Here is a 54532-nt window from a genome sequence, read left to right as displayed (position 1 = left end):
GATGGCCGTTGGTCACCGGATCGAAGGAGCCGGCATAGAGCGCGGTGCGGTTCATCGTGGTCCCCCGTAGAGCATTTTTGGGATCAACGGAACCGTCCGTCCCGTCATCGGCGTCACTCGGCCGGTCTCACTCGGCCGGCCTCACGTGGCCCGCCTCACTTGGCCCGCCTCACTTGGTCACGGCGCCGACGAGCGGCCCGAGCGGCCGGCTCAGATCCTGCCGGCCGAGCGAGGGGGCGTAGAGGCTCGACACGCTGCCGTCGAGGAAGAGCGCGTTGGGGCAGCCGAGCGCGTCGCGGAACAGCCGCGCGAAGGCCCCGAAGCTCACCGGCGCCTCCGAGATCGCGAACACCGCACTGTGCCCGTCCGGCCGCACGCCGACGCCGTTGCGGATCTTCTGCGAGGGCCCGTCCTCGGAGATCTTGGGATGGATGCGGTTGTTGATCACCAGCATCGGGCCGGACTGGGTCGCGAACTCGGCCCGGGGATGGGCCTTGAGGTAGCGGCCGGTCTCGAGCACGCCGGCCCGGTCGCCGGCGACGTAGAACACGCCGTTCGGCTTCAGGTGAAAGTTGCCCGGGCCGTTGGCGGTGTTGGCCGATTTCAGCTCGCGCCCGTCCTCGACGTAGAGGCCCACGGGAGCGAGGCCGGTATCGTACATGCCGGCATTCATCGCGAAGGCGAGGTTCGCGCCCTGCTGCCCGGCGAGCCGCGAAAGCGAGCCGTAGGGCAGGCCGTCGGGCCCGCGCCAGAAAAGCTTCACCCGGGCGCGCCGCAGGTCGACGGTGCAGACGGCATAGGCCTGGCCCTCGTGGCTCTGCGACCGGCAGGACACGCCGGAGGAGGCGACGTTCGGAGCGGACGCGGTCGCCAGGGCGGGCGCGGCCGGTGCCGCCGGCGCAGGTCCGGCGCCGAGGCATGTTGCGCCAAACCACGACGCGCCGAGCAGCCATGCCCCGATCCGTCCCGCTCTTCCCACCATGGACCTCTCCGCATACCGGCTCCCGCGACCGGCCTTTCGGGGTACCGGTATAGGGCGATCGTGACGTTTTGCAGCATGAACCGAACCAGAGCGTCGGCGTTTCGAAAACACGGGGGTTCGCGATATCTCGTGCTCAGGGAGATCGGGTCATGAAGGGCATGTTGGCGGCGTCTGTGGCCCTCGCGGGCGCCCTGCTGGTGGTGCCGGCCACGGCCGAGGCGCGCGGCTTCGGCGGCGGCGGGTTCCATGGCGGCGGCTTCCATGGTGGAGGTTTTCGGGGCGGCGGGTTCGGCGGCGGCGGGTTCCGCGGCGGCTTCGGCGGCGGCGGGTTCCGCGGCGGGTTCGCAGGCGGCGGGTTCCGCGGCGGCTTCGGCGGCTACCGCGGCGGCTTCGGCGGCTACCGGGGCGGCTTCGGCGGCTATCGGACCGCGGGCTTCGGCGGATGGCGCGGCGGCTATGGCGGCTGGCGCGGCGGTTACGGCGGATGGCGCGGCGGTTACGGCTACCGCCGCGGCTTCGGCTGGGGGGCGGCGGGCCTCGGGCTCGGCGTCGGCCTCGGCCTCGCGGCGGCCACGGCCTACCCGTACTACGGCGGCTACGGCTACGGCTACGCCCCGGTCGGCTATTACGGCGGCTACGATTACGGCTATGGCGGCGGCTGCTACGAGGTGCCCCGCGTGCGCTGGACGCCGTGGGGCTACCGCCGCGTCCTCGTGACCCGCTGCTACTGACGGGGACCGCACGGACAGGACGGGGCCGCCCGCGCCAGGGCGGCCCTTTTTCGTGACGGCAGAGCCTATCAGTTCCGGCGCCCTGCCGCCTCCTCGCGCCGCATCGGCATGGCGTCGATGGTGGCGAAGAGCCGCTCGGCCGGGATCGGCTCCTCGGCGACGAGCTTCGCCCCGCCGTCCTTGCCGACCAGCACCGCCCGGAAACCCGTCGCCGGCAGGCCGAGGCGGCGGCGCAACGCAGCGGCCTCCCTCCCCTCGCCGATCGCCCGCACCACCACGAGGTCGCGCTCGCGCATCCCCGCCCCGGCCGCCTCGGCGATGCGCGCTTGCGCGCTTGCACGGGGATCGTCGGCGGCGGCCGCGATCACCAGCACCCGGGACGTCCAGCGGTAGCGGTCGAGGTCGGACCCGGCGGAGGCGGCCGGCAGGGACGCCGCGAGCAGGAGCGTGCCGGCGAGGAGCGTGGCAAGGAACGAAGACGGGGGCATGCCGAACCCTTTCGCGGTGACGCCGGACGGGCCGGCGCAGCTCTTGGCAGGTAAGGCTCCGACAAACTCCGGCCAGCGCGGCGTTGACGCGCGGGGCCCTCCTTCCCAAGTGCGACGGAACCGAGCGTGGCCGAGAGGCCCCCGGCCCGAAAGCCCCGAGGACAACCTCAAGGGAGGTCCCGCATGTCCGACGTGAACCGCCGCATCGTCCTGGCGTCCCGGCCCCACGGCGAGCCGAATCCGGCCCATTTCCGCGTCGAGCGCGGGACGGTGCCGGTCGCGCATGACGGCGAAGTGCTGCTGCGCAACCGCTATCTCTCCCTCGATCCCTACATGCGCGGCCGGATGAGCGCGGCGAAATCCTACGCCAAGCCGGTCGAGATCAACGACGTCATGGTCGGCGCCACGGTGGCGGAGGTGGTGGCCTCGCACCATCCGGGCTTCTCGGTCGGCGACACGGTCCTGGCCTATGGCGGCTGGCAGGACTTCTCGGTGTCCAACGGCCAGGGCCTGCGCAAGCTCGACCCCGCCTCGGCCCCCGTCACCACGGCGCTCGGGGTGCTGGGCATGCCCGGCATGACCGCCTATACGGGCCTCCTCACCATCGGGGCGCCCAAAGCCGGCGAGACCGTGGTGGTGGCCGCCGCCACCGGCCCGGTCGGCTCGCTCGTCGGCCAGATCGCCAAGCTCAAAGGCGCCCGGGCGGTCGGCATCGCCGGCGGGGCCGACAAGTGCCGATACCTCACGGAGGAGCTCGGCTTCGACGCGGCGGTGGACCACCGCTCCGGCGACCTGCCCGGCGCGCTGGCGGCGGCCTGCCCGGGCGGCATCGACGTCTATTTCGAGAATGTCGGCGGCCCGGTGTTCGACGCGGTGCTGCCGCTCCTCAACGACTTCGCCCGCATCCCGGTCTGCGGCCTCGTCGCCAACTACAACATGACCGAGCTGCCCCCCGGACCCGACCGGGTGCCGGCGGTGATGCGCGCGGTGCTGAGCAAGCGCCTGACCTTCCGCGGCTTCATCGTCTGGGACTTCGCCGACCAGGAGCAGGCCTTCCTCTCCGATGTCGGCCAGTGGCTGCGCGAGGGCCGCGTGCGGTACCGCGAGGACGTCGTCGACGGGCTGGAGAGCGCACCGGAGGCGTTCATCGGCCTGCTCAAGGGCCGCAACTTCGGCAAGCTGGTGGTGAAGCTTTAGGTTCACACGAAGCCGGAGGCTTCACGCGACGCTTCAGGCATCACTCGTCCGGGGGGCGCCGCGCCAGCGCCCGCAGCGCCCCCCGGAAGCTGCGCACGTCCTGCTCGGTCATCGCCATGCGGTGGAACATGTCGCGCATGTTGCGGATCATCCCGTCGCGCTTGGCCGGCGGGTAGTAGCCGGCGGCGTCCAGCTCGGCCTCCAGGCTCTCGAACAGCGCGATCACGGCCTCCCGCGGCGCCGGACCCGAGCGCATGCTCCCTGAGAAGGGCAGCACCGCCTGCCCGGCCGCCCGGCGCCACTCATAGGCGACGAGGAGCACGCTCTGGGCGAGGTTGAGCGAGGAATGCTCCGGATCGACCGGGAAGGTGACGATGGCATCGGCCAGCGACACCTCGTCGTTCGACAGCCCGACCCGCTCGCGTCCGAACAGGATGCCGACCCGCTCACCAGCGGACAGCCGTCCGGCCGCCTCCGCCAGCCCCTCGTCGGGCCCGAAGACCCGCTTCATCTGCCCGCGCTCCCGCGCCGTGGTGGCGAGGACGTATTGAAGGTCGCCCAGAGCCTCGGCGACGGTGGCGAAGATCTTCGCTCCGTCGAGGACGTGGGTGGCGCTCGACGCCGTCTCGCGCACGCCCTTCATCGGCCAGCCACCCTTGGGATTGACGATCCGCAGCGCGTCGAGCCCGAAATTTCCCATCGCGCGGGCGGTCATGCCGATATTCTCGGCGAGCTGGGGCTCGACCAGGATGATGACGGGGCGGTTCGGCGAAGGATCGGTCATAGGGCAGTATCGAGGGGCGGTGTCGAGTGGGACGGATCGCCGGCACATAGGGCCTCTTGCTCGGATCGCGAAGGGGCCTCGCGCCGGCCGGGGAACCCACCGGCCCCGTCCGGCGTTCTCGACACGGACCTCCTTGCAGCCCCGGTGCCCCCGCGCCGGGGCTTTTTTCGTGACAACCGGCGAAAGCCATTCGGCCCCGGCGCTTCCCCCTGTTTGTGCAGCGCGCTATGACCGCGCCACGGCCGGCCGCGTCGCTTCAAGCGGGCGTGCGGGCGGCCCCCGGATCACGGAAGGCTGGATCAGACATGGCGAAGATCAAGGTGGCGAACCCCGTCGTCGAGCTCGACGGCGACGAGATGACCCGGATCATCTGGCAGTCCATCAAGGACAAGCTGATCCATCCCTATCTCGACATCCCGCTCGATTATTACGACCTCGGAGTCGAGCATCGCGACGCCACCAACGACAAGGTGACGATCGAGGCCGCCGAGGCGATCAAGAAGCACGGCGTCGGCGTGAAGTGCGCCACCATCACCCCGGACGAGGCTCGGGTGAAGGAGTTCAACCTCAAGGAGATGTGGAAGTCGCCGAACGGCACGATCCGCAACATCCTCGGCGGCGTGATCTTCCGCGAGCCGATCATCTGCCGCAACGTGCCGCGCCTGGTGCCGGGCTGGACCCAGCCGATCGTCGTCGGCCGCCACGCCTATGGCGACCAGTACCGCGCCACCGACTTCAAGGTGCCGGGCAAGGGCCGCCTCACCGTCAAGTTCGAGGGCGAGGACGGTACCGTCATCGAGCGCGAGGTGTTCAAGTTCCCGGGCGCCGGCGTCGCCCTGTCGATGTACAACCTCGACGAGTCGATCCGCGATTTCGCCCGCGCGTCGATGAATTACGGCCTGGCCCGCAAGTTCCCGGTCTACCTCTCGACCAAGAACACCATCCTCAAGGCCTATGACGGCCGGTTCAAGGACATCTTCGAGGAGGTGTACGAGGCCGAGTTCAAGTCGCGGTTCCAGTCGGCCGGCATCACCTACGAGCACCGCCTGATCGACGACATGGTCGCCTCGGCCCTGAAGTGGTCCGGCGGCTACGTCTGGGCGTGCAAGAACTACGACGGCGACGTGCAGTCGGACACCGTGGCGCAGGGCTTCGGCTCGCTCGGCCTGATGACCTCGGTGCTGCTCACCCCCGACGGCCAGACCGTCGAGGCCGAGGCCGCGCACGGCACGGTGACCCGCCACTACCGCGAGCACCAGAAGGGCAAGGAGACCTCGACCAACTCGATCGCGTCGATCTTCGCCTGGACCCGCGGCCTGTCGCACCGCGCCAAGCTCGATTCCAACGCCGATCTCGCCAAGTTCGCCGAGACCCTGGAGAAGGTCTGCGTCGACACCGTCGAGGCCGGCTTCATGACCAAGGATCTCGCCCTGCTGGTCGGCCCCGACCAGAAGTGGCTCTCGACCACCGGCTTCCTCGACAAGATCGACGAGAACCTGAAGGCCGCGATGGCGGTCTGAGGCGAAGGGGCGGCCGGGCATCCGGCCGGCCTGCCGACCCTGAAACATCGTTCCCCGCGGCCGCGGCGCCGCGGGGAGCCCGTCACGCGCCTTTGACCACCAGCGTCAGCGCCGCCGCGTAGCCCCCGCCCTCCGGGTGGATCTCCGCGATGCCGCGCCCCTCGGGGTCGTCCTGGCGCAGGAGGACGTCCCGGCCATTGCCGATCCGGCCGCGCCGGGCGCGGCCCGCATAGGCGGGTCCCGCATACACCGCCTCGCTCACCGCGTCCGGGAAGTAGATCTGGCCCGTCAGCGCCGTCCGCCCGGCGAGAATCACCTTCACGTGCAGGTGGGGCGTGCGGCCCGGATACCAGCCCGGATAGATCGTCCGGAACGCCACCCGGCCGGCCGCGTCGGCGACCTGCGTGCCGCGCAGGAAGGTCCGGCCGACGGTCGACGCGCCCCGGTCGCCCTGATCGCGATAGCCCGAATAGCGTCCTTGCGCGTCCGCGTGCCAGAGATCGATGCGGGCCGCCGGCAGGGCGACGCAGTCCCGCAACGTCACGACCTGCAGGCTCACCCGAAGGGGCGTGCCGTCCCGGTCCTCCCGGATGTCCGACCGCAGCAGGCGCGGATCGAGGTAGAACGGCCCTTCCACCGCCTGCGGGGTCAGGAGGCAGGTTGCCCGCGCCGGCTGGGGCGCCAGGAGGCCGGCCGCGAGGGTGCCGATCATCACGCGGCGCGTCGGGCGATGCGGCATCGGCTCCTCCCATTGTCCCGCCGGCGCGGCGGCGGCGCGCCTCAGCTCACCCCGGTCGGCCCGTCGAGCACCGCCCGCACCCGGCGCGCCAGCTCCATCCGCCGATAGGGCTTGTTGATGAGCTCGAACTCGCTGCCGCCGGCATCGGTGCGTTCCAGCGAGGCCTCGGCGTAGCCGGTGGTGAGCAGCACCTTGAGGCGCGGCTGGCGGCGGCGCGCCTCGCGCGCCAGCATCACGCCGTTCATGCCGCCGGGCATGATCAGGTCGGAGAACAAGAGGTCGACCTTGTCGCCGCCGTCGAGGAGCTCGAGGGCCTGGCGGCCGTCGGTGGCGAGCAGGGTGCTGTAGCCGAAATCGCGCAGGATCGCCCGGGCGAGCTCGGCGACGTCGCGGCGGTCGTCGACGATCAGGATCGTCTCGGTGCCGGCGCGCTGCAGCCCGCGGGTGCCGGGGCCGGGGGCCGGCCGCTCCTCGCTGTCGGCCATCGGGAAGTAGAGCCGGACGGTGGTGCCGTGGCCGGCCCGCGATTCGATCACCACGGTGCCGCCGGACTGCTTGGCGAAGCCGTACACCATGGCGAGGCCGAGACCCGTGCCGCGGCCCTCCTCCTTGGTGGTGAAGAACGGCTCCATCACCCGCGCCAGGATCTCCGGCGGCATGCCGAGGCCGGTATCGGTCACCGACACCGACACGTAGCGGCCGACCTGCGGCAGGCCCGAAGGCAGCTCGTCGGCGGTGAAGACGTGGTTCTCGGTCCGGATCGTCACGGTGCCGCCGCCCGGCATCGCGTCGCGGGCATTGATCAGGATGTTGAGCAACGCGACCTCGGTCTGGGTCGGGTCGAGGCGGGCGTTCCACAATCCTTCCGCGAGCTCGGCCTCGACGGCGATCCCCTCGCCGAGGGTGCGGCCGGCGAGGTCGCGCATCCCCTCGACCAGGTTGTTGAGGTTCACCGCCCGTCCGTCGAGGCGCTGCTTGCGGGCGAAGGCGAGCAGCTGCTGGGTCAGGGTGGTGGCGCGCTCGGCGGCGTTGCGGATGTTGTCGACCGCCCGGGTCATCCGGCGCGGATCGGCGGTCGGATCCTCGAGGCCCGATTGCAGGATGTCGACGTAGCCGACCACCACCTGCAGCAGGTTGTTGAAGTCGTGCGCGATGCCGCCGGTGAGCTGGCCCAGGGCCTCCATCTTCTGCGACTGGCGCAGGGCCTCCTCGGCGTCGCGCCGGCGCGACACGTCGAGCTGCGAGCCGAAGAAATAGACCAGCTCGCCGGTCGAATCGTAGACCGGCGAGATGAACAGCGCGTTCCAGAAGGTCGAGCCGTTCTTGCGGTAGTTCAGGATCTCGGTGGCGATCTCCTTCCGCTCCGCGATGGCGCGGCGCACCTCCGAGACCGTCTCGCGGTCGGTCTCGGGCCCTTGCAGGAAGCGGCAATTGCGGCCGACCAGTTCCTCGGGCGCGTAGCCGGTCATCGCCCGGAAGGCCTGGTTGGCGAAGATGATCGGGTTGTCCGGCAGGCGCGGATCGGTGACGATCATCGGCATCCGCGTCATCTCGACGGCGGCAAAGAAGATGTCGCTGTGGTGGTTCGAGACGTCGGTGGGCACGTCCGCCACGGTCGGCCGGGTTCCGAGTTCGGTCGGCGTTCGCTTCACACTCATCGTCGCTCCGGTGGCCCGCTGACCGAATCCCGTATCCGCATGGGATCCTACACCCAGCGCCCCTGCACAACGGTCAAAGCGGCAACCGCGACCGGGCGTCGCTCCGGGACTGGGATAGGACAGGCGACGCAAGGTTGCAATCGCCCCCGCGGCGGCGAACGGGCGAGCAGGCGGCGGCTCAGATCCGGGGAACGACCGTCGCGACTGAAATCCCCCACCATACCGCAGCGCGTGGACTTGATCCCGGACGCCGCAACACCATCAGGGAAGGATGTTGCGGATGGACTATGCTCTTACAAAGGGGATGGCGCCGGGTCTCTGCTTCCTCTCATGGGAGACCGCGATCGGGTCCGGCCTCCCGGCGGCGCTACCGGATCGGCCTGCCCTTGCGGCGAGCTGCCCGCACCGTCCCGCTCAGGCCGCCTCGCGCCGCGTCTCGCGGGCCTCCTGGGCGCCCGAGAGCGTCAGGGCGGCGTCGAGGGCGTCGCTGATCGTGGTGACCAGGATGTCGGCGGAGGTCGCCCGGCGCAGGCGGTCGCGGCCGGCCGGGTCGCGCTCGCGCCAGACCGCCACCATCACCCGCACGCCCGGGATCGCCCGCCGGGCGAGGCGGGCGGCGAGCCGGATGTGGGAGGTGCTGATCGGCTCGATATAGGAGAGGCAGACCAGGGCGATGCCGGCGGTGTCCGGCCGCTCGCCCCGGGCGAGCGCCTCCTGGCTGGTGAGGCGGGCGTTGAGGCCGTGACGCCCAAGCACCTGGGCCAGCATGCCGGCGGCAGCGGCATCGAACGGTCCGCGGCTCGCCACCACCAGCACCGGGGTGGGCCCGCGCCAGGCCGGCGCCAGATCCTCCGGCCGGCGCACGATGGCGGTGGCGGCCCGGTCCGGCCCGACCGCCGCCACGGTCGCCTCGACCTCGGCGCTGCGGACCGCCGACGCTCCCTTGCGCACCGGCAGCGTGCCCAGCGTCGTCACCACGGTCTCGATCGCCTGGCCGACCGCCTGCTGGCGGTCGGCGGCCAGAGCCCCGCTCGCCCGGTCGTTCTGGGCGAGCCGCAGGCCGCCGAGCGCGATCTCGTCGTAATAGGTGGCCAGCGCCCGCTCCTTCAGCACCTGGCGCGCCTTGTCGATCGCCTCGAGGGGGTCGCCCGCCAGCATCCGCTGGTAGAAGATCTCGGAGGGGGCGAGCGCCGGCCGGTCGCCCAGCATCACGTCGAGGAAGGCCAGGCGCTCGACGTGGCGGCCGAGCACCACCAGGCAGACGGTGATCGGGGTGGCGAGCACCAGCCCGACCGGCCCCCACAGGAAGGTCCACAGGGTCGCGGCCAGGATCACCGCCACCGGCGACAGGCCGGTCGAGTGGCCGTAGAGCAGCGGCTCGACGACGTGGCCGGCAATCGGCTCGACGACCGCGAACAGCACCACCGTCGCGATCAGCATCGACCAGCCCGGATCGACCGCCGCGGCGAGGAGCAGCGGGAAGGCCATGCCGATCACCGCGCCGATATAGGGCACGAAGCGCAGGATCGCCGCGAGCACGCCCCAGAGGATCGGGCTCGGCACGCCGATCAGCCACAAGCCGACTGCGATCACCACCCCGAAGGCGAGGTTGAGCCCGGCCTGGGCGAGGAAGAAGCGCGACAGCCGCGCCACCGCATCGTCCATCGCCGCCGTGGTGGCGCGCAGGTCGCCGGAGCCGGCGAGCCGGATCGCGCGGTTGCGCAGGTCCTCGCGCTGAGCGAGGAAGAACAGGGTGAAGAGCAGGATCAGCCCGATCGTGGCGAGCGGGTGCAGAACCGGCGCCACGACGCTGCCGAGGGTGGCGAGCAGACCCGCCTTCGGCTCGCGCACCTCGACCAGCATCGGCTTCTCGGCATCCCCAGGGCCGCGCGGCTTGGCGGGCTCCGGCGGCTGCAGGTCCTGGCTCAGGTCCTGCACCGCCTGAAACAGCCGCTCCAGGGTGGCGCCGCCGCCGGCCTGGGACCGCAGGGCCCCGATCTTCTCGCGCATCGTGACGGTGTAGCGCGGCAGGTCGGCGGCGAGCTGCGACGCCTCGTTGGCGATCAGGAGGCCGAGGCCCCCGATCCCCCCGAAGGTCGCCAGAACGACGACCAGCACGGCGAGCGAGCGCGGCAGGCGCCGGCGCTGCAATCCCCGCACCGCCGGGGCGAGCACGAAGCTCAGCAGCACCGCCAGGGTGATCGGCATCAAGACGTCGCGTCCGAGCGACAGGATGGCGCCGATCGCCAGCACCAGCAGGCAGGTCGCCAGCGCCGTGAAGACAGGCATCGCGTCGCGCAGGCGGCGCGCCGTCACGGGATCGTCGATCATCGGCCTCGCACCCGCCGCTTCTGTCGTTTCTAGGGAGTGGGCGGCGTGCCGAGGGCGGCGCCGATCTGGGTCAGGAGCTTCGAGAAGTCGACGGGCTTCGGGTGGTAGTCGTCGCAGCCGGCCTGGATCACCTTCTCGCGGTCGCCCGACATGGCGTGGGCGGTGAGCGCGATGATCGGGATCCGGGCGGTCTCGGCGTCGGACTTGAGCGCGCGGGCCGCCGACCAACCGTCGAGCACCGGCAGGTTCATGTCGAGCAGGATGATGTCGGGCCGGCTGGTGCGGGCCTTCATCACCCCCTCCTCGCCGTCATGGGCGAGCACCACCTCGTAGCCCCGCCGCTTGAGCCGCCGGGAGAGGAAATCCCAGATCTCCTCATGGTCCTCGACGAGAAGGATTTTCGCCACCGCCCCCACTCCACGCTCGCACGAGCCCGAAGGGCGGCCGGATCGGCCGCCCCTGGCATCGCGCCTGTTCGACAGGCCCTCACACACGCCCGCCCGCCGCCGACGCAGTGGACGGGCGGAGCATTGCAGGCCCACTAAGGTGGGCAGGCCCGCCCGGATGTCACCCCTCCGGCGACAACCCAAACGCCACGCATTCGGATTCCGCCCGCTCGAAGGCCTGGATCACGTGCTGGTAGGAGCGCCAGGTCTCGCTCGCATGGTCCACGTCGGTGGGGCGCAGCACGAACATCAGCATCGAGCGGCCGGTAACCGCGTAGGTGTCGCCCACGGGGAACCGGGCGAGGTCCTGGGTGTCGGGCAGGTTGGTGTCGAGCACCCGCATCCAGGCATCGCCCCCCACCACCTCCGGCAGGGTGAACTCGACCACGTCGTGATAGGCGTTGAACAGCAGCATCAGGGTCGCCTCGCCCCCGCGCCGGTGGATGCCGCTCGATTGCGCCCGGCCGTCGAGGACGACGGCGAGGGAGCGGGCGCCGCCGTCGTTCCAGTTCTCCGGGGTCATCTCGGTCCCGGCGGGGGTGAGCCAGCTCACGTCCTTGACGCCGAGCTCGGCGTCGAAGGCGCCGGTGAGGAAGCGCCCCCGGCTCAGCATCGGCAGGGACTTGCGCAGGATCAGCAGGCGCTGGGTGAACTCGGCGAGGTCCCGCTCGTCCTCGCCGATCGCCTCCCAGTCGATCCAGGAGATCTCGTTGTCCTGGCAATAGGCGTTGTTGTTGCCCTTCTGGGTGCGGGCGAACTCGTCGCCGGCGAGCAGCATCGGGGTGCCGCGCGACAGGAGCAGTGTCGCCAGCAGGTTGCGCATCTGGCGCAGGCGCACGGCGCGGATCTCGGGATCGTCGGTCGGTCCCTCGGCGCCGTAATTGTAGGACAGGTTGTGGGAGTGGCCGTCCCGGTTGTCCTCACCGTTCGCGGAATTATGCTTCTCGTTGTACGAGACCGTATCGGCGAGAGTGAAGCCGTCATGGGCGGTGATGAAGTTCACCGAGGCCCAGGGGCGCCGGCCGCGCTTGTTGAACTTGTCGGCCGAGCCGGTGAGGCGCGAGGCGAGCGCCGGGAGCAGGCCCTCGTCGCCCTTCCAGTAGCCCCGCACCTCATCGCGAAAACGGTCGTTCCACTCGGCCCAGCCGGGCGGGAAGCCGCCGACCTGATAGCCGCCCGGGCCGCAATCCCACGGCTCGGCGATCAGCTTGACCGAGGACAGGACCGGGTCCTGGCGGCAGGAATCGAGGAAGCCGCCGCCCTCGTCGAAGCCGTAGGGCTCGCGGCCGAGGATCGTCGCGAGGTCGAAGCGGAAGCCGTCGACCCGCATCTCGGTCGCCCAGTAGCGGAGGGAATCCGTCACCATCTGCAGCACCCGCGGATGCGAGAGGTTGACGGTGTTCCCCGTCCCGGTGTCGTTGATGTAGTAGCGCTTCTGGTCCGGCAGCAGCCGGTAGTACGAAGCGTTGTCGATCCCCTTGAACGACAGGGTCGGGCCCTTCTCGTTGCCCTCGGCGGTGTGGTTGTAGACCACGTCGAGGATCACCTCGAGGCCGGCCCCGTGCATGCGGGCCACCATCTCCTTGAACTCGGAGAAGGCGAAGTCCGGCACGGCGGCGTAGCGGCGGGCGGGGGCGAAGAACGAGAGGGTGTTGTACCCCCAGTAATTCACCAGGTCCTTCTCGAGCAGGTAGCTGTCGTTGACGAAGGAGTGGATCGGCAGCAGCTCGACCGAAGTGACGCCGAGGCTGCGGATATAGGCCAACACCTCGGGGGTGCCGAGGCCCGCATAGGTGCCGCGCAGGCGCTCGGGCACCGCCGGGTGCAGCTTGGTGAAGCCCTTGACGTGGGTCTCGTAGAAGACCGTCTTGTCCCAGGGGACGTTCGGCTTCTGGTCGCGGCCCCAGGTGAAGGCGGGGTCGATCACCCGGCACTTGCGGGTGAAGGGGGCGCTGTCGCGGGTGTCGAAGGTGGTGTCGTCGCCGCTCTCCATCACGTAGCCGAACAGGGCCGGGTTCCAGGTGACGGAGCCGACGAGCGCCTTGGCGTAGGGGTCGAGGAGCAGCTTGTTCGGGTTGAAGCGGTGGCCGGCCTCCGGCTCGTAGGGGCCGTGGACGCGATACGCGTAGATCGTGCCGGGGCGGGCATCGGGCAGGTAGCCGTGCCAGACCTCGTCGGTGTATTCGGGCAGGGCGATCCGCTCGATCTCGGTCTCGCCGGAATCGTCGAACAGGCACAGCTCGACCTTGGTGGCGTGCGCGGAGAACAGCGCGAAATTGACGCCGAGGCCGTCCCAGGTCGCGCCCAGGGGGAAGGGCTGGCCCTCGCTGATGCGCGAGGCGCGCCGGGCGAGAGGCGAGGCCGCCGGGGCTTCCGGCGCGGGCTTGGACGTAAGTTCCATGTTCATGGGGGCGTTCGACGATCCCGGAGGCGAGAAGCCTGACTGTGGGCTGAACGCGCCGGCCCTCGCCCAAGCTCCCGTCTCGCCGTCAAAATTTCACGGGCGTGATGTCGGGCCGGGAATCGTGTCGCGATCCGGAGCCGCCGGCGCCGCCGCGGGTTGCCGGAGATGTCAGGGTGGCGAGGGGTGCGATGAGCGCGACGGTCGCGGACGTGATGAGCAGGGACGTGGAGTTCATTCCCGGCGAGGCGCCGGTGCAGGAGGCCGCGGTGCTGATGGGCGAGCTCGATGTCGGCGCCCTGCCGGTCGGGACGCCGGACGCCCTCGACGGCGTGATCACCGACCGGGACATCCTCTACCGGGTCGTCGCCCAGGGGCTCGACCCGCGCCATCTCCGGGTGAGCGAGGTGCTGTCGCGCCCCATCGTCTCCTGCGCGGAGACCGACCCTGTGCGCACAGCCCTCGACCTGATGGCCGCCCACCACGTCCGGCGCCTGCCGGTGCGGGACGCCGGCGGGCGCGTCACCGGCTGGGTTACCCTGGCGGACCTGTCGCGGGCGCTGCTGCTCGGCGGCGACGCGCTCCAGACCTCGCTCAAGCGCCTGACCGAGGAGGCGTGAGCAGCAGACCTGCGTTGGCGGGCCAACGCTTCGTCCGCTTAGGTTCGTGTCGTGTCGCAGATTTGCGTCGCAAGACCGGCAACCCCGTTTGCGAGATCTGCTTAGAGGTCGGCCGCGGCGGCGGCGTTGGCCGCCTCGTTGGCGCGCTCGGCCTCCAGGATGGTCTGGCGGGCGAGGTAGCGGGTCACCAGCGCCTCGACGTCGCGGATGGTCTCCTCGACGAGGTGCTCCTGGAGCCGGGCGCGGGGATCGTCGGGCTGCAGGTTCTCGCGCTCCTGGAGCCGGCGCATGGCTTGCTTGACCACCTGGTAGACCGCCTCGCGCTCCTCGCGGCTCATCGCCGGGGAGACGGCCCGGGCGACCAGGTCCGTGAAATCGGACATCGGGGTGCTGCTCGTCCTTCGCGTCGCGGGCGCTCCTCGGACGGCGCCCCGGCCCGCTTCATCGCACGACCCGCGCCGGGACCGAAGGCCCGGGCGGGTCGGCTCTTACATGTTGTGGTCCTTGACGCCGGCGATGAGCAGGCTGCTGCAGCCCCAGAGCACCAGGAAGGCGAAGAAGGCGACGAACAGGGCGTGTCCGCGCATCGGCACGGTGGAGAGCTCGGGCAGGCTCGGCGGCACGAAGACCGCGAGGTAGACGTGCTGGCGGTTCGCCGCCACCCGGGCGCGGTCGAGCATGATGGTGGCGGAGTCGTTCAGCTTCTCGGCGATGGTGCGCTCGACCATCAGCCCCTCGTATTCCAGGATCGCGTCCGAGACGTGCCGCCCGCCGATCGCCATCCCGTCGCTGGTCAGCGAATCCTCGAGCTGCTTGATCTGCTGGTTGGTGGCGGTGAGGCTCGCCACGATGGTCTGGATCGAGCGCGACTTCTCGTCGAGGCCGGAGCCCCGCAGCACCTGCAGGTCGTTCTCCGCCTTGATCTTGTCCTTGCGCAGGCCGAGCAGGGTGGTCATCGTCGCCTCGGCCGACTTGGCCGGATCGATGATGCCCCAGCGGTTGCGGAACTCGCGCAGGGCGAGGTGGGCCTTGCGCATCCGCTCTTCGCTCGCCGCCAGGTCGGCCTGGCTGTGCTTGAGCATGTCCTGCTGCGCGCGGGACGAGATCGTGTTGATCAGGGCCTCGGCGCGGGCCATGACGTGGCGGCTGATCGCCAGGGCATCGTCGGGCGTGAAGGCCTGCACCGTCATGGTGATCACGCCGGATACGAGGTCGATGTGGACCTGGACGTGCTTGCGCCAGTACTTCAGCAGATCCTCGATCGGCTTGTCGCCGGAATAGCGCGTCCAGAAATCGGCCTCGTCGCGGGTGAACATCCTGACGACGTCAAGCTCCTTCTGGGCGCTCTCCAGCATCGGCTGGCTCTGGATGTATTCCTGGACGATGTAGCTGTCCTGGCTGTTGTTCTTCTGGATCAGCGAGGAGAACTCGCCGAGCGCGACGTTGCCCATCGGCTCGACCTCGCCGCGGACGGCGAAGCGGGCCTCGACCACGTACTGGTCGGCGGCGATGAAGAACAGGTAGATCCCGATGACCGCGGTCGGCAGCAGCACGAAGAGGCCGATGCTGCGCAACAGCCGGGTCAGGACCCGGTTCTGGGTGCCGGCGGCGGGCAGCAGCGGCACGCGGGTCCAGCGCAGCGGGTTGAGCAGAGCCGGCAGCCGGCTCCGGGGGCCGTGCGGAGAGATCGGCTCGACCGTCTCGGCGTTGCGGCGGAGGTCGGGCACGGTGCGCCGCGCGAACGCGATCATGCTGCCGAGCCTGTCGCGCCGTTTGACCTCGTCCGCGTCCATTCTGCCTGATTCCCCGTGCGGCGCCCGCCGCCTTCGTGACCCCGACGGCCAGGGTTCCCGGATGCTGCGGTTTTCGGCCTTTTTAATGGCGCCTCACCGCATCCGCAGGGATGCGGCGAGGCGGGTCCAGGCCGCTTCGTCGGGCGGCAGGCCGAGACGCAGGCGCGCCGGCGCGGCCTCGAACCGGCGCACGAAGATCCCGGCGCGGCCGAGATGCGTGAACAGGCTCGGGCCATCGGCGAAGTCGGCGGTGCGGAACAGGGTCGTGCCGCCGACGATCCGGCCGCCGGCGGACTTGAGCAGCCCGTCGAGCCGGGCGGCATCGCGGCCGCGCGCTTCGGCGGCCTCCCGCCGCCAGGCGGCATCCGCGAGGGCGCGGCGGCCGACCGCGATCGCCGGCCCCGACACCGCCCAGGGCCCGATCGCCCTGCGCACCGTCCCGATCAGGGGCTCTCCCGCCACCGCGAAGCCGAGCCGCAAGCCGGCGAGGCCGTAGGTCTTGCCGAAGGAGCGCAGCACCAGGCAGCCGGGCGGCGGCGTCCCGCACAGGCTCTCGACGGGTTCGAGATCCGCGAAGGCCTCGTCGACCACGAGCCAGCCGCCGCGCTCCGCGAGCCGGGCCGCCGCCGCCGCGAGGTCGCGGGCCGGCATCACCCGCCCGTCCGGGTTGTTCGGATTGACCACCACCCCGATGTCGGCCTCCGCCGTGAGGTCCGGCACCGTCGCGACGCTGTGCCCGGCCCGGGCCCAGGACGCGGCGTGCTCGGCATAGGTGGGGCCGACCACCGCGACGCGGCCCGGGGGCCGCAGCCGCGGGATCAGGTCGATCAGGGCCTGGGTGCCGGGGGCGGCGGCGACGTGGGCCGGCCGCGCCCCATAAGCTTGCGCCGCCGCGGCTTCGAGGGACGCGAGGTCGGTACGCGCCGGCAGGCGCGTGAAGGCGCTGGCATCGAGGGCCGGCCACGGATAGGGGATCGGATTGATCCCCGTCGACAGGTCGATCCAGGGCTCGGGGGCCTGCGGGAAGAGCCGGCGGGCCTCGTCGAGGTCGCCCCCGTGCCGGATCGGCTCCCGTTCCAACTCACGCGCCATGGCCGCCCTGCTGCACCCGCCCGACAGCCTCCCGGTGCTCGTCCTCGCCCTCGCGGTCGAGGCCGTGCTCGGCTATCCGGACCGCCTCTACAGGCTGGCCGGCCACCCTGTCACCTGGATCGGCGCCCTGATCGCCGTCCTCGACCGCGGCCTCAACCGCGAGGCCGATTCGCCCGCACGGCGGCGCACCGCCGGGATCCTGGCCCTCCTGCTCGTCCTCGCGGCGACCGGCCTCGCGGCCTTCTCCCTCGCGCTCGCCTGCGGCGAGTTCGGGCTCCTGCCCGGCATGGTCCTCTGCGCGGTGCTCGCCGCGAGCCTGCCGGCGCAACGCAGCCTGCACGACCACGTCGCCCAGGTGGCGAAGGATCTCGACCGCGACGGCCTGCCCGGCGGCCGCAACGCGGTGGCGATGATCGTCGGGCGCAATCCCGAAACCCTCGACGAGGCCGCCCTCTGCCGCGCGGCGATCGAGAGCCTGGCCGAGAACTTTTCCGACGGCATCGTGGCGCCGGCTTTCTGGCTCGGTGCCGGCGGCCTGCCCGGGGGCGCGCTCTACAAGGCGATCAACACCGCCGACAGCATGATCGGGCACCGCACGCCCCGCCACGAGGCTTTCGGCTGGGCCGCCGCCCGCCTCGACGACCTCGTCAACCTGCCGGCCTCGCGCCTCACGGCCGGGCTGATCATCGCTGCCGCCGCCCTGAGCCCGGGAGCCAGCCCGCGGGAAGCGCTCGCGGCGGTCCGGCGCGATGCCGGCCGCCACCGCTCGCCCAATGCCGGCTGGCCCGAGGCCGCGATGGCGGGCGCCCTCGGTCTGCGCCTCGCCGGCCCGCGGGTCTACGGCACCACGCGGGTCGAGGATGCCTGGATGGGATCGGGGCGGGCGGACGCCAACGCTGCCGACATCCGTCGGGCGCTGGTGTTGTACCGACGGGCCTGCGGGCTGCTATGGGGGCTGGCGGCGGCGTTGGCGTGTCTGGCCCTGGCGGCGTGAGCCTTCACCAGTCCGGCTCGATGGAATCCTCGGCCTCATTCGACGCGGGCAGGATCTGGACGGCCCGGTCGCGCAAGGCGCGCGGGATCGCGGCGACGGCCGGATCGTCGAAGGACAGGTGCGGCAGGCGCGCGACGACCAGGCCGGCGACGAGGCGCGCCTGGCCGGCGTCGCGCCCGCGCTTCAGCGGATCGCGGTCGTCCCGGGCGGCGAGCCAGGCGTTGTGGAGGGCGAATGCCCGCGGGTCGGGCACGACGAGGCCGACCGGGTAGCCGCGGGTGTCGATCGTGACCGCGCTCACCTTCGGGCAGTTGACGAGCCAGGTCAGTCCCTCGATCTCGACCGCGCTGAGATCCTCGGGCGAGGTCCCGATCCGGCTGCGGGGACTTCGCGCCATCCGGTTCTTCGGCAGGGGCTGGATCAGGTCGACCATGAAGCCGTCCCGGTTCACCGCCCGGAAGGTCTCGGTCCCCGTCGGCTCGAACGATGTGTCGACGCTGCGCAACAGGCCGATCAGCCCCTCCCGCCCCAGGTCGACCCCCGGCTGGGACTCGGCGACGAGGCTCAGGCGGGCACGGGCATCGAACAGGAGGTCGATGTCGCCGGTGGCGAGATGGCCGCTGGCGATGCGGATGCCGGCCAGACGTTCATAGGCGAAGAGGGCGTGGGTGCAGACGACCCGGATGCCGGTGCCCGAGGGCGCGGTTCACCGGGGCCATCGCGTCGAGGCGGCGGGCGAGGTCGGAGAGGTGCTGCTTCAGCCGCGCCCGGCCATCATGGAAGGCCGCATGGCGGCCTCGGTCTCGGAATTGCGGGGCCCGAGGGAGGACCAGGCCACCTTCCGCTTGCGGTAGAGATACTGGTGCCCGCGCACCGTCTTCCACGCCATCGAGCCGGCGAAGCGCTGGGCGAGCTCGGTCCGGGCCGCCTGATAGGCGGCGTAGACCTGCTCGACATCGACGAGCTGGCGGACCTGCTCGTGCGTCCAGTCGGTGAAATCGGCCATTGGCTTGCGGATCGGGCCGTCGTCGCCCGATCCGACGACGTTTTGCTCCGTCATACCATTGAAAAGAAAAGCGTTATCCCTTTCAGGACCGAAGCCGGCCCCGAAAGGGACAATCGTGCGGTCAGCGCCGGACCGGCGCGAGCCCCCCGGCCTCGGCCGCGGCGGAGCGCGTCAGGACGCCTTGGACCACGAAGACCATCGCCGCCCCGACGACGAGGCAGGCGGCGAGGAAGAGCATCGGCACCAGCGTGTTGCCGCTGACGTCGCGGATCCACGGCACGACGTTCTGGGCGACGAAGCCGCCGAGATTGCCGACCGAGTTGATCATCGCGATGCCGGCCGCCGCGGTGGCGCCGCGCAGGAAGGTCGGGGGCAGCGACCAGAAGACCGGCTGGCCCGAGAAGATGCCGGCCGCCGCCACGCACAGGCAGGCGAACTTCACCGCGTCGCCGGGCAGCACCACGCTGAGGATCAACCCGAGGGCGCCGACGAGGGCCGGGCCGGCGATGTGCCAGGTGGTCTCCCCCGTGCGTGCCGCATGCCGGGGCACCCACCACAGGGCCAGCGCCACGCAGATCCACGGGATGATGTTGATGAAGCCGTTCATGGTGTTCGAGACGCCGAAGCCCTTCACCACGGTGGGCAGCCAGTAGCTCAGGCCGTAGGCCGCGAGCGGGAAGGCGACGTAGAGCAGCGAGAGCAGCACCACGCGGGTGTCGGCGAGCACCCGGAACGGGTTGTGGTGGTCGGTGTGCGGAGTGCTGTCCGCCTCGCGCGCCAGGATGTCGGCGAGCCATTTCTTCTGGGAGGCGTCGAGCCAGGGGGCTGTCTCGGGCCGGTCGGGCAGGATGGAGAACACCACGACGGCGAGCAGCACCGCCGGCACGCCGGTGGCGAGGAACACCCATTGCCAGCCGCGGTAGCCGAGCGCCCCGTCGAGGTCGAGGAGCGCGCCGCCGATCGCCGCGCCGACGGCGTTGGCCACCGCGCTCGCGATCATGAACCAGCCGACCATCCGGCCGCGGAAGACCTGCGGGAACCACAGGGTGAGCGCGTAGAGCACGCCGGGGAAGAACCCGGCCTCCGCCGCGCCGAGGAGGAAGCGCAGGATGTAGAACATCACCGGCCCGGTCGAGAAGCCGAGCAGGATCGTGATGATCCCCCAGGTCGCCATGATGCGGGTGAACCACACCCGGGCGCCGACCCGCTCCAGGATGACGTTCGACGGCACCTCGAACAGGAAATAGGCGAGGAAGAACAGCGAGGCGCCGAAGCCGTAGGCCGCCTCGCTCAAGCCCAGGTCGCCCACCATCTGGAGCTTGGCGTAGGAAACGTTCTGCCTGTCGATGTAGGCGATCAGGTACATCAGGCCGAGGAGCGGCATCAGCCGCCAGGTGATCGTCGAAATGGTGCCGACGCCGAGCGCGTCGGTGCCGACGCCGGGGGCGTCCTGCTGATGGTCTGACATGGGGGTCTCCTCCCGGCCGTGCTCAGGCGTTCCGTCTTGACCGGTACGTCGTGGCGGCGCTCCTTAATCCGCCACCGGCCGGGGCGATAGTGCGGGCGCCCCCCGCGGCGTCAGCCCTTGGTGGCCGAGAGGTTGGCCTTCAGCGCCTCCCAGCCGTCGCGCAGGCCGAGATGGCGCAGACCTTCGAACGGCCGGATCTCCGGCCGCTCGCCGCTTGGATGCACCACCACGGTGGCGGTGCGCCCGACGGTCAGCCGGTCGCGGTCGACAGTGGAATCGAGGGTGATCCGCACCGGGACGCGCTGGGCGAGGCGCACCCAGGCGAAGGTCGGGTTGACGTTGGCGAGCAGCGACGAGCCGGCGCTGCGCTCCCGGTCCTCGATGCCGGCGGCGACGCTCTCGACCTTGCCGGTGACGTCGCGGCCCTCGCCCATCAGCCGCACGGTGACCGGGTCGCCCGGATGGATGCGGTCGAGCTTCGTCTCCTCGAAATAGCCCTGGACGTGCAGGGTGTCGCTGTCGACGAGCGCCATCACGGCCTTGCCGACCCCCACATAGGCCCCGGGCCGCAATTCGAGGTTGCTGATGCGGCCGTTGACCGAGGCGCGCACCTCGGAGCGGTCGAGGTTGAGCTTGGCGAGGTCGCGGTCGGCCACGGCCTGGTCGTAGGCGGCCCGGGCGCTCTGCTCGGCGGCGAGCGTCGCCTCCAGCTTCTGCTGCGAGACGACGTTGTCGCTCAGCTGGCGGTAGCGGGTGAGGTCCGCCTCCGCCTGGACCAGGTTCGCCTTGCGGCCGGCCACCACGGCCTCGGCTTGGCGGAGCGCCAGGGCGAAGCGGTCCGGATCGATGCGGAACAGCACGTCGCCGCGCTTGACCCGCTGGTTGTCGCGCACCTCGACGTCGCGCACCAGCCCCGAGACGTCGGGGGCGACGCCGACGACCTCCGCCCGGACCCGGCCGTCGCGGGTCCAGGGGGCCTCGAGATAGTAGTCCCAGAGCGCCGCCCCGACGATGATTGCGAGGGCCAGCATGGCGGCGGTGACGGCGAAGCGGCCGAGGAAGGCGAGCGCGCGGGTCATTGTGTCAAGTCTTCAGGTCAGGCGGCCGGCGAGCGTGACGACGCCGCCGAGGCACACGAGGTAGAGGCAGAGGTCGAAGAGCGGCCGGTGCCAGACCAGCCGGTAGAGCCCGAGCGCACCGATCAGCCGGCGCAACGCGAGGTTGATGAGGAACGCCAGCAGCGCCCAGATCAGCAGGGCCGGCACGAAGACGCCGTAGAGGTCGATATCGGCCATCAGGCGGCCTCTCTCGCGAGAAGGGCGGCGCCGGGAGGCGGCGCCTCGGGAAACAGGGCGCGGCGCAGGCCCACGAGGCCGAGGAGCGCATCGCGCCGGCCGGCGGCGTCGGTTTCCTCGACGCGCGCGAGCGCCGCGTCGATGCGGCGGAGCAGATCTCCCGAGGCCGGGCCGCGCGGCCCCTCGTAGTAGCTTGCCACCGCGTCGAGGGCGGCGTCGAGAGCGGCGACCGCCTCGGGCGGCAGGCCGTGGCGGGCGCGCCGCAACGACACGAGGTTCATGCCGACCCGCAACGCCGCCAGGGTGTCGATCCGGGCGAGATCGCTGTCGGGTCCGGCGGCGGCCAGCCGCGGCACCAGGAGGCCGAGGCGGTCGAGCATCAGGTGGGCGAAGGCGGCGCGGTCGCCATGCCCGCGCCGGCGCGCCGCCCGGGCGAGGTCGGCGCGGCTCGCCGCGACCAGCCGGCGGGCGCCGTGCTCGGCGCCGACCGAGCGCACCAGCCGCGTCACGATCGCGGCGATCCAGATGCCGCCGACGAGGGCGATGCTCGAATTGACGTAGGCTCCGAATTCCGAGCTGTAGCGGTCCTGGATCGCCAGGAGGGCATTGCCGTTGACGCCGAGCGCCAGGCCCACCGGCAACAGCTTCGGGACCGTCATCAGCAGGCCGCACAGGATCAGGACCGGCGCCAGCACCAGGGCGAGGCTGACGAAATCGTGCACGAGCGGCATCACGCCGAACAGCAGCACGCCGATCGCCCCCGCGGCGATGCCGGTCCAGGTGGCGAAGCTCAGGATCGCCGGGACCGGGTCGTCCTGGGTCGCGAACATGCAGCAGAGCACCGCGCCCATCATCGCGGCCGTGGCGCCGTCGGGCCAGGCGGTGGCGATCCACACCACCACGCAGGCGATGATCCCCAGGAAGGCCCCGATGGCGGAGCGGAAAGCCATGCCGTGGTCGCGGTGGCGCGGCGCCCGGCCGCCGAACTCGCTCGCGAAGGCCAGCGGCTCGCGCACCGAGCCGTCGCCGCGGGCGATGGCGTCCTGCAGCACCCGGCAGTCCCGGCCGATCGCCACCAGCTCGCGCAGGCGGTCGATCAGGCTCGCCCGCACCAGGGCCGGCCAGGAAACCTGAGCGGAGGAGACCGGAGAGGAGGACGCGCGGGAGGACAGGGGACGGTCCGCGGCCTCGATGCGGGCCATGAGCGCGTCGGCCTCGAGGGCCGGAGCGCCGGCCGCCGACCACGCCTCGACATCGGCGAGCAGGCGGCGCAGCTCCGGCGTGAGGCCCGAGAGGCCCGAGAGCGCCGCGATCCGGTCGGCTAGGGAGGAGAGGACCGGCAGCAGCATCAGCATCCGGCCGCGCAGGAGCTGCACCAGGGGCACCGCCCGGCTCTGGGCCGAGGTGTCGTAGGCGAGATGGGTCGAGAGCGCGTCGATCTCCGCCGCCTCCGCCGCGAGGCGCAGGCGCCGCGCCCGGAGTGCCGGCGCCTCCCCGATCCCGGAAAGCACGTCGCCGGTCCAGCGCCCGGCCTCGCTGAGCCAGGCGCCGACCCGGGCGGCGAGGACCGGGCCGACCGGCTCGGGCACGACGAGGCTCGCCACCAGGGAGGCGCAGAGGATGCCCAGCGTGATCTCCTCGGCCCGCGACACCGCGGTGTCGAAGATGGTCTCAGGGCTCGTCACCGCCGGAAAGCCGATCAGCGCCGCCGTGTAGCCGGCGAGCATGAACAGGTAGGCCCGCGGCGAGCGGTCGAGGAGCGAGAGGTAGAGGCAGGCGGCGGTCCAGAGCGCCAGGGCGAGCGTCAGCACCTCCGGGGCGTTGACGAGCGGCGGCACCATCACGACCGCCGCCGTGACGCCGATCAGCGTGCCGACCACCCGGTACAGGGCCTTCGATCGGGTGGCGCCGGAGAGCGGCTGCATGGTGATGTAGACGGTCGCCATCGCCCAGTACGGCCGCGGCAGGTCCACCCACAGGGCGATCCCGAGGGCGAGCAGCGCCGCCCCGCTGACCTTGAGGGCGAACAGCCATTGGCGCCAGCCGGGCAGCATCACGCGCGTCCTCCGGTGGCCGGGCGGGGCGTCGGCGCGACGTCGCCGGACCCGCTGGCGAGGCTCGCACCGCGCGGGCCCTCGGCCTGGAGCGCGCGCAACACCTTCACGGCGGCCCGCAGGTCGTCGTCGCCGACATGGGTGAAGACCGCCTCGCGCAGGGTGTCGAAGCGCGCCTCGATGGCGGCGGCCCGGGCCCGGCCCTCCTCCGACAGGTGCAGCACCTTGGCGCGGCGGTCGGTCGGGTCCTCCCGGCGGGTGACGAGGCCGGCCTCGCAGAGCTGGTCGAGGAGGCGCACCAGGCTCGGCCCCTCGACGCCGAGGGCATCGGCGAGCGTCGTCTGGCGCAGGTCGCCGCCCAGCCGCCCGATCAGCAGCAGCGGCAGCGCCGTCGCCTCGGTCAGCCCATAGGCGGTCACGACCTCGTCGGCGGCCCGGCGCCAGACGCGCCCGGCCTGGAGCAGGGTGAGGGTGAGGGATTGCAGGAGGTCGCGTCGCATCGCCGTCGCGTCGGCCGGGCCGACGGGTGATCGGCCTCGTGAAGGACAGGCCGATGATTGATCGGCCTTATAGATAGGATGCTAACGATCGGTTCCGTAGCGCGGCCGGCGCGGGTCGGCCATGCATTCGGACGCGGCGTCGGCAGAAGGGCCTCTATCGCTTGGCGGCGTCCCGGTCGGGGGTCCAGTCCAGCTCGACCACCGTCTCGCCGTCCTGGCGGTTGTAGCGGAGCGCCGTGAGCCGCATTGCCCGCAAGGAAGCGGCATCGTCGGCCCGGGGACACTGGACGGGGTCGTGGGGTCGCTGGGTCCGGTCGAGCATGCGCCCGAAGGCGGCGTCGAGGGTGGGCATCGCCGCGACGGTCGGGAACGGGGCCGATAGGTAGACCGTGCGGGCTGGCCCGCGGGCGAGGCAGTAGCGCCAATCGGCGGCGGCCGGGGTCGCGGCTACGGCGACGCTCATCACGGCGACCGGGAAAAGGATTCTCATCGAATCGGGGATCTCGGAACGGGTCTCGGGGCCGTCCCGATGCGCGGCGCTTGCGGCGTCAGCAAGGCGCCCACATCCGTCCGGGGCTCACGCCCGGCGGTCAGGCCCGGACGAGGAGATCGGTCTCCTCGCCGTCGAGGCTCAGGCTCCAGACCCGGGCCCCGTCCTCGGCGACGAGCCAGGCCTCGCCGGTGCAGCCGCGGAAGACCTCGTCGGCCCGTCCGAGCACGCGGGCGGCGGCGTGGCGCACCGTCGGCGCCTCGATCGACAGATCGCGAAGCGGGACGGCGTCGCTTCGGTCGCGGGACGCGGAGAGCAGGCGGTAGATGGGCATGACGGGCAACTCCGAAAGACGAAGGGGTCTGGCGATCCCGGATGTCTGACGTGATCGGCGGCTGCGCTGTGGTGTCGAACCATTCCTCCCGCCGCCCATCCCGGCCGAGCCGGGGGAGCGTCGGGTTGTCGTCCGCGGCGGGTTCACACCGTCGCGGGCTCGTCGCTGCGATCACCCGAAGGCGACGCTGGGTCAACGCTTCTAGCGCTATCCGCGTACCGTTCAAGAGTTAACCCAAGGGAAAAGTCACCCAAGGGCAGCGACGGCGCGCGACGGGCCTGGGCCGTTGACAACGCGCAGGCGGTCGATAGGCGATGGCGGCTTGGTTTCGTGGGGACGGCCTTGTCGGGTTCTCGCGAGCGTCGCCGATCCCCGACGGATCCCCGAGCAAGCCCGGGATCCGCAAGCGAAGAGCGAAGTCGGGCAGTCCCGATTTCGGGTGGGGAGAGGAGGGCATCGCGCGCGATCCGGCAGCGTCGACCGGCCCGGGGGCGAGGGGAACGATCACGATGGCAACGAGGGTCGCCTGCATCGGCGAGTGCATGATGGAGCTGTCGGAACGGCCCGACGGCAGCCTGCTGCGCGGCTACGGCGGCGATACGCTGAACACCGCCCTCTACCTCGCCCGGCTCGGCGTCGCGGTCGATTACGTGACGGCGCTCGGCGACGATCCGTGGAGCGAGGAGATGCTGGCGGCCTGGGCCGCCGAGGGGGTCGGCACGGGCCAGGTGCGGCGCCTGCCCGGGCGGATGCCGGGGCTCTACATCATCCGCACCGACGACACGGGCGAGCGCAGCTTCCACTACTGGCGCGACAGCGCCGCCGCCCGCGACCTGTTCTCCGGCCCGGGCGCCGCCGAGACGCAAGGAGCCCTGGCCGGTTACGACCTCGTCTACGCCTCCGGGATCAGCCTGTCGCTCTACGGCGAGGCCGGGCGGACGGCGCTCGCCGAGACCTGCCGGGCGGTCCAGGCCAAGGGCGGGCGGGTCGCCTTCGACACCAACTACCGGCCCCGCGGCTGGCCCGACAAGGCGAAGGCGCAGGACGCCTTCCGCGACGCGATGGCGGCGGCCGACCTGATCTTCGCGTCTGCGGAAGACCTCGAATGGCTCTACGGGCCCGCGGGCGAGGACGAGGTGCTGCGCCATCACGGCCGCTGCGAGATCGTGCTGAAGGGCGGCGGCTCGCCGCCGAGCGTCCGGGTGCTCGCCGGGACCGAGGACGTCACGGTGCCGGCCCCGCCCGTCGCGGCGATCGTCGACACCACCGCGGCGGGCGACAGCTTCGCGGCGGCCTACATGGCGGCCCGCCTCGCCGGCCGGCCGCCCGCCGAGGCCGCCGCGTGCGGCCACCGCCTCGCCGGCACCGTGATCGGCCATCGCGGCGCCGTGATCCCCCGGGCGGCGATGCCCGACCTCCCGCTCGCAACCGAACAGGACCGCCCATGACAACCGAGACCCGCGCCCAACGCCTCGACGCGCTGCTCGCCGCCTCGCCGGTGATCCCCGTCATCACCGTGCCGGAGCTCGCCCACGCGGTGCCGCTCGCCCGCGCCCTGGTGGCGGGCGGCATCACCACCCTGGAGATCACCCTGCGCACGCCGGTGGCGCGGGACGCGGCCCGCGCGATCATGGCCGAGGTGCCGGAGGCAGTGGTGGGCCTCGGCACGGTCCTGACGCCGGCCGACCTCGAGACCGCGCACGACCTCGGCGCCCGCTTCGCGCTCAGCCCCGGGGCGACGCCGGAGCTGCTGCGGGCGGCCGCTGCCAGCGACATGGTGTTCATGCCCGGCATCGCCACGCCCTCCGACCTGATGCAGGTGCTCGCCGCCGGCTTCCATGTGGCGAAGTTCTTCCCCGCCGTGCCGGCGGGCGGCATGGCGGCGCTCAAGGCCCTCGGCGGACCGTTCCCGCAGGCCCGCTTCTGCCCCACCGGCGGCATCGGCGAGGCCGACGCCAAGGCCTGGCTCGCCCTGCCGAACGTCGCGGCGGTGGGCGGGTCGTGGCTGGCGCCGGAGGCCGAGATCCGCGCCGGCAATTTTTCCGCCATCACCGAGCGCGCCCGCCGCACCCTCGCGGCCTTGCGCTAACGTTTCGGAAACGTGTCCGTGCCGCCACGGTGTGGCGCGGGCACAACGCCATCTTCGCAACCGCGAAGCTGCGCCGGATTTAAGCTTGGCTTTGGATCGTGGGCGTTTACGGCTTGGCTATTGGTTCCGCCGTACGGTGCCGGTCGCGTTCGCACCGTCTTCGCCCTGCGCGTCCCGTCCAAGCTGTTCCCTGCAAGAGGCTTCCATGCGCCGCTTCGTTCCTGCCCTGGCCGGGCTGGTCTGCGCCGTCACCGCCTGGGCGGCGCCCGCCGCCGCCTACGAGATCGACCCGCTCACCCGTCAGCCCCTCGACCAGCCGCTCTCCGTGACGGTGCGGTCCCCCGCCGCCGCGGCCGACCCGCTCGACGCCTCGGTGCCGAAGCTGAGCCCGATCCCGCGCGAGACGGTGGCGTATTCCGGCCCCTACGGGGCCGGCACCATCGTGGTCTCGACCACCGAGCGCCGCCTCTACTACGTGCTCGGCAACGGCCAGGCCATGCGCTACGGCGTCGGCGTCGGCCGCCCGGGCTTCACCTGGGGCGGCGTGCAGACCATCTCGATGAAGCGCGAGTGGCCCGATTGGCGCCCGCCGGCCCAGATGATCCGCCGCCGGCCCGACCTGCCGCGCTACATGAAGGGCGGCCCGGAGAACCCGCTCGGCGCCCGCGCGATGTATCTCGGCGGCTCGCTCTACCGCATCCACGGCTCCAACGAGCCCGAGACCATCGGCACCGCCGTCTCCTCCGGCTGCATCCGGATGACCAACGACGACGTGATGGACCTGTACACCCGCGCCAAGGTCGGCACGAAGGTGATCGTGCAGCGCTGAGCGGCGCGGCATCATCTTGATAATGGGAGAGGCCGGCCTTGCGCCGGCCTTTTTCATTTCAACTCGCCTGAGGATCCAGGTCGTCCGGCGCGGGATCCCTCCGCCCGGGTGACGATGCTGTTTGAAAGACGGCTCGGGCCCTCACGGCCGCAGGCCCGCCGACCTCCCGCGCATGTAGGCCTGCGGCGCGCATCCCATGTCGCTCCGGAACGCGAACACGAAGGCCGAGGTGGAGCCGTAGCCGAGCGCCAGCGCGGTCTGCGTCACGTCCAGCCCGCCGCCCATCAGCTCGATCGCCTTGAACAGCCGCAGGCGCCGGCGCCAGGAGCGCAGGCTCATGCCGAGCTCGGCCTCGAAGCGCCGGGCGAGCGTGCGGCCCGACAGGCCGAGCGCCCGGCCCCATTCCTCGGGCCCCCGGGAATCGGCCGGCTCGGCGTAGAGCGCCTCGCACAGACCGGCCAGCGGGCCGCCGCGCGGCCAGGGCAGCGCCCCGGGGAGCGGCGCGGCGCGGCGGAGCTGGTCGAGGATCAGGCCGGCGACACGGCCCGCATAGCCATCCGCGTCGTCCTGCCCGTCGATGGCGGCAGCCTCGACGATGAGCGCCTGGAGCAGGGCCGAGACGCCGATCACCGTCGGATCCCCGGGCAGGCCGCGCCCGGCCGCATCGGCGATCCACAGGCTACGGAACTCGGCGCCGAGGAGCGAGCCGACCCGGTGCCGGTGCCCGGTCGGCAGCCACACCGCCTGCTCCGGCGAGATCACGAAGGACCGGCCCGCCACCGCCACGGTCAGCACCCCGGAGATGGCGTAGACGACCTGATGCCATCCATGCGCGTGCTCCGGGAAGGAATGGCGCGCCGGAATTTCTTGCGCCCGCACCGTCAGCGGCTGCGGCGCCGCCGCTTCGGGCGGCGTCTCGATCGACTCCCACTGCATGCAGGGCTCCAGTTTGGCGGCTCGTCTACACGGATTGGCGCCCCGTCGAAATACGGACAGTCCAGGCTCCGTTATGCAGGAGAAGAATTCTGCTGCTTCAGGCCGCCGCGAGAGAAGAACACCATCATGGCCCACCGCGACCGCCGCGGCCTGCCCCTCTCCACCCGCTCCGACCGCGCCGCCGAGTGCTACCGCACCGGCGTCGACCTCCTGCTCGCCGCCTGGCCGGGCGCCGCGGATGCGCTCGACGCGGCGATCGCGGCGGATCCGGATTTCGCCCTCGCCCATGCCGCCCGGGCCCGCCTGCACGCGATGCGCGTCGAATCGGCGGCGGCGCGGGCCAGCATCACCAGGGCGGCAGACTGCGTGGCGCGGGGCGGGACCGAGCGGGAGCGCAGCCACGTCGCGGTGCTGTCGCTCGCGATCGACGGTCAGTCGGGGCCGGCGCTCGCGCGGGCGCTCGCCCATGCCGAATCGTGGCCGCGGGACGCGCTGATCCTGTCGCTGCCGCTCGGCGCCTTCGGGCTCCTGGCCTTCTCCGGCCGGGCCGACCACGACCAGGCCCGGGTCGATCTCTGCGAGCGCCACGCCCACGCCTACGAGCCCGACGACTGGTGGTTCACGACCTATCGCGGCTGGGCCCATACCGAGAACGGCGCGGTCGCCCGCGGACGGGCGCTCGCCGAGCAGGGCTTCGCCTTGCGGCGCGAGAACGCCAACGGCGCCCATGCCCTGTCGCACGCCCTGTTCGAGGACGGGGCCGGCCACGAGGCCGAGGCGCTGATCGCCGATTGGCTGCCCGCCTATGACCGCTCGGGCCTCCTCCACGGCCACATCGCCTGGCACGCGGCGCTCGCGGCGCTGGAGCGCGGCGACCCGGACGGGGCGCTGGCGATCTACGCCGAGCACGTCCGGCCCGGGGTGACCGCGGGGCTTTCGCTCAACGTCATCACCGACACGGTCTCGCTGCTCTGGCGCCTCGGCGCCTACGGGCATGCGGTCCCGGCGGGCCTGTGGGACGAGGTCCGGGCCTATGCGGCGCCCTACTACGTCAAGGCCGGCTTCGGCTTCGCCGACGCGCATATGGGCCTGCTCGCCGCCGCGACCGGCGACCGGGCGGCGGCGCAGGGACGCATCGACGCGCTGACCGGCCTCGTCGAGGCCGGGACCCTCGCGGCGGGGCCGGTGGTGCCGGCGATCTGCCGCGCGGCCCTCGCCTTCGCGGAGGGGGATTACGGTTCCTGCGCCCGGATCCTCGAACCGGTCGCGGGGGAGGTCGTGCGCCTCGGCGGCAGCGGCGCCCAGCGCGAGGTGATCGAGGACACGCTCCTCGTCGCCCTGATGCGCGCCGGCGAGGCCGAGAAGGCCCGGATCCTCCTCGATCGCCGCCTCCACCGCCGCCCCTCGCCGCGCGACGCGCGCTGGCAGGCCCAGCTCACCGCCTGACGAGACACCCACGAAGAGACCCTGATGTCGAACCCCGCCGCCGTCCTGCCCAAGGACACCCTTCGCGCCGAGACCGGTACCGGCAACGTGCTGCGCCTCGCCCTCGCCCAGGCGCTGGCCGGCGCCAACTCGGTCGTGGTCTACGCCACCGGCGCCGTCATCGGCAGCCAGCTGGCGCCGAGCCCCACCCTCGCCACCCTGCCGATCTCGATCTTCGTCGTCGGCATGGCCGCCTGCACCCTGCCGGCCGGGCGCATCGCCCGGGCTTACGGCCGCCGCACGGCGTTCCTGGCCGGCACCGGATGCGGCGTGCTCGTCGGGCTCCTGGCGGCGCTCGCGGTCGTCCTGTCCTCGTTCTGGCTGTTCTGCGCCGCGACCTTCTTCGGCGGCGCCTACGCCGCCGTGGTGCTGTCGTTCCGCTTCGCCGCCGCCGATTGCGTCGCGCCGGAGCGCCGGCCACGGGCGCTGTCCGCCGTCATGGCCGGCGGTGTCTTCGCCGGGATCATCGGCCCGCAGCTCGTCAGCCACACCATGAGCTTGTGGCCGGCGCACCTCTTCGCCGCCACCTTCTTGGCCCAGGCCGCGGTGGCGGCCCTGTCGGCCGTCGTGCTCATGGGCGTGCGGCTGCCGGGGCCGACGCAGGCCGACCTCTCCGGCGGCCGCCCGCTGGGCGAGATCGCCCGCCAGCCCCGCTTCGTCACCGCCGTCCTGTGCGGGGTGGTGTCCTACCTCCTGATGAACTTCCTGATGACCGCCGCGCCGCTGGCGATGCATCTGTGCGGCTTCACGCAGGACGACGCCAATCTCGGCCTGCAGTGGCACGTGATCGCCATGTATGCGCCGAGCTTCTTCACCGGGCGGCTGATCGCCCGGTTCGGCGCGCCGCGCGTCGTGGCGGCGGGGCTGTCGCTCACGGCGGCGGCGGCCTTCGTCGGGCTGTCGGGCCTGGACCTCGCCCATTTCTGGGCCTTCCTGGTCCTGCTCGGCCTCGGCTGGAACTTCGGCTTCGTCGGCGCCTCCGCGATGGTGCTCGAATGCCACCGGCCGGAGGAGCGGACCCGGGTCCAGTCGCTCAACGACTTCGTGGTGTTCGGCACGATGGCGGTGGGCTCGTTCTCCTCCGGCGGTCTGCTGGCCCGCTACGGCTGGGACGTGGTGCTGTGGGTGTCGTTCGCGCCGCTCGCGGTGGCGGTCGCGGCGCTCGGCCTGTCGGCGGCGTCACGGCCGGTGCGGGCGGCGGGCTGATCAGCGCCGCCGCGCCGGCTCCCGGCTCAAGCCCCGGGCGGCCAGCTCCTCCTCGTAGCGGGAAAATCGCGTCGCCTGCTCCTCGCCGAGGCGGCGCAGGAAGTCGAAGGCGTAGATCCCGGTATCGTGCATGTCGTCGAAGGTGAGCTTGACGGCGTAGTTGCCGACGGGCGCCACCGCCAGGATCTCGACCTCGCGCTTGCCGGGAAGCCATTTCCGCTCGGAGGGCGCGTGGCCCTGGACCTCGGCCGAGGGGCTCTCGACCCGCAGGTACTCCGCCGGCAGGGCATAGGCCGCGCCGCTCGCGAAGGCGACGTGGAGGGTGCGCTTGTCGCGCGCCAACCGGATCTCGGTGGGCCAATCGGCCTGATCTGCCGCCTGTTCCGTCATGGGTTGCGTCTCCCTGCGCCTCACGGCCAACTTGCCGGTCATCCCGTGAGCGCTCATATGCAGGCTGGCATCCGGCCGCCAGAGCCGCGTCCCGAGGATAATGTTCGCATGTGGGGTCCCCGTACCGACGATCCGATGCCGGCCGTGCCCGTGCCGGCGCGGCCGGCGCCGCTGATCGATCCGTTCCAGCGCGCGATCACCTACCTGCGGGTCTCGGTGACCGATCGCTGCGACCTGCGCTGCGTCTACTGCATGTCCGAGGACATGACGTTCCTGCCCAAGCGCGACCTGCTCACGCTGGAGGAGCTGGACCGGGTCTGCTCGGTCTTCGTGGAGCGCGGCGTGCGCAAGCTGCGCATCACCGGCGGCGAGCCGCTGGTGCGCCGGGACATCATGCGGCTGTTCCGCAACCTCTCGCGCCATCTCGCCTCCGGGGCGCTGGAGGAGATGACGCTCACCACCAACGGCACGCGCCTGCGCCAGCACGCCGCCGAGCTGGCGGATCTCGGCATGCGCCGGATCAACGTCTCGCTCGATACCCTCGACCCGCAAAAATTCCGGGCGATCACCCGGCGCGGCGACCTGCCGACCGTGCTCGACGGCATCGCGGCGGCCCGCGAGGCCGGGCTCAAGGTCAAGATCAATGCCGTGGCGCTGAAAGGCGTCAACGAGGACGAGATCTTAGGCATGCTCGACTGGGCCCACGGGCTCGGCATGGAGATGACGCTGATCGAGGTGATGCCGCTCGGCGACATCGAGCCCGACCGGGTCGACCAGTTCCTGTCGCTCTCGGTGGTGCGCGAGCGCCTGTCGGAACGCTACACCCTCACCCCGCTCCCCGACCGGACCGGCGGCCCCGCCCGCTACGTGCGGGTTGAGGAGACCGGCGGGCGGCTCGGCTTCATCACGCCGCTCACCCACAATTTCTGCGAGAGCTGCAACCGGGTGCGCCTGACCTGCACCGGCCAGCTCTACATGTGCCTCGGCCAGGAGGACGCCGCCGATCTGCGGGCGGCGCTCCGCGCCTCTCCCGACGACGCGGTGGTGGCCGAGGCGATCGCGGAGGCGATCAGCCGCAAGCCGAAGGGCCACGACTTCGTCATCGCTCGTGCGGCGAAGCCGGCGGTGCCTCGGCACATGAGCACGACGGGGGGCTGAAGCCCTCCTCGCTCAGATCCGAAACCCCATCCGCAACGCCCCCCAGTGCCGGCCGTGCACACGGATCGGGCTCGAGACCTCGCGCAGGGGCTGGCGGCCGGCCTCGTCCTGCGGGCAGGCCTGGACCAGGAAGGCCCGGGTCGAGCGGGCGGCGGCAAGCCCGATGCGGTCGTCGTAGAGCCGGCGCTGGCGGGCATGGCGGGCGTTCCAGGCCGGGTCGCCGGCCCGCGGCGCCTGGGCCTGGGCGCGGTTGTGGACCGGGGCGTAGCCGTTGCGGTCGACCGCGAAGCAAAAGGCGGCGCGCGCATCGGCCAGCAGCAGCGGCTCGAGGATCGGCGGCAGGAGATCCTCCAGGGCCGGGACGGCGGCGGTGAGGTAATGCGGCGGCTCGATGCCTGCGACGGGGCGGTAGGTGGTGTCGAACAGGGCGTGATGCGCGAGCCGGCCCGCGGCCAGAGCCTGCTCCAGCGCGGTGGCGACCGCAGCCGCTCCTCCCGTCGCCGCCGCGATCAGCGGCCGGTTCTCCTCCTCGATCGCCACCAGGGCGTCGCGCATCCGCGCCTCGGACGCCGCATCCGTGAGGGCGCAATGCAGGCCGCGCGGGCTCGCGCCGACGACCTGCGCCTGCATCCGGCCGATGCCGCGCAGGTCGAGGGAGAGCCGGGTGCCGACGGCGCCGCCGCACCCCTCCGGCGGGATCAGGAGCAGGCCGCCCCGGCTCAGGTCGAGCACCCGCCCGAGGCCCCAATTCCCGACCCGGACCGCGAGGTCGACCGGGTAGCGGTCATGCACCCGCCGGTCGCCGATCTCCGCCTGGCGCAAGGACGCGACCGTGCGCCCGACGAGCCCCCCGGCGAGACCGGCGACGCCGGCTCCGACCGATTGCGCGGCTTCCATCCGCCGGGCCGCCTCGTCGGCGGCGGCCATCGCCAGGGCTGCGTCCCGGCCGAGATCGTCGGTGGATTGAGCGAGATCCTGCGCCGCATCGGAGAGGTGCCGGGCGGACGCCGCCTGGGCCCCGGCCGCCGCGCCGGCCGTGGCGACGGCCGGGCGCAGGCAGGCGAGCGAGGTCGCGACGCTGCCCATCGCCACCGCCCCGGGGCCGGAGAGGCGGCGGCTCAGGGCCCGCACCTCCTCCACCGCCCGGGCGGCATCGGCCGACAGGAGCTTGAATTCCTCCGCCGCCTGCCAGAGCGGCCCGCCGCCGGCGCCGGCCCGCGCCGCCTCGACGGTGGCGTTGAGGGCCAAGCGGTTGGCCTGCCGCGCCAGGGTCGCCACCGCCTCGACGACGCGGGCGGCCTCCTGCGCGGCGCCGGCCATCTCGGCCTCCAGCATGCGGCTCTGCGCGTCGGTGCGCTCGAGGTGGCGGCCGGCCTGGACCAGCACGCCGGCGAGCCCGTCGGCATCCGCCGCGAGGGTGCCGGCGGCGCCGCCGAGGGCACGGCTGCGCGCGCCGGCCTCGTCGGCCCGACATCCCAGGGTGTCGAGGCCGCGGGCGAGGGCGGCGGCGTCCGCGGCCGCGGCCGCGGTTTCGGCGCAGCCGTCCCGGGCGGCGACCCCGACGGCGCGGGCGGCCCGGACCAGCTCCGCCTCGACCCGGTCGACGGCGTCGCGCCCGGCCCGGCCCGCATCGCGCTCCGGCCCGTCGGCCGCCGGCGCCAGGGCGGGCAGCGGCGGCAGGATCTCGACCGCGTCGGCGCGGTCGCGGGGTGGGTGGGGCGGGCGGAAGCTCAGGCGCATGGCCGGATCAGAGCGCATCGCGCTTAAAGGCCGGTTAACCCTGACGATACGTCAACGACGCCGGGCGGGTTCGGGCGCGATCGCGACGTGCGAGTTGCGCCGGCGGGTGCGACCGTGGCAGGGTCCGCCCCCGTTCGGTCCTCCCATCTGGTCCGCCCCTTGCCACGAGAGACCACCGCCGGATGAGCCGCCTGCTCTCCCGCCTCCTGCTCCTGTCGCTGCTGGCCGCCAGGCCTGCCCTCGCCGAGCAGGCTCCCGCCCCTCTCCCCTCCCCCGTGCGCATCGCCACCGAGGGCGGGCACCCGCCGTTCAACTACGTCGAGGACGGCAAGCCGGCGGGGTTCGAGGTCGATCTGGCCCAGGCCCTGTGCGCGGAGGCCACGCTCACCTGCACGATCGTGCTCCATCAGTGGGACGGCATCATCAAGGGCCTTGAGGCGGGCGAGTACGACGCCATCATGGCGGCGATGGCGATCACCCCGAAGCGGGCCGCCCGCATCGCCTTCACCCGGCCGTATCTCCGGATCCCCTTCGCCTACGTGGCGCGGCGGGACACCTCGCTGCCGAATCCGAACCCGGCGACCCTGCGGGGCCGGACGATCGGCGCGGCGGCGCATGGGCCGCAGGTCGCCTTCCTGGAGCAGCGGGTGCCGGGCGCCGAGATCCGCACCTTCGACAGCCTCGCCGACGCGACCCTCGATCTCCGGGCCGGCCGGGTCGACGTGGTGCTGGGCGACAAGCTCGACCTCTCCACCTTCCTCGCGCGGCCGGAGGGCGACGCCTGCTGCCGCCTCGTCGGCGACGTGCCGGCAGGCGAGCCGCTGCTCGGCGAGGGCTTCGGCATCGGCCTGCGCAAGGGCGACACCGCGTTGCGCGACGCGTTCGAGCGGGCGCTCGCCGCGCTCATCGCGGACGGGCGCTACGACCGCCTCCGGGCGAAGTACATCCCGTTCGACACGAAGTGACGCGCCCCTCCCCGAACGACAGCGTTCGGGAAAGGCGGCAAGCCCGTTTGACGGGCGCGGGGCCGGCTCACTACACCGGGGGCCGACCGCCGCGGGACAACGGCGTGGGAGGATGAACGGATGGCAAAGGTCGCGTTTCTGGGTCTCGGCGTGATGGGGGGGCCGATGGCCCGCCACCTGGCCGCCAAGGGCCATGACGTCACGGTCTACAACCGCACCAAGGCCAAGGCCGATGCCTGGGTGAAGGCCCATGGCGGCAAGGCCGCGGCGACGCCCCGCGAGGCGGCCGAGGGCCAGGAGATCGTCTTCGCCTGCGTCGGCAACGACGACGACCTGCGCCAGGTCACGACCGGCCCGGACGGCGCCTTCGCGGCGATGGGCAAGGGAACGGTCTTCGTCGACCATACCACCGCCTCAGCGGAAGTGGCGCGGGAACTCTCGGCGGCCGCGGAGAAGGGCGGCTTCGGCTTCGTCGACGCCCCGGTCTCCGGCGGTCAGGCCGGCGCCGAGAACGGCGTGCTCACCGTGATGTGCGGCGGCGATCCCGAGACCTTCGCCCGGGTCGAGCCGGTGATCGGGTCTTACGCCCGGGCCTGCCGGCTGCTCGGACCGGTCGGCGCCGGGCAGCTCGCCAAGATGATGAACCAGATCTGCATCGCCGGCCTGGTCCAGGGCCTGTCGGAGGCGGTGCATTTCGGCAAGCAGGCCGGGCTCGACATCGAGGCGGTGCTCGACGTGATCTCCAAGGGCGCGGCCGGCTCCTGGCAGATGGAGAACCGCGGCAAGACCATGAACGAGGGCAAGTTCGATTTCGGCTTCGCCGTCGACTGGATGCGCAAGGACCTGTCGATCGTCCTCGCCGAGGCCCGCCGCAACAAGGCCAAGCTGCCGGTGACCGCCCTCGTCGACCAGTTCTACGCCGAGGTGCAGAGCATGGGCGGCGGGCGCTGGGACACGTCGAGCCTGATCGCCCGGTTGGAGAAGTAGGAACGGACAGGGGGCCGAAAGGCCCCCTTCCCTTTCGCCCTACTTCCCCACCAGGCAGCTCACCGCCTTGCGCCAGCCGGCCAGCCGGCGCTCGCGCAAGGTCGGCTCCATCGCCGGGGCGAAGCGGCGCTCCAGGCGCCAATGGTCAGCGAAGTGCTCGGGCTCCGGGTAGAGGCCGCAGGCGAGCCCCGCCAGATAGGCCGCGCCGAGCGCCGTCGTCTCCTTCACCTCGGGCCGGTCCACGGGAGCGGCCAGGAGGTCGGCGAGGCGCTGCATCGTCCAGTCCGAGGCGACCATGCCGCCATCGACCCGCAGCACCGTGGCGCTGCCGTCGCCGTCCGGCCAGTCGGCCCGCATGGCCGCGAGCAGGTCGGCGGTCTGGAAGCAGACGCTCTCGAGGGCTGCGCGGGCGAGCTCGGCCGGGCCGGTGCCGCGGGTCAGCCCGAACAGGGCGCCGCGGGCATCGGGCTCCCAGTGGGGGGCGCCGAGGCCCACGAAGGCCGGCACCAGGTAGACGTCCTGCGCCGGGTCGGCCCGCTCGGCGAGCGCCCCGGTCTCGGCGGCCGAGTCGATCACCCCGAGCCCGTCACGCAGCCACTGCACCGCGGCGCCCGCGACGAAGATCGAGCCCTCGAGCGCGTAGGTGCGCTGGCCCTTCAGCTGGTAGGCGATGGTGGTGAGGAGCTTGTTCTTCGAGGCGACCGGCTGGGAGCCGGTGTTGAGGAGGGCGAAGCAGCCGGTGCCGTAGGTCGACTTGACCATGCCGGCCCGGAAGCAGGCCTGGCCGACGGTCGCGGCCTGCTGGTCGCCGGCGACGCCCCGGATCGGGATCGCGGCGCCGAACAGGTCCGGGTCGGTCTCGCCGAAATCGCCCGAGGAATCGCGCACCTCCGGCAGCATCGAGGCCGGCACGCCCAGCAGCCCCATCATCTCCTCGTCCCAGACGCCGCGATGGATGTCGAAGAGCAGGGTGCGCGAGGCGTTGGTGGCGTCGGTGACGTGGAGCCGGCCGCCGGTGAGGCGCCAGAGGAGATAGGAATCGACGGTGCCGAAGGCGAGCTCGCCGGCCTCCGCCCGGGCCCGGGCCCCCGGCACGTTGTCGAGGATCCAGGCGATCTTGGTGCCGGAGAAGTAGGGATCGAGGATGAGGCCGGTCTTCGCCGTCACCGCGGGCTCGTGGCCGGCCTCCTTGAGGCGGGCGCAGATCCCGGCCGAGCGCCGGTCCTGCCAGACGATGGCGCGGTGCACGGCCTCGCCGGTGCGCTTGTCCCAGACCAGCGTCGTCTCGCGCTGGTTGGTGATGCCGATCGCCGCCACGTCCCGCGCCGTGGCCCCGGCCTGCTTCATCGCCGCCCGGCAGGTCTCGAGGGTGGTGCGCCAGAGGTCCTCCGGCTCGTGCTCGACCCAGCCCGAGGCCGGGAAATGCTGCGGGAACTCGGCCTGGGCGAGGCCCGCGATCGAGGTGTCGGGGCGGAACAACAGGGCGCGCGAGGAGGTGGTGCCCTGGTCGATGGCGAGGATGAGGGAGGACATCGGTCTGGCGCTCGTCACAAAGGGGGTGGTTCCGCCGTGTCGTAGGCTATGACAGCCTCCCTCGCGACGAGCGCGGCGGTCACCGCCATCATGGCGATATCCTGATCATCGCGGACAGGAGAGCCGGGGCTGCGTGCCCCGGCTCCCGCAAGGTCAGCCGCGCTTCGGGGGCGAGGCCGGCCAGCTCTTGATCAGGGTGTCGTAGTCGATCGTCTCACCCTTCGGCTTCTCGTCGGCGAGCTTGCGCTGCGGCGCCAGCGTGCCGTCCTTCTTGGCCTGCTCGTACCAGTGCTCGGCCGAGGTCTTCGGGTTGAGCTTCGGGCCGCACTCGCCCTGCACCTTCGAGCGCTCCAGGCGCGCCATCACGTCGTCCTGGGCGTTGGCCAGCGCGTCCATCGCCGCCTGCGGGGTCTTGGCGCCCGAGGAGGCGTCGCCGATGTTCTGCCACCACAGCTGCGCCAGCTTGGGATAGTCCGGCACGTTGACGCCGGTCGGGGTCCACTGCGTGCGGGCCGGCGAGCGGTAGAACTCGACCAGGCCGCCGAGCTTCGGCGCCCGCTCGGTGAAGGACTTGTCCCAGATGTCGCTCTCGCGGATGAAGGTGAGGCCGACATGGCTCTTCTTCAGGCTGACCGTCTTCGAGACGATGAACTGCTGATAGAGCCAGGCGGCCTTGCGGCGCTCGAGGGGGGTCGACTTCAGCAGGGTGAGCGAGCCGGCATCCTGGTAGCCGAGCTTCATGCCCTCCTTCCAGTACGGGCCCTTGGGCGAGGGCGCCATGCGCCACTTCGGCGTACCGTCCTGGTTCATGACGGGCAGGCCCGGCTTGACCATGTCGGCGGTGAAGGCGGTGTACCAGAACATCTGCTGGGCGACGTTGCCCTGCGACGGGACGGGTCCGGATTCCGAGAAGGTCATGCCGGCCGCCTGCGGCGGGGCGTACTTCTTCAGCCAGTCGACGTACTTGGTGACGGAATAGACCGCCGCCGGGCCGTTGGTGTCGCCGCCGCGCTCGATCGAGGAGCCGACCGGGCGGCAGCCCTCCATGCGGATGCCCCACTCGTCGACCGGCTTGCCGTTCGGGATGCCCTTGTCGCCGTTGCCGGCCATCGACAGCCACGCGTCGGTGAAGCGCCAGCCCAGGGACGGATCCTTCTTGCCGTAGTCCATGTGGCCATAGACCTTGACGCCGTCGATCTCCTTCACGTCATTGGTGAAGAAGTCGGCGATGTCCTCATAGGCCGACCAGTTGACCGGCACGCCGAGCTCGTAGCCGTACTTGGCCTTGAACTTCTCCTTGAGGTCGGGGCGGGTGAACCAGTCGTAGCGGAACCAGTACAGGTTGGCGAATTGCTGGTCGGGCAGCTGGTAGAGCTTGCCGTCCGGAGCGGTGCCGAAGGACTTGCCGATGAAATCGTCGAGGTCGAGGGTCGGCGAGGTGACGTCCTTGGCCTCATTCTTCATGAAGTCCGACAGGGCCACGGTCTGGCCGTAGCGGAAATGGGTGCCGACGAGGTCGGAATCGTTGATCCAGCCGTCGTAGATGTTCTTGCCCGACTGCATCTGGGTCTGGATCTTTTCCACCACGTCGCCCTCCTGCAGGAGGTCGTGGCGCACCTTGATCCCGGTGATCTCGGTGAAGGCCTTGGCGAGGGTGCGGGCCTCGTATTCGTGCGTGGTGATGGTCTCGGAGACGAAGTTGATCTCCATGCCGGCGAAGGGCTTCGCCGCATCGACGAACCACTGCATCTCCTTGAGCTGCTCGTCCTTCGAGAGGGTCGAGGGCTGGAACTCGGTGTCGACCCAGCGCTTGGCCTCCTCCATGCCGGCGAAGGCGTGACCGGCGGCGAGGCTCAAGGCCAGCGCGCTCGCGGCCGTCAGCAATCCGTGGCGTCTCATCGTGGTGATCCTCCCTCTGGTGGTGACGAAACCCGCCTGATGCCGGCTCGAACCGGACGTAGCGGCGGGTCCTCTAAGCGAAGCGGAACATCACCGCTCCGTAAACGAGCGAGAGCGCGAGCGCCCATTCGAGGCTCGGGCCGACGAGGCCGAGCCAGGCAAGGTTGATGAAGGCGGCGCCGACCAGCGTCAGGAACAGCCGGTCGCCGCGGGTGGTGGGGATCCGCAGGATCCCGACCGTCTCGGTCTCGGGCCGCCAGACGGCGAGCGCGGTCATCACGGCGAGCAGGCCGGCGATGACCGCGAAGAACAGAGCGGTCTGCCAGGTCCAGGCCATCCAGGCGAAATCAGGCATCGCGAGAACTCCCCGATCACACCCGGCCGAGGGCGAAGCCCTTGGCGATGTAGTTGCGCACGAACCAGATCACGAGGGCGCCCGGCACGATGGTGAGCACGCCCGCCGCCGCGAGCAGGCCCCAATCCATGCCGGCGGCCGAGACCGTGCGGGTCATGGTGGCGGCGATCGGCTTGGCGTCGACCGAGGTGAGCGTGCGGGCCAGCAGCAGTTCCACCCACGAGAACATGAAGCAGAAGAAGGCGGCGACGCCGATGCCCGACGCGATCAGCGGCATGAAGATCTTCACGAAGAAGCGCGGGAACGAGTAGCCGTCGATCGCCGCGGTCTCGTCGATCTCCCGCGGCACGCCGGACATGAAGCCTTCGAGAATCCACACCGCCAGCGGCACGTTGAACAGGCAGTGGGCGAGCGCCACGGCCCAGGGCGTGTCGAACAGGCCGACCGCCGAGTACAGGTTGAAGAAGGGCAGCGCGAACACCGCCGGCGGCGCCATCCGGTTCGACAGGAGCCAGAAGAACAGGTGCTTGTCGCCGATGAAGCTGTAGCGCGAGAAGGCGTAGGCCGCCGGAAGCGCCAAGCCGATCGACAGGACCGTGTTGATCGCCACGTAGGACAGCGAGTTCAGGTAGCCGCCGTACCAGCTCGGATCGGTGAAGATCCGGATGTAGTTGTCGAACGTGATGGCATGCGGCCAGAGCGTCATGCTGGTGTTGATTTCCTGATTGGTCTTCAGGCTCATGTTGACGAGCCAGTAGATCGGCACCATCAGGAACAAGAGGTAGAGCGTCATCACGACGTGGCGCGGGCGCATCAGGCGGCCCTCCGGTCGAGCGGGATGGTGGTGGCGGGGGGCAGGCTGCCGGAGGCGCTGGCGTCGGCCGGGTCGCTCTCGGTCAGCACCGTGCGGTTGCCGGCGTCCACGTTGGTCATCACGGTGTAGAACACCCAGCACACGCTCAGGATGATCAGGTTGTAGACCAGCGACATCGCCGCCGCCCGGCCGAGGTCGAACTGGCCGAGCGCCAGCTTGACGAGGTCGATCGACAGGAAGGTCGTGGCGTTGCCGGGCCCGCCGCCGGTGAGCACGAAGGGCTCGGTATAGATCATGAACGAATCCATGAACCGCAGCAGCACGGCGATCAGCAGCACCCGGCGCATCTTCGGCAGCTGGATGGTACGGAAGATCGCCCACTGGCTCGCCCCGTCGATGCGGGCGGCCTGGTAATAGGCGTCCGGGATCGACTTCAGGCCGGCATAGCACAGGAGCGCGACGAGGCTCGTCCAGTGCCAGACGTCCATGGTCACGATGGTGACCCAGGCGGCGAGCGCGCTGCCGGCGTAATTGTAGTCGATGCCGATGCGATTGAGGAGCGAGCCGAGGAGACCGATATCGGTGCGGGCGAAGACCTGCCAGATCGTGCCGACGACGTTCCACGGGATGAGGAGCGGCAGGGCCATCAGCACGAGGCAGAAGGCGACCCCGCGGCCCTCCCGCGGCATCGAGAGCGCCACCGCGATGCCGAGCGGCACCTCGATCGCCAGGATGATCGCGGAAAAGAGCAGGTTGCGCCACAGCGAATCGAAGAAGCGCTCGCCGAACTGGCTCGACGGGTCGAGCAGCTCCTGGAACCAGCCGAGGCCGTTCCAGAAGAACTGGTTGTTCCCGAACGTATCCTGGACCGAGTAGTTCACCACCGTCATCAGCGGCAGCACCGCCGAGAAGGCGACGACGGCGAAGACCGGCAGGACGAGGAGCCAGGCCTTCTGGTTGACGGTCTTGGTCATGCGGCGCCTCCGGCCAGGCCGGGCACCAGGGCGCCGTCGGCGTAGATGTGGATCTGGCGCGGATCGAGGGTCAGCGCCGCCTCAGCTCCGTCGAGGCTCTGGCCCTCCGCCACCGTGGCGACGAGGGGCCGGCCGCCGAGCTCGACCCGGGCGAGGCGCTGGCGGCCGATATCGTCGATGCGCCGCACCTGGACGGGCAGCCCGAGGCCCTTGGGCGCGAGATGCACGTATTCGGGCCGGACGCCCAGCTCGATCCGCTTCCCCGTCGGCAGGTCCGGGTAGTGCCGGGCGAGCGGGATGGCGTGGCCCTCGATCGTCGCGGTCGCGCCCTGCACCTGAGCGGGAAGCAGGTTCATGCCCGGCGAGCCGATGAAGTGGCCGACGAAGGTGTGGGCCGGGCGCTCGAACAGCTCGTCTGGGGTGCCGGTCTGCACCACCGCGCCGTCATGCATCACCACCACCGTGTCGGCGAAGGTCAGCGCCTCGGTCTGGTCGTGGGTGACGTAGATCATCGTCAGGTCGAGCTTGCGGTGCAGCTCCTTCAGGGTGGAGCGCAGCTGCCATTTCAGGTGCGGGTCGATGACGGTGAGCGGCTCGTCGAACAGGATCGCCGCCACGTCCGGGCGCACGAGGCCCCGGCCCAGCGAGATCTTCTGCTTCATGTCCGCCGTCAGGTTGTTGGCGCGGCGGTCGAGGACCCGGGTCAGGTCGAGGAGCCCGGCGATCTCCTCCACCCGCGACCGGATGGTGGCCGGCGCGACGCGCCGGTTCTTGAGCGGGAAGGCCAGGTTCTCGCGCACCGTCATGGTGTCGTAGACGACCGGGAACTGGAACACCTGGGCGATGTTGCGCCCCTCGGTCGGCACCGTGGTGACGTCGCGGTCGTCGAACAGGATGCGGCCGCGGGTCGGGACCACCAGCCCCGAGATGATGTTGAGCAGCGTGGACTTGCCGCAGCCGGAAGGGCCGAGCAGCGCGTAGGCGCCGCCCTGGCGCCAGACGTGGTCGATCTCCTTCAGCGCGTAATCCTGCGGGCCTTGCGGGTTCGGCCCGTAGGCATGGGCGAGATGGTCGAGGGTGATGCGGGCCATGGATCCCCTCTCCTGTTCAGGCCGCCGTCGGCAGGTCGAGGGCGGCGGTACGGCCCCCTTCGTCGAATACCAGGGCGTGGCGGGGGTCGAGATAAGCGGTGACGGCGGTGCCGGGCTCGAGCCGGCGCACGCCCGTCACCAGCGCGATCAGGCGGCTCTCGCCGGCGTCGATATGCACGAAGCTCTCCGAGCCGGTGATCTCGGCGACCGAGACGGTGGCGGGCAGGGCGATCGCCTCGCCCGGCAGGGGATCGAGGGCGAGGTGATGGGCGCGAAACCCGATCGTGTAGGCGCCGTCCGGGAGGGTCGCCAGCGTGCCGGTCGCCCGGACCTGGCCACCGGTCGGCAGGGTGACCCGGCCGCCGGCCTTCACCACGCTCAAGGTGTTGAGCGGCGGGTCGGAGAAGACCTTCGCGGTGATCAGGTCGTCGGGCCGGCGGTAGACGTCCGGCGTCGGGCCGACCTGGGTGACGCGGCCCTGGTGCAGGGTGGCGGTGCGCCCGCCGAGCATCAGCGCCTCCGCCGGCTCGGTCGTGGCGTAGACGAAGATCGCACCGGTCGCCGCGAAGATGCGCGGCAGCTCCTCGCGCAGTTCCTCGCGCAGCTTGTAGTCGAGATTCGCCAGCGGCTCGTCCATCAGCACCAGGTCGGCGCGCTTGCACAGGGCCCGGGCGATGGCGGTGCGCTGCTGCTGGCCGCCGGAGAGTTCGAGGGGCTTGCGCTTGAGGTAGGGCTCCAACCGGAGGAGGCCTGCCGCCTCGCGCACCCGCGCCTCGATCTCGCTCTTCGCCACACCGGCCACCCGCATCGGCGAGGCGATGTTCTCGTAGACCGAGAGCGAGGGGTAGTTGATGAATTGCTGGTAGACCATCGCGACGTTGCGGCGTTGCACCGGCAGCCCGGTCACGTCCTTCCCGTCGGCGATGATCCGCCCCTCGCTCGGCGCCTCCAGCCCGGCCATCAGGCGCATCAGCGTCGTCTTGCCGGCCAGGGTCTGGCCGAGCAGCACGTTGAGCGAGCCCTTGGGCAGCGCCAGGCTGACGTCGCGGATATGCGTCTCCGGGCCGACCCGCTTGGTGATGGTCTCCAGGATCAGGGTCATGGCGCCCTCCCGTCTCTTCTTGTCAGGCCGCGTTGGGGGCGGCGGCGGCGCGGCGCATGAAGTCGTCGAGGGCGGCGGCCTCGGCCGGCGCGACCCTAAGGCCGAGTTTCGAGCGGCGCCAGAGCACGTCGTCGGCGGTCGACGCCCATTCGCGGCGCATCAGGTGGCGCACCTCGCGCTCGGTGAGGTCGGCGCCGAAGAGGCGGCCGAGATCGGCGAGTCCGCGGGCGCCGCTCAGGATCTCCCGCGCCTCGGTGCCGTAGGCCCGCACCAGCCGGGCGACCAGCGCCTCCGGCACCCCCGGATGCTGGCGCGCGAGGCCCGCCACGACGTCGTCGTAGCTCTCCTTCGGGAAGTTGCCGCCCGGCAGGACGGCGCCCGCGGTCCAGGCGCTCTTTCGGGCGGCCGGCAGATGGTCCTTCAGGCGGTCGAGCGCCGCTTCGGCGAGGCGCCGATAGGTGGTGATCTTGCCGCCGAAGACCGAGAGCATCGCCGGCTGTCCCTCCGGCGCGTCGAGGGTCAGCACGTAGTCGCGGGTGGCTTCCTGGGCCTTCGACGCGCCGTCGTCGTAGAGCGGGCGCACGCCCGAATAGGTCCACACCACCTCGTCGCGGGTGACGGGATCGCGGAAATACTCGCTGGCGGCAGCGCAGAGATAGGCGATCTCCTCCTCGCTCGCCTTCACGTCGGCGGGGTCGCCCTTGTAGTCGCGGTCGGTGGTGCCGATCAGCGTGAAGTCGCGCTCGTAAGGAATCGCGAAGATGATGCGCTGGTCGGCATTTTGGAAGATGTAGGCGCGGTCGTGCTTGAAGAGGCGCCGCACCACGATGTGGCTGCCCTGGACCAGACGCACGCCCTCGGTCGAGTTCGCCCGCGCCACGCCGGTGAGCACGTTGGCGACCCAGGGCCCGGCGGCGTTGACGAGGGTGCGGGCCCGCACGGTGTCGCGGGCGCCGGTCTGGCGGTCCTCGACGGTGACCTCCCACAGGCCCTCGCTGCGGGTCGCGGTGACGACCCGGGTGCGCGGGCGGATCACCGCGCCGCGCTCGGCGGCGTCGCGGGCATTCAGCACCACGAGGCGCGAATCCTCCACCCAGCAATCCGAATATTCGAAAGCGCGGCGAAAGCCGGGCTTCAGCGGCTCGCCGGCGGGATCGCGGGTGAGGTCGAGGGTGCGGGTGCCGGGCAGGCGCTTGCGGCCGCCGAGGTTGTCGTAGAGCAGGAGGCCGAGGCGCAGGAGCCAGCCGGGCCGCAGGCCCGCATGATGCGGCAGCACGAAGCGCAGCGGCCAGACGATGTGGGGCGCCATGCCCCACAGGACCTCGCGCTCCATCAGGGCCTCGCGCACCAGGCGGAACTCGTAGTGTTCGAGGTAGCGCAAGCCGCCGTGGATCAGCTTGGTCGAGGTCGAGGACGTGCCGCTGGCCAGGTCGTTCTGCTCGAACAGCACCACCGAGGCGCCGCGGCCCACCGCGTCGCGGGCGATGCCGCAGCCATTGATGCCGCCGCCGATCACCGCGAGGTCGAACACCCCGCGCTCGTCGCCGGGCTGCTGACGCCTGGGGGCCAAGGCCACCTCCCTGTCGGAGCCGTTCGGCTCTTTCGTTTGCATCCTGGCGCGAATCTAGACGCGTGCCGGGGCGGACGCAAGCGAAACCGAAAGCGGAAGGGTGCGAATGAAAGCCTAAGACTTTCGGTTTTGCGTCACTCCGCGGCGTCGGGCGTGTCCTGCGCCTCGAGTCCGGCCTCGACCAGGGCGACGCGGTGGGCGGCGCACATTTCCCGCAGGGCAACGGAGGGCAGCGCGTCGGTGACGAAGTAGTCGAGCTCGCGCAGGTGGCCGACCCGGATCGGCGCCGAGCGCTCCAGCTTCAGCTTGTCGGCGACCAGGATGACCCGGCGGGCATTCTCGATGATGGCGCGGGCGACCCGCACCTCGCGGTAGTCGAAATCGAGCAGCGTGCCGTCCTCGTCGATCGCCGAGACGCCGATCACCGCGTAATCGACCTTGAACTGGTTGATGAAATCGACCGCCGCCGAGCCGATCACCGCTCCGTCGGCCCGCCGCACCGGCCCGCCGGCGACGATCAGGCTCATCTTCGGGTGGCGGTAGAGCAGGGTCGCCACGTTGAGGTTGTTGGTGATCACGAGGAGATCCTCGTGGTCGCCGAGCGCCCGGGCCACCTCCTCGGTGGTGGTGCCGATATTGATGAACAGCGAGGCGCTGTTGGGGATGAGCCGCGCCGCGGCGGCGCCGATCGCCCGCTTCTCGCCGTGCGCGACGAGGCGGCGCGCCTCGTACGAGACGTTCTCGACGCCCGAGGCCACCACGGCGCCGCCGTGGATGCGCGACAGGAGCCGGCTGTCGCAGAGTTCGTTCAGGTCCTTGCGGATCGTCTGCGGCGTCACCTCGAACCGCGCCGCCAGTTCCTCGACGCTGACCCGCCCGTGCAGGCGGGCGAGAGCGAGAATGTCCTGCTGGCGCTGGGAAACCTGGTCGATCACGACGCGCATGCCTTGGTCTGGCCCGGGAGCTTCGCCCGCGGGGGCGCGGGGGCCGCATTGTCGGGGCAAGCGGGGGCGGGCGCAATCGGGAGGGGGGCCGGTGCTGGGAACGGATCGATGTCGCGTATGACGGAGCGCGGAGGTGGCCCATGATCCGGACCGTGACGATCCCGCTCGACGATGATCTCGGGCCGTCCATCGACGGGCCGGCGGCGAGCGGCCGGCCCGCCTCGGTCGCCGAGCCGGGCGCGACGCGCGACACGTTGCGCACCCCACTGATCGAGGGCGAGGCCAGCGGCCGGTTCGAAGATCTCGATACCGACTCGTTCCTGGCGTCGATGCCGCGGTCGGCGGCGCGCCGAGGGCCTGCCTGATGTTCTCTTGACAGTCTCGACATCCCCCGTGTCATCCCGGGGCACGCCGGAAGGTGAGAACCCGGGATCCCTCTCCGCTGACGCAGGAGAACGGAGCGGATCGCGGTCCGTCTGTTCCGACATCGTCGGCGATGATGGATCCCGGGCTCCGCGGCGCGGCCCCGGAGTGACGACGGAGAACGGGAATCCGGTCGACCAACTCAGCCGAGCTCTCGCAGAGCGACATCGTTTATCGCGCCTCTCCCATCTGCGACGTCGTCCTCAGGCGCCGCGTAGCGGCCTCGGAGGCCTCCAGACGTCTCCGCGATCCCTGGAAGCCTCCTTCAAGGTCGGTCGATCTTCAATCGATCGACACCTCAGAATGAGGTTGCGGGTGGAAGAGAAGGACCGGCACAACGCCGTCCATCCAGGGTGAAGGGCCCGTCACACGATCCCCCATGCCCGATACCGCCGCCGCTCCGTCAATTCCCGCGGCCGGGCCGGCCCCAATTCCAGCAGCATCGCCTCCACCGCCTGCGGGCTGACCGCGAGGGCCCGGGCGGCGCTCGCCACCGTGACGAGGGGAGTGCCGACGAACAGGTCGACGAGCTGCGGCAGGCGCGAGGTCCGGCGCCGCCCGGCGCAGGCGCGCAGCATCACCTCGCGGGCGAGCGCCAGGCGGTCGAGATCGCGCCCCATGAGGCGGGCCGAGGTCTCGACCGCGCCGAGGAGGCCGGCCAGGCGGTCGGCGGGCGGCTGAGCCCGCGACCAGCGCGCTTGGGCATCGCGCAAACCCAGCGCCAGGGCCGGCAGGTGGGCGGCGGCCTTGCCCCGGGCCCGCAGCAGGGCGGCCGCGGCGAGCGGGCCGCGATGGCCCCGGCGCGGGGCCGGATCGAGCACCAGCCAGGCATCGAGGGCGATGGCGGCCGCCAGCACAGCCGGCAGGTCGCGGGTCTCGTCGAGGACCCGCCGCCAGGACGCGAGCGGGTCGTCCATCGCCGGGCGTGGGGTCGGCGCGCCCGCCTCGTAATCTGCGAGGGTGCGGCGGGTCCGGGCGAGCAGCCTGTCGATGGCGGCGAAGGCCGGCTCCTCCGCCGCCTCCGGCTCGCACGCGTCCAGCTCCTCGTCCGCATCCTCGTCCTTCGCCGCGCCCGACCCGGACCCGGCCAGCAGCGCCCAGCCGGCACCCGAGAAGGCCCAGCCCGGGGCTGCGGCGGCGAGCCGGCGTCGGTCGGCCAGCACCGCGACGGCGCGCCCCAGCGCCAGGGTCGGGCGGCGCACGTCCATCGCCGCCTCGTGCAGCACCAGGTCTTCCAGGGCGACGAGTTCGCCGTCGAGGTGCAGGGCGGCCTGCGCATCGAACAGGTGCGCCCGCGCCCGGGCGCCGTCGGCCAGCACCGGCTCGGTCCGGGCCAGGCGCTCATCGGCGCGCACCAGCGCGTCGGACGCCGCCTCCAGGGGGCCGGCCAAGCCCCGCCAGGTGGGGGGAAGACGGACCGCATCGATATCGTAAACCATTGCGGCGGCACGATAGGGAACCTCACGCCCAAGGGAAGGGGTTTTTCGCTTGGGTCACAGGGAAAGCGCGAGCGCTGGCCCGGAACGCGGCTTCAGACCCTCGTGCCCGGAGAGGCTCGGTCGCCCCGCATCGCCGCAATTTCGCTGCCGCGCCGGCGTATTGACCCGCCCCGCCCGACGGCCCTACGGCGACGAGGCCATCCGTGACCCACACCGACGCCGCGCCGGACGCGGGCGTGCGCCAGCCTTCCGCCGAGACGATCCTGCCGACTTCTTCCACTCCCGATTCCCGGCCCGTCGCCATCGGCATCACGGTCTTCCGGCCGGATGCGGCGCAGGTCGCCGCCCTGCGCGCCCGGGTCGCCGCGGAGACGCGCCGGACCATCGTGTTCGACAATGGCGGCCTGCCGGCGGAGGAAGCCGCCCATCTGACCGCGCGCGGCGCCCTCGTGCTGTCGGCGGGCCGGAACATCGGAATCGGCGGCGCCCTCGACGCGATCGCGCAGGCGGCGATCGCCGCGGGCGCGGCGCAGGTGCTGCTCCTCGACCAGGATGCGGCGTTCTCGCCCGATCAGGTCTCTGCGCTGGAGGCGGCGCTGGCGCGGCTGCGGGGTTCGAGCCCGCCGCCGGCCGTCGTCGGGCCGCGGCCGGACGCGGCGCCCGGCCGCAAGGCACCGGACTATCCGCGCCGCCCGAAGATCCCGGCCGCCGGCTCGCTGGTGCCGGTGGAGTTCCTGGCCACCTCCGGCTCGCTCGTCGACCTCGCGGCTTACGCGCGGATCGGCCCGTTCCGCAGCGACTTCTTCATCGACGGCGTCGACCTCGAATGGTGCTTCCGCGCCTGGGCCCACGGCTATGGCTGCTGGATGGAGACCGGGACCGCCCTCCCCCACCGGGTCGGCGCCGGGGTGATCCGCTCGAACCTTCTCGGCATCGAGATGCCGCGCCAGCCGCTGTTCCGGATGGCGGCCTACCTGCGCAACAGCGTCTATGCCTGGCGGCTGCCGCACGTGCCCCGGCGCTGGCGCCTCCGCCAGGCCGCCTACCTGCCGCTCCAGGCCTTGCTCTTCTGGGCCGATGCCGGCTACCGCCCGGGCGTGCTCGCGCAGCTCGCCGGCGCGGTGCTGGACGGCCTGCGCGGCCGGCTCGGACCGCCGCGAGGACTGCCATGATCGCCGATATGACCGCCGGTCCGAGCCCTGCCCTCGATGTCGTGATCGTCAACTGGAACGGCGGCGCCTTGCTGCGGGCCTGCCTCGCCAGCCTGGCCGCGGCCGAGGGTACCCTCGGCGACTCCCTGTCCTTGCAGGTCGTGGTGGTCGACAACGCCTCGCGCGACGGCTCGCTGGAGAACCTGCCGCGGCTGCGCCATGGCCCGAAGGTGATCGCGAATCCCGACAACCAGGGCTTCGGCCGGGCCTGCAACGCGGGCGCGGCGCGGGGCCGGGCGCCCGCGATCCTGTTCCTCAACCCCGATGCGCGGGTCACGGCCGAGAGCCTGTCCGGCGCCTACGCGGCCCTGATGGCGGATCCGGGCACCGGAATCGTCGGCGCGCAGCTCCGCGACGAGGCCGGGACGGTGCAGCGCTCCTGCGCCCGGCGGCCGACCGCGCGCGCGCTGATCGGCCAGGCGCTCCTCCTCGACCGGGCGCGACTGGTGCCCTCCCACTTCATGACCGAGTGGGACCACGCCGAGGACCGGGCGGTCGATCAGGTGATGGGCGCCTTCCTGATGATCCGCCGCTCGCTCTTCACGGCGTTGGGCGGCTTCGACGAGCGCTTCTTCGTCTATTACGAGGATGTCGATCTCTGCGCTCGGGCCCGGGACGCAGGTTTCGTCGTGCGCCATCTCGCCGGCATCGCCGTGCGGCACGAGGGCCAGGGCACCACCCGGGCGGCCAAGGCCCACCGGCTCGCCTGCTTCCTCGAGAGTCAGATCCGCTACGCCGCCAAGCATCACGGCCGGGCGACCGCGCTCGCCCTGATGGCGACGGCCTTCGGGGCGCAGGTGCCGTTGCGCCTCGCCCAGGCGCTGGCGCGGCGCTCAGTACCTGAGGCCGGGGAGGTCCTGCGCGGAGCGGGCCTGCTCGCCCGGGCGCTGCCGGGCCTGATGCGGGCGATCGGGCCTCGATAACCCCCCTCCCCTCTCTCGCCCCCTTCCCCTGACCTTGAAGTCCCGCATGAGCCCACGATGCGCGCCCTGATCGACATCCTCCGCGCCATGACCCCGCGCGAGCGCCGCCGCGCCGGGCTGATCGGGGCCGGGCTCGCCCTTGCGGCCCTGCTCGAGGTCGTCGGCGTCGCCTCGGTGGTGCCGTTCCTCACGCTCGTCGGCGATCCGGGCGCGGCGGCGCGGGTCCCGGCGCTGGCGTCGATCCGCGACGGGCTCGGGCTCTCCGACGACCGCACCTTCCTGATCGTCGTCGGGCTGAGCGCGCTGCTCGCCATCCTCACCACCTCCTGCGTCAATGCCGGGCTCACCTATGCCCAGCTGCGCTTCAGCCACAGCGTCGGCTACGGCTTCGCCCGCCGGCTGCTGTTTCGCACTATCGACCGCGAGCGGCTGTTCTTCACCACCGCCAACAGCGCCGCGCTCGCCAAGACGATCCTGAGCGAGACCGACCGCCTCGTCGTCGGCGTGCTGACGCCGGCCACCGTCATCGCCTCGCGGGCGACCTCGGCGCTGGCCGTGATCGTCTTCCTGATCGTCGTTTCGCCGCGCCTCGCGCTGATCCTCGGTGCCGGCTTCGGCGGGCTCTATGTCGGGATCTTCCTGGTGGTGCGGGCGCGGCTCGCGCGCATCGGCGCCCGCGCCGTGGCGGGCAACGAGGCCCGGTTCCGGGTGGTGCACGAGACCCTCGGCGGCCTCACCGAATTGAAGCTCTACGGCCGGGCGGAAGGCTTCGCGCGCCGGTTCGAGGCGCCGGCCCGCGCCTACGCACAAGCCAGCGCCGAGAGCCTGCTCACCGGGCAGCTGCCGCGCTTCGTCATCGAGGCCCTGGCCTTCGGCGGGGTGATCGTGGTGGTGCTGTTCGCGCTCTCGCAGGGGCTCGACACCGCCGGCATCCTGCCGCTCCTCGGCCTGTTCGCCTTCGCGGGCTACCGGATGCTGCCGGCATTCCAGAACGTGTTCAACGCGCTCGCGCTTCTGCGCTTCACCCTGCCGGCGGTGCGGCTCGTGGTCGAGGGGCTCGACGGCGAGCGGCCCCCGACCCCCCGCACGCCCGAGCGCCTGCCGTTCCGTGAGGCCATCCGCCTGGAGCACGTCGGGTTCGACTACGAGCCCGGCCGGCCGGCTTTGTCGGACATCGACCTCACGATTCCGGCCCACACCACGATCGGCCTCGTCGGCCGCACCGGCTCGGGCAAGTCGACCCTGGTCGGCCTGATCCTCGGCTTCCTTACCCCCACGGCCGGCCGCATCGCGGTCGACGGCGTAACGCTCGATGCCGACACCCTGCCGGCCTGGCAGAACCGCATCGGCTACGTGCCGCAGGACATTTTTTTGATCGACGGCACCGTCGCCGAGAACATCGCCTTCGGCCTCGACGCGATCGACGCGGCCGCGGTGGAGCGGGCGGCCCGGCTCGCCGGCGCGCACGACTTCGTCGCCACCTTACCGGAGGGCTACGCCACCCGCGTCGGCGAGCGCGGCGCCCGGCTCTCCGGCGGCCAGCGCCAGCGCGTCGGCATCGCCCGGGCGCTCTACCACGACCCGGACGTGATCGTGTTCGACGAGGCGACCTCCGCCCTCGACGACGAGACCGAGGGCGTGGTGATGCGGGCCGTGCAGGGGCTTGCCGGCACTCGCACCCTGATCATGATCGCCCACCGCCTCACCAGCCTCGCCGGGGCCGATACGGTGCACGTGCTGGAGGGCGGCAGGATGGTGGCCTCGGGTCCGCCGGAGCAGGTGCTGCCGCAGGTGGCGCGGGCCGTGGATCAGGGCTGATCGCGCGAGGGGTGCCGGCGGATCACGCTTCCAGCTCGCCGTAATCGTGGGTGTAGGCCCCCTCCTCGAACCGGTCGAAGCTCTGGCTCCAGCTGTGGCCGGGCCAGAGGTAATCGACCCGGCCCGACGCCGGCCGGTACACGGCGGTATAGGCCGTGGTGAAGCTGAGCTTGCGCGAGTAGAGCGGCGGCGCGAAGAAGCGCCCCGCCAGCGTTTCGAGGCTCATGGCTGGATCGGCCAGCGCCTCCTCCAGCACCCGCTGGCGGAGGGCCGAGCGGGAGGCGGGCAGGATCCGCTCCTGGTGGTTGGTGCAGGTCATCTGGCGCGTCACCGCGGGCTCGCGCCGGGGCCCGAGGAAGACCGTGGCGTGGTCGCCCCATCGGTCGAGCACGGTGACGTTGTGGAGCTGCACCGCCGGGAGGCGGCAGAGCGCGGCCACCGCCTCGGGAACCGAGCCGCAGGTCTCCAGCACGTAGCGCAGCATCTGGATGATGGCGAAGCCCTGCCCCCGCCGGGCGATGCCGCCGAGGGTGCAGCTGGCCACCAGCCCGTCCTCGTTCATCCCGTCGAGGCAGCCGCCCCAGGGCCGCTGCACCATCCCGATCACCCGCCGCCCTCCCCAGGCGGTCAGCTCGATGCGGCCGGTGATCGAGGTCAGGGGATAATCGTAGTTGCGGATGAGGGCGGGTCCCTCGTCGCCGAGCCACACCGCCTGGCTGCATCCCTGCCTGTGCGCGGCCGGGCGGTAATGGCTGAGGATGCGGTGGGCGAGATCGTCGTCGCCGACCATCCCGCACAGGTCGTCGTAATGCGGAACGAGCTCGGGCATGTGCTGCGAGAGAGCAGTCCTGCACTCGGCGGATGACGGCCCGTCGGACACCCCGTCCCCGAGATACCACCGCGCCGCATCGTCCCGCCCGTCCCGGAAGCGCGCGAGCCACGAGGCGCCGGGCCGGTCCTCACGGTGGGCGGTGAAGGTCTTTTCCATGCGGTTCATGTAGGTGCACCGCCCCCGCCCTGGCCACCGGGTTCCTGGAGCGCCATCCGATCGCGTTGCCTTCGGATGGTGCTCCAGGTGTTTGATTGTGCCGCATCTTCTGCGACGAACCGGTATCCGCTTCGTCGGACAATGCTCTAGCCCTGCGGCAACCGGCCCTCCCCGGCCCCCTCCCCTTCGATCCAGGCCAGGAAGGCGGCGACCGGCTCGGCCGATTCCCGCCCCTCCCGCACATAGGTGCAGTAGCTCCGGGCCGGGAGGCGCGGTCCTGCGAACGGCGTGACGAGGCGACCCTGAGCGAGGTCGTCGGCGATCAACGCCGTCGGGCCCATGGCGAGGCCGATGCCGTCGAGGGCGGCCTGGAGCGTGAGATAGAAATGGTCGAGGGTCAGCGCCGCCTCCGGCTCCAACCCGGCGACGCCGGACGCGGCCAGCCAGTCGTCCCAGAGCCGCGGCAGGCTCGCGCTGTGCAGCAGCGTGTGGTGGCGCAAATCCGCGGGCTCGCGCAACGGCACCCGGCCGAGCAGGCCGGGACTGCAGACCGGCAGCCGCTGCTCGGAGAGGAACACCCGCGCCGTCGTGCCGTAGAAGATATCGGGCCCGCCGCGGATGACCACGTCGCCCGGATCGGCCAGGGCCTCCAGGGGCTGGTTCGAGGTCTCGAGCCGGACACGGATGGCGGGATGCCGGTCCCGGAAGCGCGCGAGCCGCGGCACCAGCCAGCGCAGGGC

General features: G+C 71.8%; 53 protein-coding genes (2 of these 53 cut by a window edge). 17 read left to right on the top strand and 36 right to left on the bottom strand.

What is annotated here, in order from left to right; all coding sequences use genetic code 11:
* Nucleotides 1–55 carry the 5' end (the start) of a pantetheine-phosphate adenylyltransferase gene (gene coaD / locus DA075_RS01685; protein ID WP_099951733.1) on the bottom strand. Its footprint begins 449 nt before the window's first position, so only the first 55 of its 504 coding nucleotides appear in the window; its start codon is at nt 53–55; the stop codon falls past the left edge of the window.
* A 114-nt stretch (nt 56–169) separates the two neighbouring features.
* A complete protein-coding gene (locus DA075_RS01680) occupies nt 170–982 on the bottom strand; it encodes a phosphodiester glycosidase family protein (protein WP_099951732.1) in 813 nt (270 codons plus the stop codon).
* Between the two features lie 149 nt (nt 983–1131).
* On the opposite strand from DA075_RS01680, the gene DA075_RS01675 reads away from it, so the two are divergent.
* Complete coding sequence (locus DA075_RS01675) at nt 1132–1713, top strand: hypothetical protein (protein ID WP_099951731.1); 582 nt, start codon at nt 1132–1134, stop codon at nt 1711–1713.
* A gap of 68 nt (nt 1714–1781) precedes the next feature.
* Here DA075_RS01675 and DA075_RS01670 read toward each other — a convergent pair whose 3' ends face one another.
* Entirely contained in the window at nt 1782–2201 is a 420-nt protein-coding gene (locus DA075_RS01670; protein WP_099951730.1) for a DUF4174 domain-containing protein, read from the bottom strand.
* A 183-nt stretch (nt 2202–2384) separates the two neighbouring features.
* Here DA075_RS01670 and DA075_RS01665 point away from each other — a divergent pair, with 183 nt between their 5' ends.
* The gene (locus DA075_RS01665; protein ID WP_099951729.1) at nt 2385–3398 is read left to right on the top strand and encodes an NADP-dependent oxidoreductase; all 1014 of its coding nucleotides are present in this window, start codon (nt 2385–2387) and stop codon (nt 3396–3398) included.
* A gap of 40 nt (nt 3399–3438) precedes the next feature.
* On the opposite strand, the gene DA075_RS01660 is transcribed toward DA075_RS01665, so the two are convergent.
* Nucleotides 3439–4182: an RNA methyltransferase gene (locus tag DA075_RS01660; protein WP_099951728.1), complete on the bottom strand. Its 744-nt coding sequence runs from the start codon at nt 4180–4182 to the stop codon at nt 3439–3441.
* Between the two features lie 305 nt (nt 4183–4487).
* Here DA075_RS01660 and DA075_RS01655 point away from each other — a divergent pair, with 305 nt between their 5' ends.
* Nucleotides 4488–5702 (top strand): NADP-dependent isocitrate dehydrogenase, encoded by a 1215-nt coding sequence (locus tag DA075_RS01655; RefSeq protein WP_099951727.1) that lies wholly within the window; start codon nt 4488–4490, stop codon nt 5700–5702.
* Nucleotides 5703–5784: 82 nt separating this feature from the next.
* On the opposite strand, the gene DA075_RS01650 is transcribed toward DA075_RS01655, so the two are convergent.
* The 5 genes from DA075_RS01650 to glgX all read right to left on the bottom strand — a co-directional run bounded on the left by DA075_RS01650 (nt 5785) and on the right by glgX (nt 13277).
* Nucleotides 5785–6441: an intradiol ring-cleavage dioxygenase gene (locus DA075_RS01650; protein WP_099951726.1), complete on the bottom strand. Its 657-nt coding sequence runs from the start codon at nt 6439–6441 to the stop codon at nt 5785–5787.
* A 41-nt stretch (nt 6442–6482) separates the two neighbouring features.
* Nucleotides 6483–8099 (bottom strand): hybrid sensor histidine kinase/response regulator, encoded by a 1617-nt coding sequence (locus DA075_RS01645; protein ID WP_099951725.1) that lies wholly within the window; start codon nt 8097–8099, stop codon nt 6483–6485.
* Nucleotides 8100–8513: 414 nt separating this feature from the next.
* Entirely contained in the window at nt 8514–10430 is a 1917-nt protein-coding gene (locus DA075_RS01640) for an AI-2E family transporter (protein ID WP_099951724.1), read from the bottom strand.
* Between the two features lie 29 nt (nt 10431–10459).
* Nucleotides 10460–10837: a response regulator gene (locus tag DA075_RS01635; RefSeq protein WP_099956337.1), complete on the bottom strand. Its 378-nt coding sequence runs from the start codon at nt 10835–10837 to the stop codon at nt 10460–10462.
* 160 nt (nt 10838–10997) lie between these two features.
* Nucleotides 10998–13277, bottom strand: coding sequence for a glycogen debranching protein GlgX (gene glgX / locus DA075_RS01630; RefSeq protein WP_099956336.1), 2280 nt, complete (start codon nt 13275–13277; stop codon nt 10998–11000).
* A gap of 191 nt (nt 13278–13468) precedes the next feature.
* On the opposite strand from glgX, the gene DA075_RS01625 reads away from it, so the two are divergent.
* The gene (locus tag DA075_RS01625) at nt 13469–13897 is read left to right on the top strand and encodes a CBS domain-containing protein (protein WP_099951723.1); all 429 of its coding nucleotides are present in this window, start codon (nt 13469–13471) and stop codon (nt 13895–13897) included.
* Between the two features lie 101 nt (nt 13898–13998).
* Here the strand turns inward: DA075_RS01625 and DA075_RS01620 are convergent, their stop codons facing one another.
* From DA075_RS01620 to cobD, 3 genes are all read right to left on the bottom strand, one after another.
* Nucleotides 13999–14280: a hypothetical protein gene (locus tag DA075_RS01620; protein WP_099951722.1), complete on the bottom strand. Its 282-nt coding sequence runs from the start codon at nt 14278–14280 to the stop codon at nt 13999–14001.
* 105 nt (nt 14281–14385) lie between these two features.
* On the bottom strand, nt 14386–15690 hold the full coding sequence (locus tag DA075_RS01615; protein WP_099951721.1) for a KpsE/RkpR family capsule polysaccharide export protein: 1305 nt from the start codon (nt 15688–15690) through the stop codon (nt 14386–14388).
* 93 nt (nt 15691–15783) lie between these two features.
* Nucleotides 15784–16782 (bottom strand): threonine-phosphate decarboxylase CobD, encoded by a 999-nt coding sequence (gene cobD, locus DA075_RS01610; protein WP_099951720.1) that lies wholly within the window; start codon nt 16780–16782, stop codon nt 15784–15786.
* Here cobD and cbiB point away from each other — a divergent pair.
* Nucleotides 16781–17776 carry an adenosylcobinamide-phosphate synthase CbiB gene (gene cbiB, locus DA075_RS01605; RefSeq protein ID WP_099951719.1) on the top strand — a complete coding sequence of 332 codons (996 nt, stop codon included), beginning with the start codon at nt 16781–16783 and terminating at the stop codon, nt 17774–17776. The two genes, cobD and cbiB, sit on opposite strands and share 2 nt — an antisense overlap.
* Before the next feature lie 4 nt (nt 17777–17780).
* Here cbiB and DA075_RS37330 read toward each other — a convergent pair whose 3' ends face one another.
* From DA075_RS37330 to DA075_RS01560, 9 genes are all read right to left on the bottom strand, one after another.
* Nucleotides 17781–18461 carry a nucleotidyltransferase family protein gene (locus DA075_RS37330; protein WP_276330931.1) on the bottom strand — a complete coding sequence of 227 codons (681 nt, stop codon included), beginning with the start codon at nt 18459–18461 and terminating at the stop codon, nt 17781–17783.
* Between the two features lie 72 nt (nt 18462–18533).
* Entirely contained in the window at nt 18534–18782 is a 249-nt protein-coding gene (locus DA075_RS37325; protein WP_123834111.1) for a hypothetical protein, read from the bottom strand.
* Nucleotides 18783–18903: 121 nt separating this feature from the next.
* Nucleotides 18904–20250 (bottom strand): MFS transporter, encoded by a 1347-nt coding sequence (locus DA075_RS01590; protein WP_099951717.1) that lies wholly within the window; start codon nt 20248–20250, stop codon nt 18904–18906.
* A 110-nt stretch (nt 20251–20360) separates the two neighbouring features.
* Nucleotides 20361–21329 carry an efflux RND transporter periplasmic adaptor subunit gene (locus tag DA075_RS01585; protein WP_099951716.1) on the bottom strand — a complete coding sequence of 323 codons (969 nt, stop codon included), beginning with the start codon at nt 21327–21329 and terminating at the stop codon, nt 20361–20363.
* Nucleotides 21330–21341: 12 nt separating this feature from the next.
* Nucleotides 21342–21545 carry a DUF1656 domain-containing protein gene (locus tag DA075_RS01580; RefSeq protein WP_099951715.1) on the bottom strand — a complete coding sequence of 68 codons (204 nt, stop codon included), beginning with the start codon at nt 21543–21545 and terminating at the stop codon, nt 21342–21344.
* Entirely contained in the window at nt 21545–23599 is a 2055-nt protein-coding gene (locus DA075_RS01575; RefSeq protein WP_420813147.1) for an FUSC family protein, read from the bottom strand. The genes DA075_RS01580 and DA075_RS01575 overlap by 1 nt, the downstream gene beginning before the upstream one ends.
* Nucleotides 23599–24099, bottom strand: coding sequence for a MarR family winged helix-turn-helix transcriptional regulator (locus tag DA075_RS01570; protein ID WP_099951713.1), 501 nt, complete (start codon nt 24097–24099; stop codon nt 23599–23601). The genes DA075_RS01575 and DA075_RS01570 overlap by 1 nt, the downstream gene beginning before the upstream one ends.
* A gap of 154 nt (nt 24100–24253) precedes the next feature.
* Nucleotides 24254–24589, bottom strand: coding sequence for a hypothetical protein (locus DA075_RS01565; protein WP_174800045.1), 336 nt, complete (start codon nt 24587–24589; stop codon nt 24254–24256).
* A 100-nt stretch (nt 24590–24689) separates the two neighbouring features.
* Nucleotides 24690–24923 (bottom strand): hypothetical protein, encoded by a 234-nt coding sequence (locus DA075_RS01560; RefSeq protein WP_099951712.1) that lies wholly within the window; start codon nt 24921–24923, stop codon nt 24690–24692.
* Between the two features lie 509 nt (nt 24924–25432).
* Here DA075_RS01560 and DA075_RS01555 point away from each other — a divergent pair.
* From DA075_RS01555 to DA075_RS01545, 3 genes are all read left to right on the top strand, one after another.
* Complete coding sequence (locus DA075_RS01555) at nt 25433–26371, top strand: sugar kinase (protein WP_099951711.1); 939 nt, start codon at nt 25433–25435, stop codon at nt 26369–26371.
* Nucleotides 26368–27012, top strand: coding sequence for a bifunctional 4-hydroxy-2-oxoglutarate aldolase/2-dehydro-3-deoxy-phosphogluconate aldolase (eda, locus tag DA075_RS01550; protein WP_099951710.1), 645 nt, complete (start codon nt 26368–26370; stop codon nt 27010–27012). The genes DA075_RS01555 and eda overlap by 4 nt, the downstream gene beginning before the upstream one ends.
* 205 nt (nt 27013–27217) lie before the next feature.
* Complete coding sequence (locus DA075_RS01545) at nt 27218–27841, top strand: L,D-transpeptidase (RefSeq protein WP_099951709.1); 624 nt, start codon at nt 27218–27220, stop codon at nt 27839–27841.
* Between the two features lie 141 nt (nt 27842–27982).
* Here the strand turns inward: DA075_RS01545 and DA075_RS01540 are convergent, their stop codons facing one another.
* Entirely contained in the window at nt 27983–28777 is a 795-nt protein-coding gene (locus DA075_RS01540) for an AraC family transcriptional regulator (protein WP_099951708.1), read from the bottom strand.
* Between the two features lie 126 nt (nt 28778–28903).
* Between DA075_RS01540 and DA075_RS01535 the strand changes: the two genes are divergently transcribed.
* Nucleotides 28904–30223 carry a tetratricopeptide repeat protein gene (locus DA075_RS01535; protein WP_099951707.1) on the top strand — a complete coding sequence of 440 codons (1320 nt, stop codon included), beginning with the start codon at nt 28904–28906 and terminating at the stop codon, nt 30221–30223.
* A 24-nt stretch (nt 30224–30247) separates the two neighbouring features.
* A complete protein-coding gene (locus tag DA075_RS01530) occupies nt 30248–31468 on the top strand; it encodes an MFS transporter (RefSeq protein WP_099951706.1) in 1221 nt (406 codons plus the stop codon).
* On the opposite strand, the gene DA075_RS01525 is transcribed toward DA075_RS01530, so the two are convergent.
* Nucleotides 31469–31858 carry a gamma-butyrobetaine hydroxylase family protein gene (locus DA075_RS01525; RefSeq protein WP_099951705.1) on the bottom strand — a complete coding sequence of 130 codons (390 nt, stop codon included), beginning with the start codon at nt 31856–31858 and terminating at the stop codon, nt 31469–31471. It lies immediately after the preceding gene.
* Between the two features lie 108 nt (nt 31859–31966).
* On the opposite strand from DA075_RS01525, the gene moaA reads away from it, so the two are divergent.
* A complete protein-coding gene (moaA, locus tag DA075_RS01520) occupies nt 31967–33016 on the top strand; it encodes a GTP 3',8-cyclase MoaA (protein WP_099951704.1) in 1050 nt (349 codons plus the stop codon).
* A 12-nt stretch (nt 33017–33028) separates the two neighbouring features.
* Here moaA and DA075_RS01515 read toward each other — a convergent pair whose 3' ends face one another.
* Nucleotides 33029–34756 (bottom strand): PilZ domain-containing protein, encoded by a 1728-nt coding sequence (locus DA075_RS01515; RefSeq protein WP_099951703.1) that lies wholly within the window; start codon nt 34754–34756, stop codon nt 33029–33031.
* A 182-nt stretch (nt 34757–34938) separates the two neighbouring features.
* On the opposite strand from DA075_RS01515, the gene DA075_RS01510 reads away from it, so the two are divergent.
* Nucleotides 34939–35721 carry a transporter substrate-binding domain-containing protein gene (locus DA075_RS01510; protein WP_099951702.1) on the top strand — a complete coding sequence of 261 codons (783 nt, stop codon included), beginning with the start codon at nt 34939–34941 and terminating at the stop codon, nt 35719–35721.
* A gap of 120 nt (nt 35722–35841) precedes the next feature.
* Nucleotides 35842–36708 carry an NAD(P)-dependent oxidoreductase gene (locus DA075_RS01505; protein ID WP_099951701.1) on the top strand — a complete coding sequence of 289 codons (867 nt, stop codon included), beginning with the start codon at nt 35842–35844 and terminating at the stop codon, nt 36706–36708.
* A 39-nt stretch (nt 36709–36747) separates the two neighbouring features.
* Here the strand turns inward: DA075_RS01505 and glpK are convergent, their stop codons facing one another.
* The 9 genes from glpK to DA075_RS01460 all read right to left on the bottom strand — a co-directional run bounded on the left by glpK (nt 36748) and on the right by DA075_RS01460 (nt 46990).
* Nucleotides 36748–38241, bottom strand: coding sequence for a glycerol kinase GlpK (gene glpK / locus DA075_RS01500; protein WP_099951700.1), 1494 nt, complete (start codon nt 38239–38241; stop codon nt 36748–36750).
* 153 nt (nt 38242–38394) lie between these two features.
* Nucleotides 38395–40140 carry an ABC transporter substrate-binding protein gene (locus tag DA075_RS01495; protein ID WP_099951699.1) on the bottom strand — a complete coding sequence of 582 codons (1746 nt, stop codon included), beginning with the start codon at nt 40138–40140 and terminating at the stop codon, nt 38395–38397.
* Nucleotides 40141–40213: 73 nt separating this feature from the next.
* Nucleotides 40214–40495 carry a DUF2160 domain-containing protein gene (locus DA075_RS01490; RefSeq protein ID WP_099951698.1) on the bottom strand — a complete coding sequence of 94 codons (282 nt, stop codon included), beginning with the start codon at nt 40493–40495 and terminating at the stop codon, nt 40214–40216.
* A 16-nt stretch (nt 40496–40511) separates the two neighbouring features.
* Nucleotides 40512–41309 (bottom strand): carbohydrate ABC transporter permease, encoded by a 798-nt coding sequence (locus tag DA075_RS01485; RefSeq protein ID WP_048433526.1) that lies wholly within the window; start codon nt 41307–41309, stop codon nt 40512–40514.
* Nucleotides 41309–42283 (bottom strand): carbohydrate ABC transporter permease, encoded by a 975-nt coding sequence (locus DA075_RS01480; protein WP_099951697.1) that lies wholly within the window; start codon nt 42281–42283, stop codon nt 41309–41311. The genes DA075_RS01485 and DA075_RS01480 overlap by 1 nt, the downstream gene beginning before the upstream one ends.
* Nucleotides 42280–43374, bottom strand: a complete 1095-nt coding sequence (locus DA075_RS01475; RefSeq protein WP_099951696.1) for an ABC transporter ATP-binding protein — start codon at nt 43372–43374, stop codon at nt 42280–42282. Before DA075_RS01475 ends, DA075_RS01480 begins: the two co-directional genes overlap by 4 nt.
* Nucleotides 43375–43390: 16 nt before the next feature.
* Complete coding sequence (locus DA075_RS01470) at nt 43391–44476, bottom strand: ABC transporter ATP-binding protein (protein ID WP_099951695.1); 1086 nt, start codon at nt 44474–44476, stop codon at nt 43391–43393.
* 22 nt (nt 44477–44498) lie between these two features.
* Nucleotides 44499–46046, bottom strand: a complete 1548-nt coding sequence (glpD, locus tag DA075_RS01465; RefSeq protein WP_099956334.1) for a glycerol-3-phosphate dehydrogenase — start codon at nt 46044–46046, stop codon at nt 44499–44501.
* A gap of 134 nt (nt 46047–46180) precedes the next feature.
* Nucleotides 46181–46990 (bottom strand): DeoR/GlpR family DNA-binding transcription regulator, encoded by an 810-nt coding sequence (locus tag DA075_RS01460; protein WP_210207013.1) that lies wholly within the window; start codon nt 46988–46990, stop codon nt 46181–46183.
* Between the two features lie 140 nt (nt 46991–47130).
* Between DA075_RS01460 and DA075_RS01455 the strand changes: the two genes are divergently transcribed.
* A complete protein-coding gene (locus DA075_RS01455; protein WP_099951694.1) occupies nt 47131–47355 on the top strand; it encodes a type II toxin-antitoxin system ParD family antitoxin in 225 nt (74 codons plus the stop codon).
* Between the two features lie 423 nt (nt 47356–47778).
* Here the strand turns inward: DA075_RS01455 and DA075_RS38085 are convergent, their stop codons facing one another.
* Nucleotides 47779–48852 carry an RHE_PE00001 family protein gene (locus tag DA075_RS38085; RefSeq protein WP_099951693.1) on the bottom strand — a complete coding sequence of 358 codons (1074 nt, stop codon included), beginning with the start codon at nt 48850–48852 and terminating at the stop codon, nt 47779–47781.
* 203 nt (nt 48853–49055) lie between these two features.
* On the opposite strand from DA075_RS38085, the gene DA075_RS01445 reads away from it, so the two are divergent.
* From DA075_RS01445 to DA075_RS01435, 3 genes are read left to right on the top strand one after another with little or no spacing between them, the layout of a single operon-like run.
* Nucleotides 49056–50024: a glycosyltransferase family protein gene (locus DA075_RS01445; RefSeq protein WP_338067996.1), complete on the top strand. Its 969-nt coding sequence runs from the start codon at nt 49056–49058 to the stop codon at nt 50022–50024.
* Nucleotides 50021–50986 carry a glycosyltransferase family 2 protein gene (locus tag DA075_RS01440; RefSeq protein ID WP_244936475.1) on the top strand — a complete coding sequence of 322 codons (966 nt, stop codon included), beginning with the start codon at nt 50021–50023 and terminating at the stop codon, nt 50984–50986. The genes DA075_RS01445 and DA075_RS01440 overlap by 4 nt, the downstream gene beginning before the upstream one ends.
* A gap of 57 nt (nt 50987–51043) precedes the next feature.
* A complete protein-coding gene (locus tag DA075_RS01435) occupies nt 51044–52804 on the top strand; it encodes an ABC transporter ATP-binding protein (RefSeq protein ID WP_099951692.1) in 1761 nt (586 codons plus the stop codon).
* A gap of 22 nt (nt 52805–52826) precedes the next feature.
* Here DA075_RS01435 and DA075_RS01430 read toward each other — a convergent pair whose 3' ends face one another.
* Nucleotides 52827–53801, bottom strand: coding sequence for a C45 family autoproteolytic acyltransferase/hydrolase (locus tag DA075_RS01430; protein WP_244936473.1), 975 nt, complete (start codon nt 53799–53801; stop codon nt 52827–52829).
* 137 nt (nt 53802–53938) lie between these two features.
* A protein-coding gene (gene gcvA, locus DA075_RS01425; protein WP_099951691.1) for a transcriptional regulator GcvA crosses the window boundary here: on the bottom strand, nt 53939–54532 show its 3' portion. It continues 309 nt past the right edge of the window; only the last 594 of its 903 coding nucleotides appear in the window; its start codon lies off the right edge, out of view — the gene reads right to left on this strand; the stop codon is at nt 53939–53941.

Source organism: Methylobacterium currus, assembly GCF_003058325.1.
GTDB classification, from domain to species: domain Bacteria; phylum Pseudomonadota; class Alphaproteobacteria; order Rhizobiales; family Beijerinckiaceae; genus Methylobacterium; species Methylobacterium currus.
Note: the sequence above shows the minus strand (reverse complement) of the source record. Positions and strands in the feature narration are given on the sequence as shown.

Bases quoted from the DNA above. Each gene is read 5' to 3' on its own strand.
- DA075_RS01680 (WP_099951732.1), bottom strand. From the start codon at position 982: ATGGTGGGAAGAGCGGGACGGATCGGGGCATGGCTGCTCGGCGCGTCG.
- DA075_RS01675 (WP_099951731.1), top strand. From the start codon at position 1,132: ATGAAGGGCATGTTGGCGGCGTCTGTGGCCCTCGCGGGCGCCCTGCTG.
- DA075_RS01670 (WP_099951730.1), bottom strand. From the start codon at position 2,201: ATGCCCCCGTCTTCGTTCCTTGCCACGCTCCTCGCCGGCACGCTCCTG.
- DA075_RS01665 (WP_099951729.1), top strand. From the start codon at position 2,385: ATGTCCGACGTGAACCGCCGCATCGTCCTGGCGTCCCGGCCCCACGGC.
- DA075_RS01660 (WP_099951728.1), bottom strand. From the start codon at position 4,182: ATGACCGATCCTTCGCCGAACCGCCCCGTCATCATCCTGGTCGAGCCC.
- DA075_RS01655 (WP_099951727.1), top strand. From the start codon at position 4,488: ATGGCGAAGATCAAGGTGGCGAACCCCGTCGTCGAGCTCGACGGCGAC.
- DA075_RS01650 (WP_099951726.1), bottom strand. From the start codon at position 6,441: ATGCCGCATCGCCCGACGCGCCGCGTGATGATCGGCACCCTCGCGGCC.
- DA075_RS01645 (WP_099951725.1), bottom strand. From the start codon at position 8,099: ATGAGTGTGAAGCGAACGCCGACCGAACTCGGAACCCGGCCGACCGTG.
- DA075_RS01640 (WP_099951724.1), bottom strand. From the start codon at position 10,430: ATGATCGACGATCCCGTGACGGCGCGCCGCCTGCGCGACGCGATGCCT.
- glgX (WP_099956336.1), bottom strand. From the start codon at position 13,277: ATGGAACTTACGTCCAAGCCCGCGCCGGAAGCCCCGGCGGCCTCGCCT.
- DA075_RS01625 (WP_099951723.1), top strand. From the start codon at position 13,469: ATGAGCGCGACGGTCGCGGACGTGATGAGCAGGGACGTGGAGTTCATT.
- DA075_RS01620 (WP_099951722.1), bottom strand. From the start codon at position 14,280: ATGTCCGATTTCACGGACCTGGTCGCCCGGGCCGTCTCCCCGGCGATG.
- DA075_RS01615 (WP_099951721.1), bottom strand. From the start codon at position 15,690: ATGGACGCGGACGAGGTCAAACGGCGCGACAGGCTCGGCAGCATGATC.
- cbiB (WP_099951719.1), top strand. From the start codon at position 16,781: ATGGCCGCCCTGCTGCACCCGCCCGACAGCCTCCCGGTGCTCGTCCTC.
- cobD (WP_099951720.1), bottom strand. From the start codon at position 16,782: ATGGCGCGTGAGTTGGAACGGGAGCCGATCCGGCACGGGGGCGACCTC.
- DA075_RS37325 (WP_123834111.1), bottom strand. From the start codon at position 18,782: ATGGCCGATTTCACCGACTGGACGCACGAGCAGGTCCGCCAGCTCGTC.
- DA075_RS01590 (WP_099951717.1), bottom strand. From the start codon at position 20,250: ATGTCAGACCATCAGCAGGACGCCCCCGGCGTCGGCACCGACGCGCTC.
- DA075_RS01585 (WP_099951716.1), bottom strand. From the start codon at position 21,329: ATGACCCGCGCGCTCGCCTTCCTCGGCCGCTTCGCCGTCACCGCCGCC.
- DA075_RS01580 (WP_099951715.1), bottom strand. From the start codon at position 21,545: ATGGCCGATATCGACCTCTACGGCGTCTTCGTGCCGGCCCTGCTGATC.
- DA075_RS01575 (WP_420813147.1), bottom strand. From the start codon at position 23,599: ATGCTGCCCGGCTGGCGCCAATGGCTGTTCGCCCTCAAGGTCAGCGGG.
- DA075_RS01570 (WP_099951713.1), bottom strand. From the start codon at position 24,099: ATGCGACGCGACCTCCTGCAATCCCTCACCCTCACCCTGCTCCAGGCC.
- DA075_RS01565 (WP_174800045.1), bottom strand. From the start codon at position 24,589: ATGAGAATCCTTTTCCCGGTCGCCGTGATGAGCGTCGCCGTAGCCGCG.
- DA075_RS01560 (WP_099951712.1), bottom strand. From the start codon at position 24,923: ATGCCCATCTACCGCCTGCTCTCCGCGTCCCGCGACCGAAGCGACGCC.
- DA075_RS01555 (WP_099951711.1), top strand. From the start codon at position 25,433: ATGGCAACGAGGGTCGCCTGCATCGGCGAGTGCATGATGGAGCTGTCG.
- eda (WP_099951710.1), top strand. From the start codon at position 26,368: ATGACAACCGAGACCCGCGCCCAACGCCTCGACGCGCTGCTCGCCGCC.
- DA075_RS01545 (WP_099951709.1), top strand. From the start codon at position 27,218: ATGCGCCGCTTCGTTCCTGCCCTGGCCGGGCTGGTCTGCGCCGTCACC.
- DA075_RS01540 (WP_099951708.1), bottom strand. From the start codon at position 28,777: ATGCAGTGGGAGTCGATCGAGACGCCGCCCGAAGCGGCGGCGCCGCAG.
- DA075_RS01535 (WP_099951707.1), top strand. From the start codon at position 28,904: ATGGCCCACCGCGACCGCCGCGGCCTGCCCCTCTCCACCCGCTCCGAC.
- DA075_RS01530 (WP_099951706.1), top strand. From the start codon at position 30,248: ATGTCGAACCCCGCCGCCGTCCTGCCCAAGGACACCCTTCGCGCCGAG.
- DA075_RS01525 (WP_099951705.1), bottom strand. From the start codon at position 31,858: ATGACGGAACAGGCGGCAGATCAGGCCGATTGGCCCACCGAGATCCGG.
- moaA (WP_099951704.1), top strand. From the start codon at position 31,967: ATGTGGGGTCCCCGTACCGACGATCCGATGCCGGCCGTGCCCGTGCCG.
- DA075_RS01515 (WP_099951703.1), bottom strand. From the start codon at position 34,756: ATGCGCCTGAGCTTCCGCCCGCCCCACCCACCCCGCGACCGCGCCGAC.
- DA075_RS01510 (WP_099951702.1), top strand. From the start codon at position 34,939: ATGAGCCGCCTGCTCTCCCGCCTCCTGCTCCTGTCGCTGCTGGCCGCC.
- DA075_RS01505 (WP_099951701.1), top strand. From the start codon at position 35,842: ATGGCAAAGGTCGCGTTTCTGGGTCTCGGCGTGATGGGGGGGCCGATG.
- glpK (WP_099951700.1), bottom strand. From the start codon at position 38,241: ATGTCCTCCCTCATCCTCGCCATCGACCAGGGCACCACCTCCTCGCGC.
- DA075_RS01495 (WP_099951699.1), bottom strand. From the start codon at position 40,140: ATGAGACGCCACGGATTGCTGACGGCCGCGAGCGCGCTGGCCTTGAGC.
- DA075_RS01490 (WP_099951698.1), bottom strand. From the start codon at position 40,495: ATGCCTGATTTCGCCTGGATGGCCTGGACCTGGCAGACCGCTCTGTTC.
- DA075_RS01485 (WP_048433526.1), bottom strand. From the start codon at position 41,309: ATGCGCCCGCGCCACGTCGTGATGACGCTCTACCTCTTGTTCCTGATG.
- DA075_RS01480 (WP_099951697.1), bottom strand. From the start codon at position 42,283: ATGACCAAGACCGTCAACCAGAAGGCCTGGCTCCTCGTCCTGCCGGTC.
- DA075_RS01475 (WP_099951696.1), bottom strand. From the start codon at position 43,374: ATGGCCCGCATCACCCTCGACCATCTCGCCCATGCCTACGGGCCGAAC.
- DA075_RS01470 (WP_099951695.1), bottom strand. From the start codon at position 44,476: ATGACCCTGATCCTGGAGACCATCACCAAGCGGGTCGGCCCGGAGACG.
- DA075_RS01460 (WP_210207013.1), bottom strand. From the start codon at position 46,990: ATGCGCGTCGTGATCGACCAGGTTTCCCAGCGCCAGCAGGACATTCTC.
- DA075_RS01455 (WP_099951694.1), top strand. From the start codon at position 47,131: ATGATCCGGACCGTGACGATCCCGCTCGACGATGATCTCGGGCCGTCC.
- DA075_RS38085 (WP_099951693.1), bottom strand. From the start codon at position 48,852: ATGGTTTACGATATCGATGCGGTCCGTCTTCCCCCCACCTGGCGGGGC.
- DA075_RS01440 (WP_244936475.1), top strand. From the start codon at position 50,021: ATGATCGCCGATATGACCGCCGGTCCGAGCCCTGCCCTCGATGTCGTG.
- DA075_RS01435 (WP_099951692.1), top strand. From the start codon at position 51,044: ATGCGCGCCCTGATCGACATCCTCCGCGCCATGACCCCGCGCGAGCGC.
- DA075_RS01430 (WP_244936473.1), bottom strand. From the start codon at position 53,801: ATGAACCGCATGGAAAAGACCTTCACCGCCCACCGTGAGGACCGGCCC.